Consider the following 40730-nt stretch of genomic DNA (forward strand, 5'->3'; position numbering starts at 1 on the left):
CACGCTTCGCCGCGTTGTCCTCAAACGCCGGACGGGCTGGAAAACCAGCCCGTCCGGCGTTTGAGGACGCGCCCGGAGGGCGCTGGGGTTCCGGGGTCTCCCCGGTTTCGGGAAGGGGCGGGGCTGGGGAACAAAGCCGCGCCGCAGGCGCAACGCATGCGCACCCCGGAGGGCTGAGGCACCCACCCCAAGAGCCCTACGCGTCAGCCACCGTCTCCACCGTCACATCCGCCCGCGCCGCCCCCGCCGCGTCCGCCGCCGTGGACCGCCGCAAGGCCTCGTGCAGGCGGGCCGGGGTCAGGACGCCCACGAAGCGGTCCGCCTGCTCACCGTCGAGGACGGCGATCCAGCCCGCGTCGTGCTGGAGCATCGTGCTGAACGCCTGCTTGAGCGACGCCCCCACCGGCAGCCACGCGTCCATGCGCCGGGAGTGGCCGCGGACCTTGCCGCCGTCGGCCGCGCCGGACAGCGCCTCCGCCGAGACCCAGCCGTGCAGCCCGTCCGCGTGGTCCAGGACCACCGCCCAGCGCGCCCCCTCGGCCGCCAGCCGGGCCGCGGCCTCGCGCACCGGGTCGTCGAGGTGGACGACCGGCGGCTGTTCGAGGTCGCCGGACTCGATGGGGGTGACGGACAGCCGCTTCAGGCCCCGGTCGGCGCCGACGAAGTCGGCCACGTACGGCGTGGCGGGCGCGCCGAGCACGGCCGCCGGCGGGTCGAACTGTTCGATGCGCCCGTTGCCGTAGACCGCGATGCGGTCGCCGAGCCGGACGGCCTCTTCTATGTCGTGGGTGACGAAGAGGACCGTCTTGCGCACCTGCGACTGGAGCCGCAGGAACTCGCTCTGCAGGTGCTCGCGGACCACCGGGTCGACCGCGCCGAACGGCTCGTCCATCAGCAGCACGGGCGGGTCGGCGGCCAGCGCGCGGGCCACACCGACACGCTGGCGCTGCCCGCCGGAGAGCTGCTCGGGGTAGCGGTCGCCGTAGACGGACGGGTCGAGCCCGACGAGGTCGAGCAGCTCGGCGGCGCGGGCGCGGGCCTTCTTGCGCTGCCAGCCGAGCAGGTGCGGGACCGTCGCGGTGTTGTCGAGCACGGTCTTGTGCGGGAAGAGGCCGACCTGCTGGATGACGTAGCCGATCCGGCGGCGCAGTTCGACGGGGTCGACGGTCGCGATGTCCTCCCCGTCGAGGAGGATCCGGCCGCCGGTCGGCTCGATCAGCCGGTTGACCATCTTCATGGTGGTGGTCTTGCCGCAGCCGGACGGTCCGACGAGCGTGACCAGCTCGCCCTCCGCCACCTCGAAGGACAGGTCGTCCACGGCGGTGGTGCCATCGGCGTAGCGCTTGGTGACATGCTCGAAGCGGATCATGGTTCCCCATTCTGGCCGTACTCGCTCCCGGCATTGTTGCCGTTGTGTGGCGCCGGACTCGAATGTCAGTGCCCGGGGTTAGGGTCGCCAGTAACCGACGGTCAATGCCCAGGGGGAGGTGGGAGCGTATGGCGGGGCAGAACTGCCTGGTCTCCAACGAGTGGCTCTGTGGCGAATATCTGCGGACGCGCGGCCACGAGCTGACGGACGCCACGCTCCAGCACATCGGGATCACACTGGCTTCGGTCGCCATCGGCGTGCTCGTCGCCTTCCCGCTGGCGCTGCTGGCCCGCAGATGGCGGGCCGCGGCGGGCCCGGTCCTCGGCCTGACCACCGTGCTCTACACCGTGCCCTCGCTGGCCATGTTCTCGCTGCTGGTGCCCGTCTTCGGGCTGTCGGCGTCGGTCGTGGTCACCGGGTTGGTGCTCTATTCGCTGACGGTGCTCGTGCGGAACATCCTGGCCGGGCTGGCCTCGGTGCCCGAGGAGGCCCGCGAGGCGGCGCGCGGCATGGGCTACGGCCCGCTGCGCCTGCTCTTCGCGGTGGAGCTCCCGCTGGCGCTGCCCGCCCTGATGGCGGGCCTGCGGATCGCCACGGTCTCCACCGTCTCGCTCACCACGGTGGGCGCCATCATCGGTTACGGCGGCCTCGGCAATCTCATCTACGAGGGCATGCACAGCTATTTCAAGGCGCAGGTGCTCACCGCCTCGGTGCTGTGCGTGGCGCTCGCGATCGTGGCGGATCTCCTGTTGCTGCTCGTGCAGCGGCTGCTGACGCCGTGGACGCGGGCGGGCGGGAAGGCGAAGCGCCGTGGCAGGGGCGCGCGTAGGCGGCTGAGCGCCGAGGGGGCTGTGTGATGGGCGTCATCGACCGCACCTGGACGTGGCTGACCACCGGCTCGCACTGGTCGGGCACCGACGGCGTATGGCACCGGCTGGGCGAGCACCTGTTCCTGACGTTCGTCTGCCTGGCGATCTCGTGCGCCATCGCCCTGCCCGTCGCCGTGCTGCTGGGCCACGTGGGCCGCGGCGGCGCCCTCGCGGTGAACATCTCCAACGCGGGGCGCGCCGTGCCGACGTTCGCGGTGCTGGTGCTGTTGCTGCTCAGCCCGCTGGGTACGCATGGCTCATGGCCGACCGTCATCGCGCTGGTGCTGTTCGCGATCCCGCCACTGCTCACCAACGCGTACGTCGGCATGCGCGAGGTCGACCGGGACGTGGTCGAGGCCGCGCGGGGCATGGGCATGACCGGCCGTCAGCTGATCGGCCGGGTGGAGCTGCCGCTCGCGTTCCCGCTGATGGCGACCGGGGTGCGGACCGCCGCGGTGCAGGTGGTGGCCACGACCACGCTCGCCGCGCTGCCCGGCGGCGGTGGCCTCGGCCGGATCATCACGGCGGGCTTCCGGCTCACCGACACCGCGCAAGTGGTGTCCGGGGCGCTGCTGGTGGCCGGGCTCGCGCTGCTGGTCGAAGGGGTGCTGGTGGTCCTGGAGCGGCTGCTGGACCCGGTGCGCCGGCGCGCGAAGCGCACGGCGGGCCGGGCGTCGGGCGGCGACGGCCCGGCGGCGCCCGCCGACGCCGTCCCGGTGGGCGGCGCCGTGTGACACCCGGGCTCCGTCCGTCCAGGCGCGGCCGCGGAGATGACGACTGATCACGGGGCGTCCGGCACACCCGGACGCCCGACCGAACGGATGGAGTTCCCCATGAGCAGGACCCCGCGTCGAGCGCGGACCACGCGCGCGCTGCTGGCGGTGGCGGGCGTCGCCACCCTGACGGCGGGTCTCGCCGCGTGCGGTGGCGACAGCCTGGAGAAGTCCGGTGGCGGTGACGCCTCCGGGCGGCCCGGCGAGGGTTCGCTGGTCATCGGATCGGCCTCCTTCACCGAGTCCAAGGTGCTCGCCGAGATATATGCGGGCCTGCTGAAGGACGCCGGCTATTCGACGTCGATCAAGACCGTCGACGCCCGCGAGCTCTATGAACCGGAGCTGGAGAACGGCAAGATCGACATCGTCCCGGAGTATGCCGCGACGCTCGCCGAATTCCTCAACAAGAAGCAGAACGGCAAGGACGCTCCGACGGTCGCCTCGGCCGATGCCGGCGCCACGGTGAAGGCGCTCCGTAAACTCGCCGAGCCGCGCGGCCTCAAGGTGCTGGACGCCGGCCGGGCCGTCGACCAGAACGCCTTCGCGGTGACCAAGGAGTTCGCGGCGAAACACCAGCTCAAGACGCTTTCCGAGCTGGGCGCGGCAAAGGAGAAGGTCAAGCTCGCGGCGGGCGACGAATGCCCCCAGCGGCCCTTCTGCCAGCCCGGTCTGGAGAAGACGTACGGCATCGACGTCACCGGCATCGACCCGCTGGAGGTCGGCAGTACGCAGGCCAAACAGGCCGTCAAGTCCGGCAAGGACCAGATGGTGCTGACCACCACCACGGACGCCACGCTCGAACAGTTCGGACTCGTTCTGCTGGAGGACGACAAGAAGCTCCAGAACTCCGACAACGTGTTGCCCGTCGTGAATGCGAAGAAGGCCGGCACACAGAAGATCGCCGATGCCCTCGGCAAGCTCAACAGCGTGCTGACCACGGCCGATCTCACCGAACTCAACAAGAAGGTCGACGCGCAGCGGCTCAAGCCCGCGGATGTGGCCGCGCAGTACCTCAAGGACAAGGGGTTGCTGACGAAGGAGAAGAAGTAGGCGAGAAGTAAGATCAAGGGAAGAGTTTGGTGGTGGAGTCACACTCCTGAGGCGACGCACGGTAAGTTTCAGGCCATGCCACGAGGACGCCATCGCCATTCACCGCCCCTGCACAGGCTTCTTCCCCCGTCGACGGTCGTCGCGACATCGGTCGCCGCTGCCGCCGGTGCTTGGGTGGTAGGTGAAACGGTCGTCATCCGGGGTCTGGCCGCCGCCGCTGCCGCCGCCGCGGTGGTCGGTGCCGTGCTGATGCGCCGTTGGGACCGCGCCGCCGGGAAGCGGGTCGCCCAGCTCAACGCCGCCCGGGTGCGCGATGAGTGGAAGACCGACGAACGCGTCGCCGAGCTGGAGACCGAGCTGGAGGAAGCCCGCACCGGCCGCGCCAAGGCGGAGACCAAGCTGCGCGGCAAGCGCGCCGAGCTCGCCCGCCTCCGTACCGAACACGCCGACCTGCTGCGCCGCTACGCCGCTGCCGAGACCGGCCGCGCCAGCGCGCTGGAGGGCCGCCGTCAGGCCCGGGGCACCGCGCCCCGCGGGGCGAAGGCGCTGGAGTCCGCCGCGGCTTCGGCCGGCACGGCGGGGTCCGCCGTCGCTGCCTCCGCGTACCGCAGGGCCGCCGAGGCACTGCGCGACCTGGAGCGGAACGCGGCGATCCAGCGGGACGCGGAAGCCACGGCTACGGACTCCGGCCAGGACGCGCCTCCGGCGCTGACGGCCGTCGTGCCCCCGAGCGGGCTGCCTGCCACCGGCGAGACCCTGAGCGCCGCGGACGCGGCGAGGGCCGCCAAACGGCGTACGGGCGGCGCGAAGGCCGTCGAGGAGACCGAGACCGCCGCTCCCCAGGCCGAGGGCACCCAGGACCTTCAGGCCACGAAGGCTCTGAAGGCCGTGGAGGCTTCGAGGGCCGCGGAGGCCACGGAGGCCGCGGAGGAAGCCGGGGAAGCCGGGGAAGCCGGGGAAGCCGAGGACCGCGCCGCCGACGAGGCCGAAGAGGCCCCGGAGGCCCCCGCCGCGAAGAGCACGCCTCCCGCGGCCCGGCCCGCCTCCGCGGTCGTGCCGCAGCAGCACCCCGCCCGGCGTCCCGCTTCGCGCACGCAGGGCGGCTTCGACTTCTTCGGCACCCAGCGGACGCCGTCCGCCACGCGGCCCGTCGAGGAGACGGACCTCGCGGACGTCGTCGGCGAGGAGGCGCTCGCCGAGGCCGAGGCGGCGGAGCGGGACGACGACTCCAAAGGGGACGTCATCGACCTGACCGCGCACGACGAGACCGAGCAGATAGACGTCGTGGAGCTGCGCAGCGCCATATCGTGACGGTGCCGCGAAAAGCGTGACCCCCGGTGGACCTGTCCACCGGGGGTCACGCTTTTCGCGCTCCTACTTGCTGATCACTTGTCGATCACTTGTCGATGTCGCCGACGACGAAGAACAGCGAGCCCAGGATCGCCACCATGTCGGCCACCAGCGTGCCCGGCAGCAGCTCGGTCAGCGCCTGGATGTTGTTGAACGACGCCGACCGCAACTTGAGCCGGTACGGCGTCTTCTCGCCCTTGGACACCAGGTAGTAGCCGTTGAGGCCGAGCGGGTTCTCCGTCCAGGCGTACGTCGCGCCCTCCGGTGCCTTGAGGACCTTGGGCAGCCGCTGGTTGATCGGACCGGGCGCCAGCTGCGCGATCCGGTCCAGGCACGCCTCCGCCAGCTCCAGCGAGTTGTGCGTCTGCTCCAGCAGGCACTCGAAGCGGGCCAGGCAGTCGCCGTCCTCGCGCGTGACCACCTTCAGGGTGTCCCGCAGCTCGCCGTACGCGAGGTACGGCTCGTCGCGGCGCAGGTCGAAGTCCACACCGGAGGCGCGGGCGATCGGCCCGCTGACGCCGTACGCGTGCACCGCCTCGCGGGAGAGCACGCCGACGCCGCGCGTGCGCCCGCGGAAGATCTCGTTGCCGAGCACGAGCCGGTCGTAGACGTCCATCCGCGAGCGGACGTCGGCCACCGCGTGCCGGGCGCGGGCGAGCCAGCCCGCGGGCAGGTCCTCCTTGAGGCCGCCGACGCGGTTGAACATGTAGTGCATCCGGCCGCCGGAGACCTCCTCCATCACCGTCTGGAGCTGCTCGCGCTCGTGGAAGGCGTGGAAGACGGGCGTGATCCCGCCCAGTTCGAGGGGGTACGAGCCGAGGAACATCAGGTGGTTGAGCACCCGGTTCAGCTCGGCGAGCAGCGTGCGCGTCCACACGGCGCGCTCGGGGACCTCCATGCCCAGCATCCGCTCCACCGCGAGCACGACCCCGAGCTCGTTGGAGAAGGCCGACAGCCAGTCGTGGCGGTTGGCGAGCATGATGATCTGCCGGTAGTCGCGCGCCTCGAACAGCTTCTCCGCGCCCCGGTGCATATAGCCGATGACCGGCTCGGCGTGCTGGATCCGCTCCCCGTCCAGGACGAGCCGCAGCCGCAGCACACCGTGGGTGGACGGGTGCTGCGGCCCGATGTTGAGCACCATGTCGGTGCTCTCCGCCGCGCCGCCGATGCCGACAGTCGTCTCAGTGGTAGGGGCCATGGGAGTAGTTTGTCAGCCTTCCCCGTCCGGGTGGCCTCCGGCGGCTTCCAGCAGTCCCGCGCAGGCGCCGCCGACCGGCTGCACCAGCCAGCCGAAGCCGCCCAGCCCCGCCGGTGCCAGCAGCTCGGCCGCCTCGCCGGCCGCGCCCAGCGCCCGTACGTAACCGGCCGGGTCGGACGACGCGAGCGACAGCGGGGGCCGGCCGCCGTCGACGCCGAGGGCGCGCAGGGCCTCGCGCTGGGTCAGCAGCGAACTGCCCGGACCCGCGCACGCGTCCAAGGCGACGTGTGCGGTGATGTCGCACGAACCGTCCGGCACCGGCCGCACCTCGCGGCCCTCCCGGAAGCCCGCCAGGGTCCCGAACGGCGGCCGGGCGGCGCGCTGGTGCGCGTAGTCCACGGCGACCGCCAGCCCGGAGCGCAGACTGCCCACCGCCCGCGCCCAGGCGGCGTCGCGCGGCAGGCCGATCTCCGCGCGGCTGCCGGGCGGCGCGCCGTCGAGCGGCCACCAGTGGGCGAGCCACTCGGCGTCGGCGCCGGTCACCGGCTCGCCGAGGAGCTCCTCGCCGTCCTCCTGGACGAGCACCTGGCGCGCGACGCCCTCCGCGTCCGTCTCGGCGACGTCGGTCGGCACGTTGTCCAGCCATTCGTTGGCGAAAAGCAGCCCGTCCACGCCCTGGGGGAGCTCACTCAGCCAGGTGACGCGCTCGTCGACCCCCGGGGGCCGCCCGGCGCGCTCCACGGCGTACGGGCGCAGCCGCGCGCCCAGCTCGGGCGCGGTGCGCGCGAGCACCGCGGTGAGCAGCTCACCCCGGCCCGCGCCGACATCCGTGAACGCCAGCTCCGCCGGGTGCCCCAGCGACGCGTCGACGCGCCGCAGCAATTCCGCAACCGCACCCGCGAAGAGCGGCGAGGCGTGCACCGAGGTACGGAAGTGCCCGGCGGGGCCCTCAGGACGCAGGTAGAAGCCGCTCGGGCCGTAGAGGGCGGCCTCGGTGGCGGCCCGCCACGTTGTTGTTCCGCTTGCCATACGCACACGCTATGCGCCCTTGGGCGGCACACCGCCTCCACCTTGGGGAGTAGGCGGGGCGTCGTCGGATCGATCGTCCGGTTGACCCCGGCACGTACGCGACATGCCTACGCTGGGTGACGTGCAGCGCCTCTACGACTTTCTCCGCAGGCACCCGACGGGTGTGGACAGCTTCTGGGCCGTCCTGCTGCTCGGCCTCAGCTTGATCACCATCGCCGAGGGGTCGACCGGGGCCGGGCACGCGTCGGGCCTCGTCAAGGCGGTCGTCGCGGTCGCGCTGTGCGCGGTGATCGCGCTGCGCAGGCGCTGGCCGGAGAAGATGCTGCTGCTGGCGACGGCGGTCGGGCTGGCCCAGCTCGTCTTCGACACCGGGCAGAACCTCGCCGACTTCGCGCTGCTCGTGATCATCTACACGGTGGCGTCCGGCAACACCCGCTGGGCGTCCCGCTACGCGCTGATCGGCGGCCTGATCGCGCCGACGCTCGCCAATCTGCGCTGGTCCGACCCCGACCAGACGATGACCACCAGCGTCGTCGGGACGGTCTTCATCACCGTTCCGTTCGTCCTGGCCTGGGTGCTCGGCGACTCGATGCGCACCCGCCGGGCGTACTGGGCGCAGCTGGAGGAGCGGGCCACGCGGCTGGAGAAGGAGCGCGAGCAGCAGTCGCGGATGGCGGTGGTCGCGGAGCGGGCGCGGATCGCGCGGGAGCTGCACGACGTCGTCGCGCACAACGTCTCGGTGATGGTGGTTCAGGCCGACGGCGCCGCGTACGTCCTGGACGCCTCGCCCGATCAGGCCAAGCAGGCCCTGGAGACCATTTCCGGCACCGGGCGCCAGGCGCTCGCCGAGATGCGCAGGCTGCTGGGCGTATTGCGCACGGAGGAGGGCGGCGAGGGCGGTGAGTACGTACCGCAGCCCGACGTGGAGCAGATCGGCGACCTCGTGGAGCAGGTGCGCGGCGCGGGGCTGCCGGTGGACTTCCAGGTCGAGGGCGCGCCACGGCCGCTGCCGAGCGGTGTGGAGCTGACCGCGTACCGCATCGTGCAGGAAGCGCTCACCAACACCCGCAAGCACGGCGGTCCGGGCGCGGGCGCGAGCGTGCGCCTGACCTTCTTCGACGACGGGCTCGGCCTGCTGGTCGAGGACGACGGCCGGGGCGCGCAGCAGGAGCTGTACGAGGCGGGGGGCGCCGACGGCATGGGGCACGGGCTGATCGGCATGCGCGAGCGGGTCGGGATGGTCGGCGGCACCCTGGACGCCGGGCCGCGGCCGGGCGGTGGCTTCCGGATCAGCGTGCTGCTGCCGATCAAGCCCGGTGGCCGCTGACCCGCCGGGTGCCGTTCGCGGGACGCCCCGCGATCACATACTGATCAAGACTGATCGAAAACAGTCAGCGCTGGCAGACTTGATGAACACCGAGGAAAGGGACCACGCATGTCGATCCGCGTGATGCTCGTCGACGACCAGGTGCTCCTGCGCACCGGCTTCCGCATGGTGCTGGCGGCCCAGCCCGACATGGACGTCGTCGCCGAGGCCGGGGACGGTGCGGAGGCCCTGGAGGTGCTGGCCGGGACCGAGGTGGACGTCGTCCTGATGGACGTGCGCATGCCGCGCCTGGACGGCGTGGAGGCGACCCGCCGGATCTGCGCGCAGGACGACCCGCCGAAGGTGCTCATCCTGACCACCTTCGACCTGGACGAATACGCCTTCTCCGCGCTGAAGGTCGGCGCGAGCGGCTTCATGCTGAAGGACGTGCCCCCGGCCGAACTGCTGGGCGCGATCCGGGCCGTGCACAGCGGTGACGCGGTGGTCGCGCCCAGCACGACCCGCCGGCTGCTGGACCGTTTCACCCCCATGCTGCCCAGCACGGGCAACGAGCCCACGAGCGCCGAGCTGAGCAGGCTCACCGAGCGGGAGCGCGAGGTGATGCTGCTGGTGGCGCAGGGGCTGTCCAACGGCGAGATCGCGGGACGGCTGGTGCTCTCCGAGGCCACCGTGAAGACCCACGTGGGACGGATCCTCACCAAGCTGGGACTGCGCGACCGGGTCCAGGTCGTGGTGCTCGCGTACGAGAGCGGGCTCGTTCGGGCGGGCGGGGGAGCGGCGCAGTAGGCCCCTGGGCCCGCTCGGACAGGTAGGCCCCTTGGGCCCGCTCAGGCACAGACGACGGCCCGCACCGCCTGGCGGAAGTCGTCCGTGCCCGGATGCGTCGGCTGGGCGGGCCGGGCGAGGTAGACCGTGGCCGCCGGGGCGTCGGTGACGGGGACATAGCGCACGCCGGGGTGCGCGTGGCTCTCCCGCGTGCCCGCCGCCGCGAGGCCGACCGCCTGCCCCGCGGCGACGGCGGTCAGCCACTCGTCGACGTTGCGCACCTCCGTCGTACGGCGCGGGCGCAGCGCGGCAGGCCAGAGCTCGGCGCCCGCGGTGCCGGTCTCCGGGCAGACCACGAGCGTCTCGACGCGGAGCTCGGCCAGGGTGACGGCGGCCTCGCCCGCGAGCGGGTGGTCGTCGGGCAGCGCGGCGACGCGCTCCTCCAGGAAGAGCGCCTCGGCGTGGATGCGGGGGTCCGTGGGCAGGACCCGCAGGATCGCCACGTCGACCTCGCGGGTGGCGAGCCCGGCGGTGCGGTTGTCCATCCGGCGCAGCTCCAGCGGGACGTGCGGATGGTCCCGGCGCCAGGAACGCAGCAGCGGCACGGTGAGCTCACCGAGGACGGCGCAGTTGTACCCCAGCCGCAGGGGGCGGGAGACGGCCGCGGCGTCGGCGAGCGCGGCGTCCATGTGGGCGAGGATCGCCCGGCCGTGCTCCAGCAGGGTCCGGCCGGGCGGCGTGAGGGCCAGGTGGCGGGACGAGCGGTCGACGAGCCGGACCCCCACCCGCTGTTCGAGCTGGGCGAGGGTGCGGGACAGGGCGGGCTGGGTCAGGTGCAGACGCGCCGCGGCTGCGGTGACGGTGCCCTCGTCGGCGATGGCCACCAGGGCCCTGAGGTGACGCAGTTCCACATCCATGCGTGCGGAGCATAGTCGCTGTGCAGAAGGCATTTCCGGGTGGGCGGAGGGCTGATTAGCGTCGGAGCCGTTCCTGTTGTTCCTCGCGATTCCCTGGACGGTCAGCATGAAGATTCTCCTCGTCGGAGCCTCCGGCACCCTGGGCGGCGCGGTGGGCACGGCACTGGCCGGGCGCGGCCATGACGTGATCACCGTCGGCCGTACGGGCGGCGACGTGGTCTGCGACATCACCGACCCCGCGGCCGTGGGCCGGCTCTACGAGCGGGTGGCGGGCGGGAGCGGGCTGGACGCGGTGGTGTGCGCGGCGGGCGACGCCGTCTTCAAGCCGCTGGGCGAGCTGACCGCCGACGATGTCGCCGCCTCCTTCCGGGGCAAGGCGCTCAGCCAGATCGAGCTCGTCCGGCAGGGCTCCCGTCACCTGTCCCCGACCGGGTCCTTCACCCTGATCAGCGGTGTGCTGACGCACGAGCCGATCTTCGCGGGGGCGGCCGCCTCCGCGGCGAACGGCGCGGTGGAGGCGTTCGTCCGCGCGGCCGCGATCGAGCTCCCGCCGCAGCGGATCAACGCCGTCAGCCCGACCGTGGTCACCGAGTCCCTCGACGCGTACGGAGCGTTCTTCCCCGGCATGGAGTCCGTACCGCTCAGCCGCGTCGCGAACGCGTACATCCGCTCGGTCGAGGGCCGCCAGACGGGGCGGGTCTACGAGGTGGTCTGAGCGGACTCGGCGAAGTCCTGCGCGGTTCGGCCGCGCCCGAAGGGCGCGGGACCGTGCCGCCGTGCGGCTCCGCCGCGCGGGCGCGACCAGCCACGACGTGCCCGCGAACGACGGACTCGACTTCCAGCGGAGCGCCCAGGTCTTCGGCGGGGCGCGGGCGAACCCTCCGGGGGCCGCCCCGCCGTCACCGGAGCACCGTCTCCAGGAAGTCGCTCCCCAAGCGCGCCACCGTCGTCAGATCCAGCTGGTGCAGGACGTACCTGCCGCGCCGCCGCGTGCTCAGCAGACCCGCCTTCTTCATCACGGCTATGTGCCGCGACACCTCGGGCGGCGTCAGGTTGTACGCGGCGGACAGCTCACCCGTGGTGTGGGGGCCGCGCGAGAGGGTGCGGCACAGCCGCATCCGGACCGGGTGGGCGAGCGCCTCCAGCCGCTGCTGCACCAGGTGCGGGGCCGTGGGCTGGGGAAGCTCGGTGGCGGTCACCGGGTACTGGATGACCGGCTGCCAGCCGACCCGGTGGACGGCGAAGAGGTGCGGCCAGCCGAAGGCCGTCGGCAGGAACGTCACCCCCTGCCCGTACGCGGCGGTCGTCCGCCCGTTCGCCAGCTTGTCGACGACGATGCGCGACCGGTCCTCGCTGAGCGAGACGGCGGGGGAGACCGCGCTGAGAGCCTCCCCGAGGCCCTTGCGCTGGAGGAGGTCGGCCTTGTGCCGGGCGTCGGCGGCCAGCTGCACCCGGACCCGCTGCCAGTTGTCACCGAAGAACGCCTGCTCGCAGTCCTCGAAGAGACGCCGTAGCCAGGCGCGCAGCACATCGGGGGCCTCCAGCATCCGCTCCGCGAAGGCCGCCTGCCGCGGCCCGCGGGCGGCCGAGAGCTCAAGGACCCGTGCCCGCTGCCCGGGGTCCACCAGCGGCGAGGGCCAGCCCTTCTCGTAGCCGGAGATGCAGGTGATCTCGAAGGCCGCGGACGTGAACGTCTCGTCGTCCATCCGGTCGAGGTCGTCGAGCTCCTCGGCGAGCGTGGCCCGGGGGACGGCGGGGAGCAGGATGTCCGAGCGCGTGGAGCGCCACAGGAAGTCCGCCTCGGTCAGCCGGTCGGCGAGATCCGCCTTGAGCGAGGAAGCGGTGGTGGTGGCCCAGGCGTGCAGCCCCGGGTGGTGACCGGGCTCGGCCAGCGCGTGCAGCATCGCGCCCAGCTCGGCCAGGGGCGACGGGCAGAACTGGATGCGCTCGAGCGGCAGTCCGGTGATGTCGATGTCCACGCTCATGTGCTTATCGTGCCTCTCTTTTCGCAGGTCGGGCCGTCGATTGACAGTCCTCGTCAATCGGCGCGCCAGTCGCTCCGCAATCGGCGCAGGGTGGGGTCATGAACGCCACTCAGCAGCACATGCTCGACCTCTACCGCACTGCTCAGCATCAGGAGCCCGCCCCGCCCACCCCGGGCGACGGCCAGCTCCAGGCCCTCCGTGAATTCCGCACCTGGAGGGACTTCCGGGCCGTCGTCGACGAGCGCGTCGCGGCCCGCCGCGCCCGCTGGAATTCGCTGCTCTCCTTCCTGCGAGTCTCCTCCCTCCGCTCCTCCCTCAGCCCGGGATCGCGCACCCAGGCGCAGCCGGTCGCCCGCGTCACCGCCGGCCCCGCGCCGGAGGTCCACCCCGCTCCGGAGGTCCGTACCGCCGAGCCCGCCTCACCCTGCGCCTCCGGTGCCTGCCGGAACCCGGGCCAGGAGGGCGCCGACCGCCTCGACGACCGCCTCGGGCGTCCAGCTCAGTGCTGACGAGGCGACGGTGACCTCGGTGAACGACAGACCGGGCACGTCGGAGGGCGACCAGCCGCCGAACACGCTCGTGCGCGTCTCCTCCGCCAGCGACACCCCGGCCTCGTCCAGCACTCCGGCCGGATACGGCAGCCACACCCGGAACTGGTGGGTGTGCGGCACCCGCGGACCGACCCGGAACCACGGCACCCCGGCCGCCCGGAACCCCTCCTCCAGCGCCGCCGCCACGACCGCGGCGTGTGCCACGTACGACGGGAGCCGGGGCAGCTCACGCTCCAGCCCGGTCAGCGCCGCGAGCGCGGCGGGCCACTGCTGGAAGACCTCGCCGCCGTACCGGTGCCGCCACGCCCTCGCCTCCTCCACCAGCGTGGCCGGCCCCGCCAGCGCGGCCCCCGATATGCCGCCGAGCGACTTGTAGAAGGACATGTAGACGGAGTCCGCCAGGGCCGCCACCTCGGCCAGACCCACCCCGAAGTGGCTCGCGCACTCCCACAGCCGCGCGCCGTCGAAGTGGACCACCGCCTCCCGCTCGCGGGCCGCCTCCACCACGGCCGTGAGCTCCTCCCACGTGGGCAGGAGGAAGCCCGCCTCCCGCAGCGGCAGTTCGAGCACCAGCGTCCCGAAGGGTTCGTCGAGATCACGGACGTCCGCGGCCGACGGCGGCCGGGGACCGCCCCCGAGGCGCACCCCGCGCAGGCCGCTGACCTGTGCGTACGCCCCGCGCTCCGACGTCTCCACGTGGGACATCGGGTGCAGCGCCACGACCGGGCTGCCGGTGCGCCCGGCCCAGCAGCGCAGGGCCACCTGCTGCGCCATCGTGCCCGTCGGGAAGAACGCCGCCGCTTCCGTGCCCAGCAGCTCCGCGACCCTGCGCTCCAGCTCGCCGACGATCCCGTCGCCGTACACATCCACCGGCCCGTCCAGGCCGCACCCCGCCGGGGCCTCCGCGGCCAGCGCCGCCAGCCGCTCCACGACCGTCAGCACCGGTAGGCCCGACGACAGGACCCGCTCGGATCCCCGCACGGCGGCGACCCTGCGCGCCCGGTCCACACCCTCCCCATCGGCCGGTCTCCCCGCCGGCCCCGCCATGGGCTCCCGCACCGTCGTCATCCCGGCCCCTCCTCGGTCCCGTCGTCGGTCACGCCCCGGACCGTGCCCGGGCCATGACCCGATGATGACCCACTTCCGGAGCACCGCCCGAGTTATCCACAGGCCGGTTGTCCACAGGGCTGGGGACACCCGGAAGGGGCCGCCCACACTCGCGTAGCATGACGAAGGAATCGTCCGGTACCCGCCCCTGGCCTGCGGCATGGGGGACCCCAGGACTGGAACGGAAGGCCATCGCCGCGTGAACGCACAATCCATCCCGCAGCACCCGAGCCCACAGGACCGGCCCGCCCGGCTCACCGTCGGGGTCGTCGGCGCGGGCCGTGTCGGCCCCTCGCTGGCCGCCGCGCTGCGGCTCGCCGGGCACCGCCCGGTCGCCGCCTCCGGAGTCTCGGACGCCTCCGTGCGCCGAGCCGCCGAGCTGCTCCCCGGGGTGCCCCTCGTCCCGCCCACCGAAGTGCTCGCACGGGCGGAGCTGGTGCTGCTCACCGTGCCCGACGACGCCCTCCCCGGGCTCGTCGCCGGGCTCGCCGAGACCGGCGCCGTCCGCCCCGGCCAGCTCATCGTGCACACCTCGGGCCGCCACGGCACGGCCGTCCTCGACCCGGCGCGCCGGGCCGGAGCCCTGCCCCTGGCCCTGCACCCCGCCATGACCTTCACCGGCACCCAGGTGGACGTGGAGCGCCTCGCGGGCTGCTCCTTCGGCGTGACCGCGCCCGACGAGCTGCGGCTCGCCGCGGAGGCCCTGGTCATCGAGATGGGCGGCGAGCCCGAGTGGATAGCGGAGAGCGCCCGCCCCCTCTACCACGCGGCCCTCGCCATGGGCTCGAACCACCTGGTCACCCTGGTCGCCCAGGCCATGGACCTGCTGCGCACCGCGGGCGTCGCCGCCCCCGACCGCATGCTCGGCCCCCTGCTCGGCGCCGCGCTCGACAACGTCCTGCGCAGCGGCGACGCCGCCCTCACCGGCCCGGTGGCCCGCGGTGACGCGGGCACCGTCGCCGCCCACATCGCGGAGCTGCGCACCCACGCGCCCCAGGCCGTCGCCGGATACCTGGCCATGGCCCGCACGACCGCGGACCGCGCCCTCGCGCACGGCCTGCTCAAGCCGGAACTGGCGGAGGACCTGCTCGGCGTCCTCGCGGACGGAGGCAACGAATGACCACCCGGCTCACCCGCACGGCGAAGGAGCTGCACGGCCTGCCCCACGAGGGCCGGCGAGCCGTCGTGATGACGATGGGCGCCCTCCACGAGGGCCACGCCACCCTGGTCCGCACCGCCCGCGAGCTCGTGGGGCCCGGCGGCCAGGTCGTCGTCACCGTCTTCGTCAACCCCCTCCAGTTCGGCGCGGGTGAAGATCTCGACCGATATCCGCGCACCCTCGACGCCGACCTCGCCATCGCCGAGGAGGCCGGCGCCGACGCCGTCTTCGCCCCGGCCGTCGACGAGGTCTACCCCGGCGGCGAGCCCCAGGTGCGGATCACCGCGGGGCCCATGGGCGAGCGCCTCGAAGGCGCCTCCCGCCCCGGCCACTTCGACGGCATGCTCACCGTCGTCGCCAAGCTCCTCCACCTCACCCGGCCCGACGTCGCGCTCTACGGGCAGAAGGACGCCCAGCAGCTCGCGCTCATCCGCCGCATGGTCCGCGACCTCAACTTCCCCGTGGAGATCGTCGGCGTCCCCACCGTCCGCGAGGACGACAACCTCGCCCTCTCCAGCCGCAACCGCTACCTCTCCGCCGCCGACCGCGCCTCCGCCCTGGAGATATCCCGCGCCCTGCTCACCGCCGGAGCCGCCGCGGGCCAGGGACCCGACGCCGTCCGCGGCGCCGCCCGCGCCGTCCTCGACGACGCGGCCCGCAGGGAGCCGCCGGTCGTCCTCGACTATCTGGCACTCGTCGACCCGGCGGACTTCACCGAGGTCACCGGCGGCCACAGCGGCGAAGCCGTCCTGGCCGTCGCCGCCAAGGTGGGCACCACCCGCCTCATCGACAACATCACCCTGACCTTCACGGGAACCGGAGCACAGCGATGACCGGCATACGGCTGCACGCGCCCCGTCCCGGCTGGTCCGTCGACGCCGATGTGGTCGTCGTCGGATCCGGCGTCGCGGGGCTCACCGTCGCGCTGCGCTGCGCCGCCGCCGGTGCCGACGTCACCGTCGTCACCAAGGCGCGCCTCGACGACGGCTCCACGCGCTGGGCGCAGGGCGGCATCGCCGCCGCGCTCGGTGACGGCGACACCCCCGAGCAGCACCTCGACGACACCCTCGTCGCCGGCGCCGGACTGTGCTCCGAGGAGGCCGTCCGCACGCTGGTCACCGAGGGCCCCGACGCGGTGCGCCGTCTCATCGACACCGGCGCCCTCTTCGACACCGACGGCACCACCGGCGAGATCCTGCTGACCCGCGAGGGCGGCCACCACCGCCGCCGCATCGCGCACGCCGGCGGCGACGCCACCGGCGCCGAGATCTCCCGCGCCCTGGTCGAGGCCGTCCGCGCCGCCGGCATCAAGACCGTGGAGAACGCCCTCGTCCTCGACCTCCTCAAGGACGCCGAAGGCCGCGCCGCCGGGGTCACCCTGCACGTCATGGGCGAGGGCTGCCACGACGGCGTCGGCGCCGTGCGCGCCAAGGCGGTCGTGCTGGCCACCGGCGGCATGGGCCAGGTCTTCTCCGCGACCACCAACCCCGCCGTCTCCACCGGTGACGGCGTCGCGCTCGCCCTGCGCGCCGGGGCGGAGGTCTCCGACCTGGAGTTCGTCCAGTTCCACCCGACCGTCCTGTGGCTCGGCCCCGACGCGGAAGGGCAGCAGCCCCTGGTGTCCGAGGCGGTCCGCGGCGAGGGCGCGCACCTCGTCGACGCCGACGGCCACCGCTTCATGGTCGGCGCCCACGAGCTGGCCGAGCTGGCCCCGCGCGACATCGTCGCCAAGGGCATCACGCGCCGCATGCAGGAGCTCGGCGCCGAGCACATGTACCTCGACGCCCGGCACTTCGGCGCCGAGATGTGGGCCCACCGCTTCCCCACCATCCTCGCCGCCTGCCGCGCCCACGGCATCGACCCGGTGACCGAGCCGATCCCGGTCGCACCCGCCGCGCACTACGCCTCCGGCGGCGTCCGCACCGACCTGCGCGGCCGTACGACGGTGCCGGGGCTCTACGCCTGCGGCGAGGTCGCCTGCACCGGCGTCCACGGCGCCAACCGCCTCGCGTCCAACTCCCTCCTGGAGGGCCTGGTCTTCGCCGAGCGCATCGCCGCCGACATCACCTCGGCCGCCACCGCCGCCCCGGGCGAGCCCACCGCCGCCGGCCGGCCGGTCACGCCCCTCCTCGCCCCCGAAGCCCGCTTCGCGATCCAGCGCATCATGACCGCGGGCGCCGGAGTGCTGCGTTCCGCCGAGAGCCTGGAGCGGGCCGCGGCCGGCCTGGACCGGCTGCTCGCCGAGGCCGTCACCGCGCTGGAGACGGACGGGAAGACCGCCGAGCCGGGCACCGAGAGCTGGGAGGCCACCAACCTCCTGCTCGTCGCCCGCGTCCTGGTCGCCGCGGCCCTGCGCCGCGAGGAGACCCGCGGCTGCCACTGGCGCGAGGACTTCCCCGACCGCGTCGACGCCGCCTGGCGCCGTCACCTCCTGGTCACCATGCGCCCCGACCGTACGCTTGCGGTCTCCCGCACGGACTCCGCGGCCTTCCCCGCGGTGTCCGCCGCAGCAGTCACGCCCGTCACTCCCGCCGTCCCCAAGGAGACACCGTGAGCACCACCGACGACCTTCCCCTGCACCAGATCGGTCTGTCCGAGGAGGTAGCCGTGGCCGGAGACTGTGGCGACGGCTGTGGCTGCGGCGAGACGTTCGAGGCGGACGCCATGGAGTGCGGGCTCGACCCCGCGCTCGCCGAGCTGCTCGCCGACGCCGGCCTCGACCCGCTCCAGGTCGAGGACATCGCCCACCTCGCCATCGAGGAGGACCTCGACGGCGGCGAGGACATCACGACCGTCGCGACCATCCCCGAGGACGCCGTCGCCTCCGGTGACTTCACCGCCCGCGAGGACGGCACCGTCGCCGGTCTGCGCATCGCCGAGGCCATCCTCTCGGTCGTCTGCACCGACGAGTTCGAGGTCGAGCGGCACGTCGAGGACGGCGACCGGGTGTCGGCCGGCCAGAAGCTGCTGACCGTGCGCACCCGCACCCGCGACCTGCTCACCGCCGAGCGCAGCGCGCTCAACCTCCTGTGCCGCCTGTCCGGCATCGCCACCGTCACCCGCGAGTGGGCCGACATCCTCAAGGGCACCAAGGCCGCCGTCCGTGACACCCGCAAGACCACGGTCGGCCTGCGCGCCCTGGAGAAGTACGCGGTCCGCTGCGGCGACGGCGTCAACCACCGCATGTCGCTGTCCGACGCGGCGCTCATCAAGGACAACCACGTGGTCGCCGCCGGTGGCGTCGCCGCCGCCTTCCGGTCCGTCCGCGAGCGCTTCCCCGAGGTGCCGATCGAGGTCGAGGTCGACCGGCTCGACCAGATCCCGCCGGTCCTCGCCGAGGGCGCCGACCTGATCCTGCTCGACAACTTCACCGTCGAGCAGACCCGCGAGGCGGTCGAACTCGTGGCGGGCCGCGCCATGCTGGAGTCCTCCGGCCGCCTCACGCTCGTCAACGCCCGCGCCTACGCCGAGACCGGCGTGGACTATCTCGCGGTCGGCGCGCTCACCCACTCCTCCCCGATCCTCGACATCGGCCTGGACCTCCAGGAGGAGACCGCCTGATGCTGCTCACCATCGATGTCGGCAACACCCACACCGTCCTCGGCCTGTTCGACGGCGAGGACATCGTCGAGCACTGGCGGGTCTCGACCGACGCCCGCCGCACCGCCGACGAACTGGCCGTCCTGCTCCAGGGCCTGATGGGCATGCACCCGCTGCTGGGCGAGGAGCTGGGTGACGGCATCGACGGCATCGCGATCTGTTCCACGGTCCCCGCCGTCCTGCACGAGCTCCGCGAGGTCACCCGCCGCTATTACGGCGACGTGCCCGCGGTCCTGGTCGAGCCGGGCGTCAAGACCGGCGTGCCGATCCTGATGGACAACCCCAAGGAGGTCGGCGCCGACCGCATCGTCAACGCCGTGGCGGCCGTCGAGCTGTACGGCGGCCCGTGCGTCGTCGTCGACTTCGGCACCGCCACCACCTTCGACGCGGTCAGCGCCCGCGGGGAGTACGCGGGCGGGGTGATCGCCCCCGGGATCGAGATCTCCGTGGAGGCGCTGGGCGTCAAGGGCGCCCAGCTCCGCAAGATCGAGCTGGCCCGCCCGCGCAGCGTCATCGGCAAGAACACGGTCGAGGCCATGCAGTCCGGCATCCTCTACGGCTTCGCGGGCCAGGTCGACGGCGTCGTCGCCCGGATGGCCCGGGAGCTGGCCGACGATCCGGAGGACGTCACCGTCATCGCCACCGGCGGCCTCTCGCCGCTGGTGCTCGGTGAGGCGACGGTCATCGACGAGCACGAGCCCTGGCTCACGCTCATCGGCCTGCGCCTGGTCTACGAACGCAATGTCGCCCGCACATAGGGCCCGGCCCGGTACGGTCGGGGCCGCGGCGCGCCCGTAGGAATGCTCGCGCGGGCGCAACCGGGGGACCGCTCCAACTGTCCTGTCAGCTGCGGGACATCATCGTGCACAAGATGGGCGTGGAGCGTATGCGCAGGAAGCGGACAATGCGACGGCTCGCGGCCGCCGCCGCGGTGGCGGCGGCCGGACTGGGCCCGGCCGTCGCTCCGGCGTGCGCCGAGGAGCGGCCGAGCGCCGACTACCAAGCCGTCGCCCACCCCGTCGTGGGCCGCGTCGGCCAGACCGTCGAGGTCGAACTGGGCGTCAGGAACGGCGGCCCCGCCCCCGCTCCGGCCCAGGCCGGCCACGGCGCCGGTACGTACGAGGTGATCCCGCCCGCCGGGACCACCATCACCGCGGCACGCCCGCCGCGGGGCGGCAGCCGGCAGCCGTGCGTGGCGAAGGCGGCGCCCGCGGGCCCGGCCGCGTACGTCTGCGCGATCGGCGAGGACTTCCTCGCAGGGGACCTGAGGACGCTGAGCTTCCAGGTGCGCATCGACAGGAAGGTCGCGGGCGCGGAGGGCCGGGTGCAGGTCCTCGACCACGACGGAGGGGCCGTGCCCGACCCGGACCCGGCCAACGACTCGGCCCCGGTCCGCGTCGAGATCCTCGACCGGGACCCCGCCCCGGCCAGCACGGAGGACCCGGGCACCGACGGCACCCTCCTCATCGCCACCACGTCGGGCACGGCCCTGTCGGCCGGAGCGATAGCGGTGGGCGTCTCCCGCCGGCGTCAGCGCTGAAACACCCTCTGGGCTGAAACACCCTCAAGAACGTTGCGGGCCCGGCCCGTCGGGCGCCTGAGGTCCCGCGCTAGGTAGTGCATAACGGCGCAAACCCCCTCATGCCACGCCCAAAACGCACAGATCATACAATTTTGTCCGCTTAGCACTTAAAGTCAGCCCATGCCCACGCCCTATGGAACACGCGGCGGCATGGCGTTCAGCGCGGACGAACTGCGCGTGCTGCGCCGAGCCCTCGCCATCGCCCTCGACCCCCAGTCCGTGCACAGGTGCCCCGGCCCCGAGCGCGACGACGAGGTACGGGAGTGCCTCCGGCTCGCGGAGTCCGTGGACGAGGCGGCCCACGAGGGCGGCCGGATGCGCGCCTTCCTCCTCGCCGACCTCATCCGTTACCGCGCCGCACTGCCCGGGACCGCCGCCGGATACACCGAACGGCTCCAGAACGCCCTCTCGGCGGGCTACCAGCCCGACGCCGAGGACCTCTCGGCTCTGCGCAAGCTCTGCGCGGGGCCGTCCGGAGGCGCCGAGGCCGACCGCCGCCGCGCGCTGCTGCACCGCTGCGAGCACCTCGCCGAGCTCGGTGTGCGGGCGAGGCTGGCCGGCCGCACGGTCACCGGCGCGGTGCCCATGTCGCGGCCGGAGCCGCACCGTGCGCGCCTGCTCGCTCTCGCGGGCGGCCGGGCGGCGGGCGCGACGGCGATCGCGGCGGCCCCCGCCGCGCCGGAGGCCCGGCCCGACCCGAAGCCCGCGCCGAAACCGGAGCAGAAGCCCGTCCCGGCGGCGCCCTCGCCGAAGGCCCCGCGGCCCGACCGCCCCATTCCCACCCCCGGCGAGGTCTTTCCGCCACGCCGCAAGCCCGCCCCGCCGCCGGGGGCGGAGGTTTCCGACCCCCGGGTCCGGCCCGCCTGATACGCGCGTAATCTGGTCGGGTCGTTCAGCCAATCGCAGAATCCAGAACCAGAAGGAGCCGACGGCCATGGACTATGTCGCCGCGCTGGTCCCGCCCGTGGTGATGGCGGTCGCATTCATCGCGCTGATCGTGACGATCGTCAAGAGTCAGGGTGGCGAGAACAAGGCGAAGGAAGACGCCATCGTCGACGCCGCCATGGCCCGCACCGGGAGTGCCGAGCAGGCCTCCTAGAGCGGCACCCCGACGGCGTCCCCGACTTCCCGCCGGGGAAGCCGGTCTGCCGTTTGGGCGCACCGCGCCCACGAGGGCGTACGGTCCGAGACTGCATTTCTCGGTCGTACGCCCTTTTTCCTGCCCTGATAAACCGGCATTCTAGACATCTCCCACTATTGTTCGCGTGTGGTTCGACGCCTGGGTGATCTGGAAGACGCCGTGATGACGCGCGTGTGGGACTGGAACCGACCGGTCACTGTTCGAGAAGTGCTGGAAGACCTTCAGCGGGAACGGTCGATCGCCTACACAACGGTCATGACCGTAATGGACAACCTGTATCAGAAGGGCTGGGTCCGACGGGAAGCGGAAGGCCGCGCCTATCGATATGAGGCGGTCTCCAACCGGGCCGCCTACTCGGCCGCACTGATGAACGAAGCGTGGTCCGTCAGTGACAACCCGGCGGCCGCACTCGTCGCCTTCTTCGGGATGATGTCGGCCGAACAACGCGAAGCCCTGCGCGACGCCATCCGCGTCGTCCAACTCGACGGGCCCGCCGACGGCGCGGGGGCCTCCGAGCGATAGCGTCCGGTCATGCCCGCACAATCAAAAGTCGTCACCGTCCGCCGCGCCCGGACCAGCGATGTTCCGGCGGTGCGCCGCCTCATCAACACGTACGTTCGTGAGCGGATCCTGCTCGACAAAGCCACGGTCACGCTTTACGAGGACATCCAGGAGTTCTGGGTGGCGGAGCGCGACGAGGACGGCGAGGTCGTCGGCTGCGGCGCGCTCCACGTGATGTGGGAAGACCTCGCGGAGGTGCGCACTCTCGCCGTGGACCCGGCCGTCAAGGGCGGTGGAGTGGGCCACGCGGTACTGGGCAAGCTCCTCCAGACGGCCCGCTGGCTCGGCGTCCGGCGCATTTTCTGTCTCACCTTCGAAGTGGACTTCTTCGCGAAGCACGGCTTCGTGGAGATCGGTGAGACACCGGTCGACGGGGATGTCTACAGCGAGCTGCTGCGGTCCTATGACGAGGGCGTTGCCGAGTTCCTGGGTCTCGAACGGGTGAAGCCGAACACCCTTGGCAACAGCCGGATGCTTCTGCATCTGTGATCGCGGTCCCTATGTCCGGATCGCGCCCCTATCCCAGACCTCCGGAAGGCATCGTTCCCACGCGGAAGGCGGGCTGAACCTTCCCGGGGGGTTTGTGTTTTTCAGAGAAAGGCGGTTTGCTATTCCTCCGTAATCCCATTTTCCACTGAAAGGATTCCCCGTGGCACAGAAGGTTCAGGTCCTTCTTGTTGATGACCTCGACGGTGGCGAGGCGGACGAGACCGTGACGTTCGCGCTCGATGGCAAGTCCTACGAGATCGACCTCACCGCTGCCAACGCGGACAAGCTGCGCGGGGCGCTCGCGGACTACGTGAAGTCCGCCCGTCGCACCGGCGGCCGCGCCGTGGGTGCCCGTGGCAAGGCGCGCGCCGCCGTCACCGGTGGTGGCAGCCCCGACACCGCGAAGATCCGCGCCTGGGCCAAGAAGAACGGCTACAGCGTCAACGACCGCGGCCGTGTCCCCGCCGACATCCGTGAGGCGTACGAGAAGGCCAACGGCTGATCTCCCTTCGGCCGGCGCGTGCGCGCGTCCCCGGCGCGCAGCAACCGGGCCCGGTGGCACTCCGTAGCCGCCGCGCTCACGAGCCGCACGAGATCGGGGGCGCCCTCATCGCCCCCGAGGCCGGTCACCGGCAGCGTCGGCTCCACCTCGCTCCCCGGCTCGGGAGGCCGTACCCATACGGCCTTCCCCGTGCCGAGCGCCCCGATGTGCCCGCGGCCCTCGCCGGCGGGCACGGGCGCGACCATCCGGCCGCCCGACCCCAGCGCGGTCAGGTCCAGGGCCACCCCGCCCCACTCCAGCCAGTCGAGCAGCCCCGGCAGCTCTTCCGCGCTGCCGGCGGCGATCAGGAACCGCAGCCTCCGCGCTCGTTCGTCGAGCGCGACGGGCCCGGTCCGGCCCACCCGGGCGAGCACAGCGCGGCCGGCGTCCTGCGGCAGGTCGAGGACGTCGAAGCGCACCCCGGTCAGCAGCTCCAAGGGCTCCGCACCGGTGGTGGGCCAGCCCAGCTCATGCTCGTACCAGTGGCGTGCCTGGCACCATGGAGATGCGGGGCCGCAGGGGCGGGGGAGGGCGACGCTCATACGCGGTGCAACTGAGGAGCGCCCAAGAGGTTACGCAGGGTTGGTAGTTGGGCACGCTCCGTATAAGGGGCAAGGGGCGCACGGAGGCTCCGGAAGGCGCGAGGTTGTTCGCCCGTAGCTGAGGGGTGAGGGCCGCGCCGCATGGACCCGCGGTGCGTACGGGTAAGACATTCCCAGTGGGAAAGAGGCGGTACAGCAGCGGTCGGGGCCCGTCACCGGGGCGGTGAGGTGGTGCCGAGCGGGCGTGTCGGGCCAGGGGTGCGTTCGCCATGGGCGTAGTGGTGGTGAGCGTATATGCCTGGCCTGCGGGAACATCGTCTCCCACCATCGGGTTGGAGGAGTTGTCGGCTGTTCGGCAGCAGGTTTCCCCGCCGACGCGGGGGTGATCCGGACGGATGTCGGCAGTTGGAATGAGCTGTCCCGTCCCGCGGGACTAGCATGCGGAAGGACAGGGAGGGGACCGACCCCTAACTGCCTGACCGCTCTGAGGAGCGATTAACGATGTTCGAGAGGTTCACCGACCGCGCGCGGCGGGTTGTCGTCCTGGCTCAGGAAGAAGCCCGGATGCTCAACCACAACTACATCGGCACCGAGCACATCCTCCTGGGCCTGATCCACGAGGGTGAGGGTGTCGCCGCTAAGGCCCTGGAGAGCCTCGGGATTTCGCTCGAGGCGGTCCGCCAGCAGGTGGAGGAGATCATCGGGCAGGGGCAGCAGGCCCCGTCCGGGCACATCCCCTTCACTCCCCGTGCCAAGAAGGTCCTGGAGCTGTCGCTCCGCGAGGCCCTCCAGCTCGGCCACAACTACATCGGTACGGAGCACATCCTGCTCGGCCTGATCCGGGAGGGCGAGGGAGTCGCCGCCCAGGTCCTGGTCAAGCTGGGCGCCGATCTGAACCGGGTCCGGCAGCAGGTCATCCAGCTGCTCTCCGGCTACCAGGGCAAGGAGGCCGCCACCGCCGGCGGCCCGGCCGAGGGCACCCCCTCGACCTCGCTCGTCCTGGACCAGTTCGGCCGCAACCTGACGCAGGCAGCGCGCGAATCCAAGCTCGACCCGGTCATCGGGCGCGAGAAGGAGATCGAGCGGGTCATGCAGGTGCTCTCCCGCCGTACGAAGAACAACCCGGTCCTCATCGGCGAGCCCGGCGTCGGCAAGACGGCGGTCGTCGAGGGCCTGGCCCAGGCCATCGTCAAGGGCGAGGTGCCCGAGACCCTCAAGGACAAGCACCTCTACACCCTCGACCTCGGCGCCCTGGTCGCCGGCTCCCGCTACCGCGGTGACTTCGAGGAGCGCCTGAAGAAGGTCCTCAAGGAGATCCGCACCCGCGGCGACATCATCCTGTTCATCGACGAGCTCCACACCCTCGTGGGTGCGGGCGCCGCCGAGGGCGCGATCGACGCCGCCAGCATCCTCAAGCCGATGCTGGCCCGCGGTGAGCTCCAGACCATCGGTGCCACCACGCTCGACGAGTACCGCAAGCACCTGGAGAAGGACGCGGCCCTCGAGCGCCGCTTCCAGCCCATCCAGGTCGCGGAGCCGTCGCTGCCGCACACCATCGAGATCCTCAAGGGCCTGCGCGACCGCTACGAGGCCCACCACCGGGTCTCCATCACGGACGAGGCGCTGGTCCAGGCCGCCACCCTGGCCGACCGCTATATCTCCGACCGCTTCCTGCCGGACAAGGCGATCGACCTGATCGACGAGGCCGGATCCCGGATGCGCATCCGCCGGATGACCGCGCCGCCGGACCTCCGCGAGTTCGACGAGAAGATCGCCGACGTGCGCCGGGACAAGGAGTCCGCGATCGACTCGCAGGACTTCGAGAAGGCCGCCTCCCTGCGCGACAAGGAGAAGCAGCTCCTCGCCGCGAAGACCAAGCGGGAGAAGGAGTGGAAGGCCGGCGACATGGACGTCGTCGCCGAGGTCGACGGCGACCTGATCGCCGAGGTCCTGGCCACGGCCACCGGCATCCCGGTCTTCAAGCTGACCGAGGAGGAGTCCTCCCGCCTGCTGCGCATGGAGGACGAGCTGCACAAGCGCGTCATCGGCCAGAAGGACGCCATCAAGGCGCTCTCCCAGGCCATCCGGCGCACGCGTGCGGGCCTCAAGGACCCGAAGCGCCCCGGCGGCTCGTTCATCTTCGCGGGCCCGTCCGGTGTCGGTAAGACGGAGCTGTCCAAGACGCTCGCCGAATTCCTCTTCGGCGACGAGGACGCGCTGATCTCCCTCGACATGTCGGAGTTCAGCGAGAAGCACACCGTTTCCCGGCTCTTCGGCTCCCCGCCCGGATACGTGGGCTACGAAGAGGGCGGCCAGCTCACCGAGAAGGTGCGCCGCAAGCCGTTCTCCGTGGTCCTCTTCGACGAGGTCGAGAAGGCCCACCCGGATATCTTCAACTCGCTGCTCCAGATCCTGGAGGACGGTCGCCTGACCGACTCCCAGGGCCGCGTGGTCGATTTCAAGAACACCGTCATCATCATGACGACCAACCTTGGTACCCGGGACATCTCCAAGGGCTTCAACCTGGGCTTCGCCGCCCAGGGTGACGTCAAGACCGGGTACGAGCGGATGAAGGCGAAGGTCAACGAAGAGCTCAAGCAGCACTTCCGGCCCGAGTTCCTCAACCGCGTCGACGACACGGTCGTCTTCCACCAGCTCACCGAGGAAGACATCATCCAGATCGTCGACCTCATGATCGCCAAGGTGGACGAGCGGCTCAAGGACCGCGACATGGGCATCGAGCTCAGCTCGGAGGCCAAGTCGCTGCTGGCGAAGAAGGGCTACGACCCGATCCTGGGCGCCCGCCCGCTGCGCCGCACGATCCAGCGCGAGATCGAGGACATCCTCTCGGAGAAGATCCTCTTCGGTGAGCTCCGCTCCGGCCACATCGTGGTCGTCGGCATCGAGGGCGAGGGTGAGGAGAAGAAGTTCACCTTCCGCGGCGAGGAGAAGTCGGCTCTGCCCGACACCCCGCCGATCGAGTCCGCCGCCGGTGGCGCGGGCCCGAATCTCTCCAAGGACGCATAAGGCGCCCCGGTAACAGCCTGAAAAGGCCGGCCCCGGAACCGTACGGTTCCGGGGCCGGCCTTTTCCGTTTCCTCCGGTGGAATTCGCGCCCGGAATTGACGATCACGGCTCCGTGGGGCCGAATCGGGACACGCCTCCGGGGCGCTCGTTGCCCACCCGCAGGTTCCCGCCCGTACGGGCGTCCTTCGGCGTGAGGGTGAACGAGACCCGGTGCGTGCGCGTCGAGCCGCGGGATGCCTCCGCGTCCGCGCTGACGACCCAGGCCTTCACACCGCCCGAGCCCTTGAGGTCCCTGCGGATCTCCACGCTGAACTCCATGGCGATCGGGCCGACGTCGAAGACGACGTCCTGGCCCGTGCCGCGCGCCGCGGCCACCGTGAGGCCGTCACGGACGGCCTGGACGGCGTCCGCCAGCTCGATGTCGTCGATCTCGGAGTGGTGCGAATCGCTGCGCATGGCGGCGCCCCCCGGCGTGTGCGGGCCGTTGTCTGCTGGCTACGGGAGCGTACCGCCGGGGCACGGGCCTTGGTCCCGGAACGGCGGAGGCCGTACGTCCCGGTGCGGTGACAAGCCGCACAGGGCGAATTCCGACTACTACCCGCATTAGCGGGCGGGCAGGCGCCACAAAAGCGTGATTTTCCCCGGCGGGGCCCGGGGGTAGGGACCAAATGCCTTCGGCCCGGATACGAAATCCGCTAGTAGAAGGCGCCCTTGGCCGCCCGGCAATTGCGGGTTACCAAGGTATGGCGATCCCGGTCCGCAGCCGGGACTCATTCATGCCTGGAGGTATTTCTTCATGTCGAAGCGCACCGCTTTCCGTAACGCGAGCACGTCCGCCCTGCGCTCCCGCGCCGCCGTGGTGACGGCCGGGCTCGGCGCCTCGCTCGCCCTCGGAACCGGTGTGGCGCTCGCGGCGGACACCTCCACCACCCAGGAGCAGGTCCCGGCGTTCGCGTCCGTGGTGGCGCTGGGCGGCGCCCTGCACACCCAGGCCGAGACCCAGCTGAAGGCCGCCGCCAAGGAGCAGGCCGCCCAGGCCAAGGCCAAGCAGGACGCAGAGAAGCGCGCCGAGGACGCCCGCAAGGCCGCCGAGGCATCGCGCAAGCGCGCCGACGCCTGGGTCGCGCCCGTGGACGGCTACCAGATCGGCCAGCCCTTCGGGATCTCCGGCAACATGTGGGCCAGCAAGCACAGCGGCCAGGACCTCGTCGTGAACAGCGGCACGTCCGTGAAGGCCGTGCACGGCGGCACGGTCGTGAAGGCCGGCCCGAACGGCGGCGGCGACGGCCCGGCGTACGGCAACGCCATCGTGATCAAGCACGACGACAACACGTACTCGCAGTACGCCCACCTGTCGCAGGTCGACGTGCACGTCGGGCAGGCCGTCACGACCGGCCAGGAGATCGGCCTCTCCGGCTCCACCGGTAACTCCTCCGGCCCCCACCTGCACTTCGAGATCCGCACGACCCCGAACTACGGCACCGCCGTCGAGCCCCGCGCCTTCCTGAGCGCCCACGGCGAGAACCTCTGACGAAACCGCAGGTCAGAGGGTATGCGGGGGTCGTTGTCAGACCCCCGTGCCAGCATCGTCGTATGCAGCCGACGCAACTGAACGCGGCTCCTGACCAGGCGCGCCGCGCCGGATGCGCGGCCCGCCCCTCAGTCCGGGACCTGGATGATCGGGAAGCTGCCCGTGTTCGTCGGAGCGGACTCGGGCAGCCAGAGCACGGCGATCGCCCCGTGGCCCTCTCCCGACTCGGGGTCCGCGTTGCGGAAGGTGAGCCGCGCCCCGAGCACCCGCGCCTGGCCCGCCGCGATGGTCAGGCCGAGACCGTGGCCCTTGCCCGCCCGGTCCGAGCTGCCCGTGCGGAAGCGGCTCGGGCCCTCCTTCAGCAGCTCCTCCGGGAAGCCCGGCCCGTGGTCGCGCACGCGCAGCACGCGCCCCTCCACGGTCACCTCGAACGGCCCCTTGCCGTGCTTGGCGGCGTTGGCGAGCAGGTTGCCGAGGATGCGCTCCAGGCGGCGCGGGTCGGTGGAGACGTAGGCGTCGCGCACGACCTTGACCTGAGCCTGCGGTTCCGCGATCCGGACCCTGCGCAGGACGAACTCGCCGAGCCGGATGTCCTGCATCTCGGCCCGCTCCGCGAAGCCGTCCAGCCGGGCGACCTCGAGGACGTCCTCGACCAGGGTGCGCATGGCCTGGGCCCGGTCGCGGACGAGCTCGGTGGGGCGGCCGGGCGGCAGCAGCTCGGCGGCGGTGAGCAGGCCGGTGACGGGGGTGCGCAGCTCGTGGGCGATGTCGGCGGTGACCCGGCGCTCGGCCTCCAGCCGGTGCTGGAGCGCCTCGGCCATGCCGTCGACAGCCCTGGCCAGGTCGTCGGTCTCGTCCCGCACCCGTCCCCCGATGGCGTCGCGTACGCGCACCTCGGCGTCCCCGTCGGCAAGCTTGCGGGCGGCGGTGGCGGCCTTGCGCAGCCGCCGGGAGAGCTGGCCCCCGATGAGGATGCCGAGGGCACAGCCACCGAGCACCACCGCGACCGAGCCGATGATCAGTGCCCGGTCGAGGGCGTCGAGGATGGCGAAGCGGTCCTGGAAGCGGGTGTGGATCGAGAGGATCTTGCCGTTCCGCAGCGGGGTCGAGGCCCAGACCTCGGGGGTGCCCTTGCCGTCGGAGTCCTGGAGATAGGTGGCGCGCAGGCCCACGGCCGCGGCGTCCTTGAGCTGCTTGGGCAGCGCCGGGTCGTCCAGCTTCGCGTGGAGCATCAGCCGGTGGGTGCTCTCGTAGTAGCCCTGGGCGATCTGCACCCGCGAGTCCATCACGTCACGGGCGTTGTCGAGCATGGACAGCCGCGCGGCGTTGTGCACGACCAGGCTCAGCGCGACGGCCACCAGCGCGCTGACGCCGGCGATCGCGAGGCTGACCTTCCAGCGCAGGCCGGAGCGGAGGTTGAGCTTCACCACGGGAGGCCCCGGTGGTTCACCATCGGGTGGTCAGCCTCTGAGCTTGTAGCCGAAGCCACGGACCGTCTCGATGCGGTCCTGGCCGATCTTGCCCCGGAGCCGCTGCACATGGACGTCGACGACGCGGGTGTCGCCGCCCCAGCCGTAGTCCCAGACCCGCTCAAGCAGCCGGTCGCGGGAGAGCACCGTGCCCGGCGCCGCGGAGAATTCCAGCAGCAGCCGCATCTCCGTCGGGGTCAGGGCAACCGGCTCGCCGGCCTTGTGCACCTCCATGCCCTCCGTGTCGACCTCCAGGTCACCGAAGCGCAGCACACCGCCCTCGAGCGGCTCGGGCTCGTCGGCGGCGGAGCCCGCCCCGCCGGCGTGCCCGAAGCGCCGCAGCACGGCCCGTATCCGGGCGACGAGCACGGCACCGTCGAAGGGCTTGGTCACATAGTCGTCGGCCCCGGCCTCCAGGCCGAGCACGACGTCGATGGAGTCCGCGCGCGCCGACAGCATGATCACGGGGACGGTCGACTCGTCACGGATCCGGCGGCACAGGCTCACCCCGTCCAGCCCCGGCACCATGACGTCGAGCAGGGCGATGTCGGGCCTGCGGGCGCGGAAGCGCTCCAGCCCCAGCAGCCCGTCGGGCACCGCCGTCACCTCGAAGCCGTCGCGCTCCAGCGCCAGCTGGGTCGCCTCGCGGATGACGTCGTCGTCCTCGACGAAGAGCACATGCGTATCGGCCACGCTGCTCTCAGCCCTCCGTTCCCACGCTCGGGAGTTCACCCTTGTCGTTGTTGCCGACCTTGCTGAAGTCGGTGTGCGTGCGACTGGCCTCGCGGAACTCGTTCCCCGACCAGTGGTACGTCATGACGTCCTCGCCCGACGCACAGCACGCCGCGTCACCGGGACCGTAGACCTGCTTGGTGACCCGCAGGTCGCGGCGGTCTATCTCGGCGTAGACGGGCGGCTGCTCGGCCGCGAACACATTCTCGTACGAGTCGCCCTTGGCACGGTACACATACGAGGCGACCCCGAGGGAATCCCCGCAGGTCAGGATGTTGACGACCACGTCGTTGCGGGAGCCCTCGGTCACCTGCCCGTAGATCACGTCGACGGGGTACTGGTTCTTCTCGCACGGCTTGAGGTTCTTCTTGACCTGATCACTGACCTTGGGGTCGGACCTGATCAGCTTGACGGCGTCGATCTTCCCCTGGGTGGGGGCCGCCGAAGCCGCGGGCACACGGGTGGGCTTCGCCGCGGACTGGGTCTGCGCGGTGCCCTCCTTCCGCACGCCCTCACTGCCCGCCTCGCATCCGGCAAGCAGAAGACCGGCGGCTGCGGCCAATGCTGCGACCGTGCCGCCGGTGATCAGTGCCGGCTTGGTGGGAGCCGCCTTTTTCAGGCTGCGCACCGTTCCTGCCCCCGCTCGTTGCGCTCAAGGGCGTGGAAGTCCAGGTCGCGGCTCTCCAGTTCCTGACGCAGCCGGGCCAGCGCCCGGTGCAGCGTGCTCTTGACCGTGCCGGTCGACATGCCGAGCGCCTCCGCGGTCTCCTCGGTGCTCATCTGCTCCCAGTGTCGCAACACGACCACGCTGCGCTGCTTGGGTGCCAGGACTCCGAGGATGTCCATCAGCAGAGCCCGGTCGGCGTGCTGCTCCGTGCCGTCCTCGACGCAGGCGTCGGGGAGCTGCTCGGTGGGCACCTCGTCGAGCTTGCGGGCGCGCCACCACTCCGTACGAGTGTTGATCATGACACGGCGGAGGTAGGCGTCGGCAAGCGACTTGTCCGCTATGCCTTCCCAGCGGCCGTACGTACGCACCAGGGCGGTCTGGAGGAGGTCCTGCGCGTCGATGGGGTCCGGAACGAGGCGGCGGGCGCTGCGCAGGAGGGCGTCCTGACGGTTGCGCACGTACTCTTCGAAGTCCAGAACCTTGCCGCTGCTGGCCATCTTGCAGCCTCCATTCCGCTTGCATTCCCCGCGTCACGCTGGCGGTCCCCCAGCACGAGTAGGACGCTACGGAGGAGCTGTTGCGGCGCGATGCGCAGCAGCACTGCGGCTGGTGCACAGCTGTCCATAGGTTGTGTAACAGCGCCGAGGGAAAGCCGAAGAAATGGGGCGCAAAGGGGGCCGTCGGCCTTTGCTTTGTTGCCGTGACGTGGTCCTGGACACCAACGTCCGCCGGATCGGTCGCCGCCGCGAGCGCGGGGGAGCCGCGCCCGGCACGGCTACGTGAGCGGCAGCCGGTAGCGGCCCTCGGGCAGGGGTTCGACCAGGCCGTCCGCGACCAGCCCGTCGAGGGCGCGCGCCCGCTGCACCGGCTCGTCCCAGACCGCGTCCAGGGCCCGCTGCGGCACGGGCTCCAGGGCCTCGCGGAGCACGGCCAGGAGCTTGCCCCGGACCTGGCGGTCCGTGCCGGCGTAGGTCTGGCCGCGGCGCGGCGGGCCGTCGTGCGCCGGGGAACCGGCCGCCCGCCAGGCACACCGCGCGGCGATCGGGCAACGGGCGCAGCCGGGGGTGCGCGCCGTGCAGACGAGCGCCCCCAGCTCCATCGTCGCCGCCGCCCAGCGGGCGGCCACCGGCTCGTCGGCGGGCAGCAGCTCGCGCGCCAGCTTCCGCTCGGCGGCGGTGGTCGCGTTCGGCGGGTACTGCGCACCGCTCACGGCGCGCGCGAAGACCCGGCGGACGTTGGTGTCCAGGACCGCGTGCCGCTGCCCGTACGCGAACGAGGCGACCGCCGCCGCGGTGTACTCGCCGACACCCGGCAGCGCCAGCAGCTCGGCGTGGTCGTTCGGCACCTCGCCGCCGTGCAGCTCCGTGATCGCCGTCGCCGCCGCGTGCAGCCGCAGCGCGCGCCGCGGGTAGCCGAGCCGGCCCCAGGCCCGTACGGCCTCGCCGGGCGGCTCCGCCGCGAGGGCCGCGGGGCGCGGCCAGCGGGCGAGCCACTGCTCGTACACCGGCAGCACCCGGGCGACCGGCGTCTGCTGGAGCATGAACTCGCTGACCATCACCCCCCACGGCCCCGCTTCGGGGCGCCGCCAGGGCAGGTCACGGGCGTGCGTGTCGAACCAGGCGAGCACGGGGCCGTGCAGAGCGGCGTCCGTCCCGGGCACGTCTGCGGAGGGTGGCGAGATAGTCATCACCACGATCCTGACACGTTCCGGGAGGGCTCCGGCGCCGGGCGGAGCCGCATATGTGACTTTCGGCAGGGGCGCACGACCCGGTCGCCCGGTACGTTCGAACGGTGAGCCGCAGACCCGCCCTGACCACGGTGCTTCCGGACACCCTGCTCTGGGTGGCGCTGGCCGCGCCCGCCTTCGCCGCCACCGGTCTGGGGCTGAACACACCGCGGCCCTGGTGGCAGTCGGCGTGCGCCGTCGTCCTCCTCGCCGTCGCCGTCGTGGCCTCCCGTACGCGGCCGGTGCTCGGGCTGCTGCTCGTCGCGGGCATGGGCCTGGCCACCTCGCCGTCGCTCTTCACGCTCTCGTACGGGCCCGCGCTCGCCGTCCTCGCCTATCTGCTCGGCCGCCGCTCGGCCCGGGCCCGGCCCGCGCCGTACGCCTTCGCGGCGATCGCCGCGGCGGGCACGCTGCTCGTCGTGGGGCGGGGCTTCGACCCTGTCGTCGAATGGCTGGTTCTGATCGGCACGCTGCTCTTCGGGGCGGTCTTCCCGTGGCTGGTCGGCCGCTACCGCCGCCAGGACCGCGAGCTGGTGGCCGCCGGGTGGAGCCGTGCCGCGCAGCTGGAGCGCGAGCAGGTGATCGTCGCCGACCGCGCCCGGCTGCGCGAGCGCGCCCGCATCGCCCAGGACATGCACGACTCCCTGGGCCACGAACTGAGCCTGATCGCGCTGCGGGCGGGTGCCCTCCAGGTGGCACCCGGGCTCGACGCGGAACAGCGCGCGGCCGCCGCGGACCTGCGCGGGGCGGCGGCGGACGCCACCGACCGCCTCCGCGACATCATCGGCATCCTCCGCGACCCCACGACGCCCCAGGCGGCACCGGTGCCCCCGCTGGCCCCGGCGGACGAAACCATTCCGGCCCTCGTGCAGCGGGCGGCCGCCTCCGGCATGACCGTGAGCCTGCGCTGCGACGGGCCCGCCGCGGTGCCGCCCATGGTCGAGCGCGCCGCCCACCGCGTCGTCCAGGAAGCCCTGACGAACGCGGCCAAGCACGCGCCCGGCGCCGAGGTCACCGTGACCGTCGAGCACGCCGCGGTCGCCACCGCCGTGACCGTCGCCAACGGACCCGCACCCGCCGCGCACACCCCGCCCCGCACCGTCCCCGGCGGCGGCACCGGGCTGCTCGGCCTGCGCGAGCGCGCCGCCCTGGCCGACGGGAACCTCTCCGCCGGGCCGTGCGACGGCGGCTTCCGCGTCCGCGCCCACCTGCCCCACACGCCTCCCGCGCCCGCCGGGGAACAGGAACCGCCGCACACCGGTGGGGCCGAGGCGCTCACCGTCGCCTCGGAGGCCGGGGACCTCGACGCGTTCGCCCGCGCCCGGCGCGTGTCCCGGCGGCGCGTCGTCGTGCCGTTCGCCGTCGTCGGCGGGTGCGCCGCCGTCTTCGTCGCGGCCGCCTTCGGGTGGTATGCCTACATCAAGGCGCACTCCGTGCTGACGCCCGCCGACTACGCGGAACTGCGCGTCGGCGCGCCGTACGCCGCGGTCGAGCCGCTGCTGCCGGACCGCCGCGTGGCCGAACCGCCGGTCCGGCGGACCCTCGCGGCACCGCCCGCCGGGGCGCAGTGCCGCTACTACCGGGCCAGCGGCGAGCTCTTCGTCAGCGTCGACCACTTCCGGCTCTGCTTCCGCGACGGGCTGCTGGTCGCGAAGAGCCGCATTCCCCGCATCGGCACGACCGAAGTCGTCGAACAGGAGGAGAAGGAGTGGGTGCGGTGACAGGAGAGGCCATCAGGGTCCTGCTCGCGGACGACGAGGCGATGATCCGCGCGGGCGTCCGGGCCATCCTCGGCGCCGACCCCGGCATCGAGGTGGTCGCCGAGGCCGCGGACGGCCGGGAGGCCGTGGAGGCGGCACAGGCGCACCGTCCGGACGTCGCGCTGCTGGACATCCGGATGCCCCGGCTCGACGGCCTCGCCGCGTGCGAGGAGATCCGCCGCACCACACCCGGCACGGCCGTCGCCATCCTCACCACCTTCTCCGAGGACGCCTACATCTCCCGCGCCCTCGGCGGCGGCGCCACCGGCTTCCTCCTCAAGTCCGGCGACCCGTACGAGCTGATGGCCGGCGTGCGGGCGGTGGCCGACGGCGGCGCCTACCTCTCGCCCAAGGTCGCCCGGCACGTCATCGCCGAGCTGGGCGGCGAGCGGCTGACGCGCGGCGCCGCCGCCCGCGCCCGCACCGCCGGGCTGACGGCGCGCGAGCGCGAGGTGCTGGCGCTGCTGGGGGAGGGGCTCTCCAACGCTGGCATCGCCCGGCGCCTGCACCTCGTGGAGGGCACGGTCAAGGGCTACGTGAGCGCGGTCCTGGACCGGCTGGAGGTCGGCAACCGGGTGCAGGCCGCGATCATCGCGTATGAGGCCGGACTGGTCACCGGCGACTGACCGGGGTGGAATGGGGATCATGAGCGAGACCGGGCAGCGGCCCCCGAACGAGATCAGGGCGGCCCTCGACGCCCACACGACCATGACCCTCGCCTACGCCGACGAGGACGGCCCCCAGGCGTGCGCCGTCCTCTACGCGAGGGCGGAGACCGCCGACGGCGGCCCCGCCCTTCTCTTCGTCACCTCGGTCACCACCCGCCACGGCCGTGCCCTCCTCGACGGGGGGCCGGTCGCCTTCACCGCGCAGCGCGACGGCCAGGTGTGGACCGCCCTGACGGGCATTCAAGGACGCGGCGCCTGCCGCCGCCTGGAGGGCGCGGACCGCGAGGCGGGGTGGCGTACGTACGGCACGCGCTATCCGTACGTGGACCGGAACGAGAAGCTCCGACAGGCGATGGAACGCACCGATCTGTGGGAGCTGCGCCCCGACTGGCTGCGGCTTGTCGACAACGGCCAGGGCTTCGGACACAAGACGGAGTGGACTCACCACCCCAACGTGTGAACTCCCGTCATGCCTTGACGAGTGCGCTCCACCGGCCGTCGCTCCACCGCTCCACCAGCCTGGTGGCGGAGCGTACGAACAGCCGGGCGGCCAGCAGCGCGACGACGGTGCCGAGCACCAGGCCCGCGGCCACGTCGTGGGGGTAGTGCACGCCCAGGAAGACCCGGGAGAAGGCCACCAGCAGCGCCATGGGCACCACCAGCCACGCCGCCACGGGGCGCGCCAGGACGATGCCGGTCGCCATGACGGCGGCCAGCGTCGCGTGGTTGCTGGGGAAGGAGTAGTCGTTCGCCGCCGGGCAGGGGGCGATCGAGGTGACCGCGTGCGCCACCGCCCGGCACGGCCGCGCCTCGTCGACCAGGCTCTTTACGACCTCGCTGATCCCGTACGCCACGGCCGTGCCGACCGGCACCAGGAGCGCGAGGGCCACCTCGCGCGCGCCGCGCCGCCGGGCCAGCCACCAGACCACGACGGCCGTCGCCGCCAGCAGCAACAGTCCGGCCTGGGTGCCGACTTCCGCGAGGCTGTGCACCCAGCCCGGTGTGGAGTGCGCGTAGTCGGTGATGTCGCGGTAGAGATCGTCGTCCATGATTCATGGAGAGTACGGAATGTCACCCCCGCACCACATCGGGCGATCGGCATGCGGCGAGCCTGACTTTCGTCAGGTATCGACAACGGAATGCCGTCGTCCTGCGGGCTGATGATGCGAAAAGTAGGCACCCGCCCGGCGGGTATGGGCTGGTGCCCCGCCCGATCTCTCGTAGAGTCTTCGCGTGGGATCTCTGCGCAATCCGATCGGGCCGCTTCCCTCCTCCATCTATTGGCGGCGGAGGGCAGTTGCGCTTGGCCTGCTCGGCCTTCTCGTACTGCTGGGACTGTGGATCGTCAGCTTCGGGGGTGACGGTGGCGGCTCCGGCAAGGACCAGGGCAAGGGCTCTTCGGACGGAAAGGGCCCGGCACAGACGACCATCACGCCCGGCCCCGTTCCCTCGGGCACCTTCAACAGCCAACGGCCGGGCGGCCGTGGCGACTCGGGCACGAGCGGCAGCGGCGGGGTCGCGAACGACCACGGTGACACCGGGGGCTCAGGGGGCTCAGGCGGTGGCACGGGCGGTTCCGGGTCCGGGGGCTCCGGCGGTGGCAGCGGAGTGCTGGGCACCGGCGACGGCAAGGTCGTGCCGGCCGGCGCCTCGCTGCCCGACTGCACGTCAGGATCCGTGCGCCTGACGGTGCGCAGCGTCAAGGACTCCTACGGCCCGGACGAGAAGCCGAAGTTCGAGATCGTCGTGAAGAACTCCGGCGGCTCGGCCTGCAAGGTCGACTTCGGGTCCACGGCGGCCGTCCTGAAGATCACCGACGCCGGTGGCGACGACCACGTCTGGTCCTCCGACGACTGCCCCCGGGGCAAGGGCGCCGTCCTGATCGAGCTGCCCGGCTCGGGTGAGACGAAGCGGACGCTGGAGTGGGACCGCAAGAAGAGCGCCCCGCAGTGCGCGACGCCGTCCGGCGCCTCGTCGGCGGACGCGGGCACCTACCGGGTGGAGGTCAAGGTGGCCGGGGTCACCGAGAAGTTCGAATTCACCCTCGACAAGAGCTGACGCCGAAGAAGCGCTGTGCGGGCCGGAACCTCCGGCCCGCACAGCGCTTCCTCACACACAGCGGCAGCGCCGCGTCAGACGTAACGCTCCAGGATCGACGACTCCGCGAGCCGCGAGAGGCCCTCGCGGACCGAGCGCGCGCGGGCCTCGCCGACGCCGTCGACGGTCTGGAGATCGTCGACACTGGCGGCGAGCAGCTTCTGGAGGCCGCCGAAGTGGTCGACCAGCCGCTCGATGATCGCCCCCGGCAGCCGCGGCACCTTCGCCAGCAGGCGGTAGCCGCGCGGGGAGACCGCGGAGTCCAGCGTCTCGGGCGATCCGCTGTAACCCAGCGCGCGGGCGACGATGGGCAGTTCGAGCAGCTCGGCGTGGGTCAGGGAGTCCAGCTCGGAGAGCGCCTCGGGCACCGTACGCGTGCGCTTGGCGGTCGGCTCGGGGACGTAGTCCCGCACGACCAGGTCGCGCTCCGGCTCGACGCCGGCGATCAACTCGTCCAGCTGGAGTGAGAGAAGACGGCCGTCGGTGCCCAGCTCGACCACGTACTCCGCGATCTCCGTGGCGATCCGGCGGACCATCTCCAGCCGCTGGGACACCGCCGTGACGTCCCGGACGGTCACCAGGTCCTCGATCTCCAGGGCGGAGAGCGTGCCCGCGACCTCGTCCAGCCGGAGCTTGTAGCGCTCCAGGGTGGCGAGCGCCTGGTTGGCGCGGGAGAGGATCGCGCCGGACTCCTCCAGCACGCGCCGCTCACCGCCCACGTACAGCGCGATCAGCCGCATCGACTGGCTGACCGAGACCACGGGGAATCCGCACTGGATGGAGACGCGCTGCGCGGTGCGGTGCCGGGTGCCGGTCTCCTCGGTGGGGATGGAGGCGTCCGGCAGGAGCTGGACGCCCGCCCGCACGATCTTGGTGATGTCCTTGTCGAGGATCAGCGCGCCGTCCAGCTTGCACAGCTCACGCAGCCGGGTGGCCGTGAACTCCACGTCGAGGACGAAACCGCCCGTGCACATCGACTCGACGGTCTTGTCCATGCCCAGGACGATCAGACCGCCGGTGTTGCCGCGAAGAATGCGCTCGAGTCCGTCGCGCAAGGCCGTGCCGGGCGCGACGGCGCTCAGCGAGGCGCGCATCAGACCGTCGGCACCGGAGGAACCCCCGGCCTTGCCGGGGCCCGATGCCCGGTCGTTGGCTGCCACTGCACTCCTCCGGTCGCAAGGTCAACGGTGCCGCAGGCCGCCCTGCCGTCCGTACGTACGGGCGAGACCAGGGCAAAGTCTACTGGCGTATTCCGGCGCCCAGCCTATTAAAGGGGCCTCTCCTCAGGTTCGGACAGGGCTCTGTTCCGACGGGGCGTCCGCCCCGGCTTTGCGCCGGTTCTCCCGGGGTACCCGCTTGGGCAGCACTCGAAGCGCCTCGCCTATGTCCGCGACCTCCAGGACCCGCATCCCGCTGGGGATCTTCCCGGGGTCGCCCGGCACCAGCGCGTGCGTGAACCCCAGCCGGGCCGCCTCCGCCAGCCGCCGCTGCACACCCGTGACCCGGCGGACCTCGCCCGCCAGCCCCACCTCGCCGATGGCCACCAGGTTCTTCGGCAGCGGGGTGTCGCTCGCGGCGCTCGCGAGCGCGAGCGCGACGGCGAGGTCGGCGGCCGGCTCGGAGAGCTTCACCCCGCCCACCGTGGCGCTGTAGATGTCCCGCTTGCCGAGCGCGCTGATGCGCCCGCGCTGCTCCAGCACGGCCAGCATCATCGACACCCGCGACGTCTCCAGGCCGGACGTGGTGCGGCGCGGCGACGGGATCTGGGACTCGACCGTCAGCGCCTGGACCTCGGCGACCAGCGGACGGCGGCCCTCCAGCGTCACCGTCAGACAGGTGCCCGGCACGGGCTCGTCGCGCCGGGTCAGGAACAGCCCACTGGGGTCGGCGAGCCCCGTGATGCCCTCGTCGTGCAGCTCGAAACAGCCGACCTCGTCCGTCGCGCCGTAGCGGTTCTTCACACCGCGCACCAGGCGCAGGCGGGCGTGCCGGTCACCCTCGAAGCTCAGCACCACGTCCACCAGGTGCTCCAGCAGCCGGGGACCCGCGATCGCGCCGTCCTTGGTGACATGGCCGACCAGCAGCGTCGACATCCCGCGCCCCTTCGACGCCCGGATCAGCGCGCCCGCCACCTCGCGCACCTGCGCCATGCCGCCCGGTGCCCCGTCGATCTCCGGCGAGGCCACGGTCTGGACGGAGTCCATGATCAGGAGGGACGGCTTGACGGTGTCGAGGTGCCCGAGGACGGCGGACAGATCCGTCTCGGCGGCCAGATAGAGGTGGTCCGAGAGGGCGCCGATCCGGTCGGCGCGCAGCCGGACCTGGCTCGCGGACTCCTCACCGGTGACGTAGAGGGTGCGGTGCTCCTCGGAGGCGGCCTTGGCCGCCACGTCCAGCAGGAGAGTCGACTTGCCGACACCGGGCTCGCCCGCGAGCAGCACGACGGCGCCGGGCACGAGCCCGCCGCCGAGGACCCGGTCCAGCTCGTCGACCCCCGTGCTCCGGGCCGTGGCCTGCCGGCCGTCCACCTGCGCGATCGGCACCGCGGCAGAAGTCACCCGCCCCGGCGCGGTCGTCCGCACGGCGGGCGCGCCGAACTCCTCCACGGTCCCCCAGGCCTGGCACTCGGGGCAGCGACCGAGCCACTTCGCGGTGGTCCAGCCGCATTCTGTGCAGCGGTAGGAGGGGCGGTCCTTGGCGGATCGTGCGGTGCGGGCAGCCATGTTGGTCACCGTATCTGGGGGGACTGACAGTTGGGGTGCGGGCTGTTTGTGCCGGGGGTGGGGTGGCCTCGGTCGTGGGCCGGGCCGGGCTGGGTGTGTGGGGTTCGCCCTTCGGGCGTGGCCTCAAGCGCCGGCCGGGCTGGGTTTGTGGCTGGGCCGGGGGTGTGGCCTCCGGGCTGAGGACCTGGAACGCGGTGCGTGGCGCCGCCTTACGTATTGAGTGCCGTGACAACGCACCGCGTTCCAGAACCCCACCCTCCGGCCCCACCCCCTCCGCCGGTGGGTACGTTCAAGGCCGGTGGATGCGCCTTTCTTTCCCGCCGGGTGCGCGAAATCCAGCCCGTTGGGGGCACCTCCCAGCGGTAGCTGGGGGAGTTTGAGGACGCGCCCGCTGGGGGCACCTCCCAGCGGTAGCTGGGGGAGCC

At 72.4% G+C, this 40730-nt stretch carries 41 protein-coding genes; 25 read left to right on the top strand and 16 right to left on the bottom strand.

Annotated elements, in window-relative coordinates; translation table 11 throughout:
* Positions 1–196: 196 nt before the first annotated feature.
* Positions 197–1369 carry a betaine/proline/choline family ABC transporter ATP-binding protein gene (locus AB0435_RS26285; protein ID WP_366428100.1) on the bottom strand — a complete coding sequence of 391 codons (1173 nt, stop codon included), beginning with the start codon at positions 1367–1369 and terminating at the stop codon, positions 197–199.
* A gap of 128 nt (positions 1370–1497) precedes the next feature.
* On the opposite strand from AB0435_RS26285, the gene AB0435_RS26290 reads away from it, so the two are divergent.
* The 4 genes from AB0435_RS26290 (at position 1498) to AB0435_RS26305 (ending at position 5372) form a co-directional block, all read left to right on the top strand.
* Complete coding sequence (locus AB0435_RS26290) at positions 1498–2226, top strand: ABC transporter permease (RefSeq protein ID WP_366006372.1); 729 nt, start codon at positions 1498–1500, stop codon at positions 2224–2226.
* Positions 2226–2972, top strand: coding sequence for an ABC transporter permease (locus tag AB0435_RS26295; RefSeq protein ID WP_366006373.1), 747 nt, complete (start codon positions 2226–2228; stop codon positions 2970–2972). The genes AB0435_RS26290 and AB0435_RS26295 overlap by 1 nt, the downstream gene beginning before the upstream one ends.
* Positions 2973–3071: 99 nt before the next feature.
* Complete coding sequence (locus AB0435_RS26300) at positions 3072–4061, top strand: ABC transporter substrate-binding protein (RefSeq protein ID WP_366006374.1); 990 nt, start codon at positions 3072–3074, stop codon at positions 4059–4061.
* A 174-nt stretch (positions 4062–4235) separates the two neighbouring features.
* Positions 4236–5372, top strand: coding sequence for a hypothetical protein (locus AB0435_RS26305; protein WP_366428101.1), 1137 nt, complete (start codon positions 4236–4238; stop codon positions 5370–5372).
* An 85-nt stretch (positions 5373–5457) separates the two neighbouring features.
* On the opposite strand, the gene AB0435_RS26310 is transcribed toward AB0435_RS26305, so the two are convergent.
* Both AB0435_RS26310 and AB0435_RS26315 read right to left on the bottom strand, forming a co-directional pair.
* Positions 5458–6609, bottom strand: a complete 1152-nt coding sequence (locus tag AB0435_RS26310) for an NADH-quinone oxidoreductase subunit D (protein WP_366006376.1) — start codon at positions 6607–6609, stop codon at positions 5458–5460.
* 12 nt (positions 6610–6621) lie between these two features.
* Complete coding sequence (locus tag AB0435_RS26315; protein WP_366428102.1) at positions 6622–7638, bottom strand: SAM-dependent methyltransferase; 1017 nt, start codon at positions 7636–7638, stop codon at positions 6622–6624.
* A 121-nt stretch (positions 7639–7759) separates the two neighbouring features.
* On the opposite strand from AB0435_RS26315, the gene AB0435_RS26320 reads away from it, so the two are divergent.
* A complete protein-coding gene (locus AB0435_RS26320; RefSeq protein WP_366428109.1) occupies positions 7760–8965 on the top strand; it encodes a sensor histidine kinase in 1206 nt (401 codons plus the stop codon).
* 108 nt (positions 8966–9073) lie between these two features.
* Entirely contained in the window at positions 9074–9751 is a 678-nt protein-coding gene (locus AB0435_RS26325) for a response regulator transcription factor (RefSeq protein ID WP_366006378.1), read from the top strand.
* A 41-nt stretch (positions 9752–9792) separates the two neighbouring features.
* Here the strand turns inward: AB0435_RS26325 and AB0435_RS26330 are convergent, their stop codons facing one another.
* Positions 9793–10647 carry a LysR family transcriptional regulator gene (locus AB0435_RS26330; RefSeq protein ID WP_366006379.1) on the bottom strand — a complete coding sequence of 285 codons (855 nt, stop codon included), beginning with the start codon at positions 10645–10647 and terminating at the stop codon, positions 9793–9795.
* 106 nt (positions 10648–10753) lie between these two features.
* Here AB0435_RS26330 and AB0435_RS26335 point away from each other — a divergent pair, with 106 nt between their 5' ends.
* Entirely contained in the window at positions 10754–11362 is a 609-nt protein-coding gene (locus tag AB0435_RS26335) for a short chain dehydrogenase (protein WP_366428103.1), read from the top strand.
* Between the two features lie 184 nt (positions 11363–11546).
* Here the strand turns inward: AB0435_RS26335 and AB0435_RS26340 are convergent, their stop codons facing one another.
* Positions 11547–12632: a DUF5937 family protein gene (locus tag AB0435_RS26340; RefSeq protein WP_366006381.1), complete on the bottom strand. Its 1086-nt coding sequence runs from the start codon at positions 12630–12632 to the stop codon at positions 11547–11549.
* Positions 12633–12730: 98 nt separating this feature from the next.
* Between AB0435_RS26340 and AB0435_RS26345 the strand changes: the two genes are divergently transcribed.
* A complete protein-coding gene (locus AB0435_RS26345; RefSeq protein WP_366006382.1) occupies positions 12731–13141 on the top strand; it encodes a hypothetical protein in 411 nt (136 codons plus the stop codon).
* On the opposite strand, the gene AB0435_RS26350 is transcribed toward AB0435_RS26345, so the two are convergent.
* On the bottom strand, positions 13052–14230 hold the full coding sequence (locus AB0435_RS26350) for a beta-eliminating lyase-related protein (RefSeq protein ID WP_366428110.1): 1179 nt from the start codon (positions 14228–14230) through the stop codon (positions 13052–13054). The genes AB0435_RS26345 and AB0435_RS26350 overlap by 90 nt on opposite strands.
* Positions 14231–14489: 259 nt before the next feature.
* Between AB0435_RS26350 and AB0435_RS26355 the strand changes: the two genes are divergently transcribed.
* The 11 genes from AB0435_RS26355 to AB0435_RS26405 all read left to right on the top strand — a co-directional run bounded on the left by AB0435_RS26355 (position 14490) and on the right by AB0435_RS26405 (position 23324).
* Complete coding sequence (locus AB0435_RS26355; protein ID WP_366006383.1) at positions 14490–15410, top strand: DUF2520 domain-containing protein; 921 nt, start codon at positions 14490–14492, stop codon at positions 15408–15410.
* A complete protein-coding gene (gene panC / locus AB0435_RS26360; protein WP_366006384.1) occupies positions 15407–16282 on the top strand; it encodes a pantoate--beta-alanine ligase in 876 nt (291 codons plus the stop codon). Before AB0435_RS26355 ends, panC begins: the two co-directional genes overlap by 4 nt.
* Positions 16279–18003 carry an L-aspartate oxidase gene (locus AB0435_RS26365; protein ID WP_366006385.1) on the top strand — a complete coding sequence of 575 codons (1725 nt, stop codon included), beginning with the start codon at positions 16279–16281 and terminating at the stop codon, positions 18001–18003. The genes panC and AB0435_RS26365 overlap by 4 nt, the downstream gene beginning before the upstream one ends.
* A 35-nt stretch (positions 18004–18038) precedes the next feature.
* Positions 18039–19010, top strand: a complete 972-nt coding sequence (gene nadC, locus AB0435_RS26370) for a carboxylating nicotinate-nucleotide diphosphorylase (RefSeq protein ID WP_366428111.1) — start codon at positions 18039–18041, stop codon at positions 19008–19010.
* Positions 19010–19807, top strand: a complete 798-nt coding sequence (locus AB0435_RS26375; protein ID WP_366006386.1) for a type III pantothenate kinase — start codon at positions 19010–19012, stop codon at positions 19805–19807. The genes nadC and AB0435_RS26375 overlap by 1 nt, the downstream gene beginning before the upstream one ends.
* A 146-nt stretch (positions 19808–19953) precedes the next feature.
* Entirely contained in the window at positions 19954–20589 is a 636-nt protein-coding gene (locus AB0435_RS26380; RefSeq protein ID WP_366428104.1) for a hypothetical protein, read from the top strand.
* A gap of 162 nt (positions 20590–20751) precedes the next feature.
* Positions 20752–21498: a hypothetical protein gene (locus AB0435_RS26385; protein ID WP_366006388.1), complete on the top strand. Its 747-nt coding sequence runs from the start codon at positions 20752–20754 to the stop codon at positions 21496–21498.
* A 67-nt stretch (positions 21499–21565) separates the two neighbouring features.
* A complete protein-coding gene (locus AB0435_RS26390) occupies positions 21566–21730 on the top strand; it encodes a hypothetical protein (RefSeq protein ID WP_366006389.1) in 165 nt (54 codons plus the stop codon).
* 168 nt (positions 21731–21898) lie between these two features.
* Positions 21899–22294: a BlaI/MecI/CopY family transcriptional regulator gene (locus AB0435_RS26395; RefSeq protein WP_366006390.1), complete on the top strand. Its 396-nt coding sequence runs from the start codon at positions 21899–21901 to the stop codon at positions 22292–22294.
* Positions 22295–22303: 9 nt separating this feature from the next.
* Positions 22304–22822, top strand: coding sequence for an amino-acid N-acetyltransferase (locus tag AB0435_RS26400; protein WP_361528670.1), 519 nt, complete (start codon positions 22304–22306; stop codon positions 22820–22822).
* A gap of 160 nt (positions 22823–22982) precedes the next feature.
* Positions 22983–23324: an Lsr2 family protein gene (locus tag AB0435_RS26405; protein ID WP_366428105.1), complete on the top strand. Its 342-nt coding sequence runs from the start codon at positions 22983–22985 to the stop codon at positions 23322–23324.
* Here AB0435_RS26405 and AB0435_RS26410 read toward each other — a convergent pair.
* Positions 23255–23905 carry an SCO3374 family protein gene (locus AB0435_RS26410; RefSeq protein WP_366428106.1) on the bottom strand — a complete coding sequence of 217 codons (651 nt, stop codon included), beginning with the start codon at positions 23903–23905 and terminating at the stop codon, positions 23255–23257. The genes AB0435_RS26405 and AB0435_RS26410 overlap by 70 nt on opposite strands.
* Before the next feature lie 501 nt (positions 23906–24406).
* On the opposite strand from AB0435_RS26410, the gene AB0435_RS26415 reads away from it, so the two are divergent.
* Positions 24407–26932: an ATP-dependent Clp protease ATP-binding subunit gene (locus AB0435_RS26415; protein ID WP_366006393.1), complete on the top strand. Its 2526-nt coding sequence runs from the start codon at positions 24407–24409 to the stop codon at positions 26930–26932.
* 102 nt (positions 26933–27034) lie between these two features.
* Here the strand turns inward: AB0435_RS26415 and AB0435_RS26420 are convergent, their stop codons facing one another.
* Complete coding sequence (locus AB0435_RS26420) at positions 27035–27388, bottom strand: trypco2 family protein (protein WP_366006394.1); 354 nt, start codon at positions 27386–27388, stop codon at positions 27035–27037.
* Positions 27389–27728: 340 nt separating this feature from the next.
* Between AB0435_RS26420 and AB0435_RS26425 the strand changes: the two genes are divergently transcribed.
* Positions 27729–28463 carry a M23 family metallopeptidase gene (locus tag AB0435_RS26425; RefSeq protein ID WP_366006395.1) on the top strand — a complete coding sequence of 245 codons (735 nt, stop codon included), beginning with the start codon at positions 27729–27731 and terminating at the stop codon, positions 28461–28463.
* A gap of 128 nt (positions 28464–28591) precedes the next feature.
* On the opposite strand, the gene cseC is transcribed toward AB0435_RS26425, so the two are convergent.
* From cseC to AB0435_RS26450, 5 genes are all read right to left on the bottom strand, one after another.
* Positions 28592–29893, bottom strand: coding sequence for a two-component system sensor histidine kinase CseC (cseC, locus tag AB0435_RS26430; protein ID WP_366006396.1), 1302 nt, complete (start codon positions 29891–29893; stop codon positions 28592–28594).
* 30 nt (positions 29894–29923) lie between these two features.
* Complete coding sequence (cseB, locus tag AB0435_RS26435) at positions 29924–30625, bottom strand: two-component system response regulator CseB (RefSeq protein WP_366006397.1); 702 nt, start codon at positions 30623–30625, stop codon at positions 29924–29926.
* 7 nt (positions 30626–30632) lie between these two features.
* Entirely contained in the window at positions 30633–31292 is a 660-nt protein-coding gene (locus tag AB0435_RS26440) for a hypothetical protein (protein WP_366006398.1), read from the bottom strand.
* Positions 31280–31828 carry a SigE family RNA polymerase sigma factor gene (locus tag AB0435_RS26445; RefSeq protein WP_121801639.1) on the bottom strand — a complete coding sequence of 183 codons (549 nt, stop codon included), beginning with the start codon at positions 31826–31828 and terminating at the stop codon, positions 31280–31282. The genes AB0435_RS26440 and AB0435_RS26445 overlap by 13 nt, the downstream gene beginning before the upstream one ends.
* Before the next feature lie 278 nt (positions 31829–32106).
* A complete protein-coding gene (locus AB0435_RS26450; protein WP_366428107.1) occupies positions 32107–33018 on the bottom strand; it encodes an A/G-specific adenine glycosylase in 912 nt (303 codons plus the stop codon).
* A 104-nt stretch (positions 33019–33122) separates the two neighbouring features.
* Between AB0435_RS26450 and AB0435_RS26455 the strand changes: the two genes are divergently transcribed.
* Genes AB0435_RS26455 through AB0435_RS26465 form a run of 3 tightly spaced genes read left to right on the top strand, consistent with a single transcriptional unit; the run spans position 33123 to position 35945 of the window.
* Positions 33123–34778, top strand: coding sequence for a histidine kinase (locus AB0435_RS26455; protein WP_366428108.1), 1656 nt, complete (start codon positions 33123–33125; stop codon positions 34776–34778).
* Positions 34779–34819: 41 nt separating this feature from the next.
* Positions 34820–35443 (top strand): response regulator transcription factor, encoded by a 624-nt coding sequence (locus AB0435_RS26460; RefSeq protein ID WP_366006408.1) that lies wholly within the window; start codon positions 34820–34822, stop codon positions 35441–35443.
* Positions 35444–35462: 19 nt separating this feature from the next.
* Positions 35463–35945 carry a pyridoxamine 5'-phosphate oxidase family protein gene (locus tag AB0435_RS26465; protein ID WP_366006401.1) on the top strand — a complete coding sequence of 161 codons (483 nt, stop codon included), beginning with the start codon at positions 35463–35465 and terminating at the stop codon, positions 35943–35945.
* A 7-nt stretch (positions 35946–35952) separates the two neighbouring features.
* Here the strand turns inward: AB0435_RS26465 and AB0435_RS26470 are convergent, their stop codons facing one another.
* A complete protein-coding gene (locus tag AB0435_RS26470) occupies positions 35953–36534 on the bottom strand; it encodes a phosphatase PAP2 family protein (RefSeq protein ID WP_366006402.1) in 582 nt (193 codons plus the stop codon).
* 184 nt (positions 36535–36718) lie between these two features.
* On the opposite strand from AB0435_RS26470, the gene AB0435_RS26475 reads away from it, so the two are divergent.
* Positions 36719–37543, top strand: a complete 825-nt coding sequence (locus AB0435_RS26475; RefSeq protein ID WP_366006403.1) for a hypothetical protein — start codon at positions 36719–36721, stop codon at positions 37541–37543.
* A 74-nt stretch (positions 37544–37617) separates the two neighbouring features.
* Here the strand turns inward: AB0435_RS26475 and disA are convergent, their stop codons facing one another.
* Entirely contained in the window at positions 37618–38742 is a 1125-nt protein-coding gene (disA, locus tag AB0435_RS26480; protein WP_116213224.1) for a DNA integrity scanning diadenylate cyclase DisA, read from the bottom strand.
* Between the two features lie 123 nt (positions 38743–38865).
* A complete protein-coding gene (radA, locus tag AB0435_RS26485; RefSeq protein WP_366006404.1) occupies positions 38866–40305 on the bottom strand; it encodes a DNA repair protein RadA in 1440 nt (479 codons plus the stop codon).
* Positions 40306–40730 lie beyond the last annotated feature (425 nt).

The sequence above is a fragment of the Streptomyces sp. NPDC051173 genome, from assembly GCF_040689515.1.
Taxonomy (GTDB): Bacteria; Actinomycetota; Actinomycetes; order Streptomycetales; family Streptomycetaceae; genus Streptomyces.

What these genes read in the sequence shown, in the direction of transcription:
- AB0435_RS26340 (WP_366006381.1), bottom strand. Translation starts at nt 12,632, where the DNA reads ATGAGCGTGGACATCGACATCACCGGACTGCCGCTCGAGCGCATCCAG.
- AB0435_RS26315 (WP_366428102.1), bottom strand. Translation starts at nt 7,638, where the DNA reads ATGGCAAGCGGAACAACAACGTGGCGGGCCGCCACCGAGGCCGCCCTC.
- AB0435_RS26295 (WP_366006373.1), top strand. Translation starts at nt 2,226, where the DNA reads ATGGGCGTCATCGACCGCACCTGGACGTGGCTGACCACCGGCTCGCAC.
- AB0435_RS26450 (WP_366428107.1), bottom strand. Translation starts at nt 33,018, where the DNA reads ATGACTATCTCGCCACCCTCCGCAGACGTGCCCGGGACGGACGCCGCT.
- AB0435_RS26335 (WP_366428103.1), top strand. Translation starts at nt 10,754, where the DNA reads ATGAAGATTCTCCTCGTCGGAGCCTCCGGCACCCTGGGCGGCGCGGTG.
- AB0435_RS26425 (WP_366006395.1), top strand. Translation starts at nt 27,729, where the DNA reads ATGTCGAAGCGCACCGCTTTCCGTAACGCGAGCACGTCCGCCCTGCGC.
- AB0435_RS26400 (WP_361528670.1), top strand. Translation starts at nt 22,304, where the DNA reads ATGCCCGCACAATCAAAAGTCGTCACCGTCCGCCGCGCCCGGACCAGC.
- AB0435_RS26385 (WP_366006388.1), top strand. Translation starts at nt 20,752, where the DNA reads ATGCCCACGCCCTATGGAACACGCGGCGGCATGGCGTTCAGCGCGGAC.
- AB0435_RS26415 (WP_366006393.1), top strand. Translation starts at nt 24,407, where the DNA reads ATGTTCGAGAGGTTCACCGACCGCGCGCGGCGGGTTGTCGTCCTGGCT.
- AB0435_RS26350 (WP_366428110.1), bottom strand. Translation starts at nt 14,230, where the DNA reads ATGGCGGGGCCGGCGGGGAGACCGGCCGATGGGGAGGGTGTGGACCGG.
- AB0435_RS26460 (WP_366006408.1), top strand. Translation starts at nt 34,820, where the DNA reads ATGATCCGCGCGGGCGTCCGGGCCATCCTCGGCGCCGACCCCGGCATC.
- AB0435_RS26330 (WP_366006379.1), bottom strand. Translation starts at nt 10,647, where the DNA reads ATGGATGTGGAACTGCGTCACCTCAGGGCCCTGGTGGCCATCGCCGAC.
- AB0435_RS26375 (WP_366006386.1), top strand. Translation starts at nt 19,010, where the DNA reads ATGCTGCTCACCATCGATGTCGGCAACACCCACACCGTCCTCGGCCTG.
- AB0435_RS26410 (WP_366428106.1), bottom strand. Translation starts at nt 23,905, where the DNA reads ATGAGCGTCGCCCTCCCCCGCCCCTGCGGCCCCGCATCTCCATGGTGC.
- AB0435_RS26345 (WP_366006382.1), top strand. Translation starts at nt 12,731, where the DNA reads ATGAACGCCACTCAGCAGCACATGCTCGACCTCTACCGCACTGCTCAG.
- AB0435_RS26390 (WP_366006389.1), top strand. Translation starts at nt 21,566, where the DNA reads ATGGACTATGTCGCCGCGCTGGTCCCGCCCGTGGTGATGGCGGTCGCA.
- AB0435_RS26290 (WP_366006372.1), top strand. Translation starts at nt 1,498, where the DNA reads ATGGCGGGGCAGAACTGCCTGGTCTCCAACGAGTGGCTCTGTGGCGAA.
- AB0435_RS26445 (WP_121801639.1), bottom strand. Translation starts at nt 31,828, where the DNA reads ATGGCCAGCAGCGGCAAGGTTCTGGACTTCGAAGAGTACGTGCGCAAC.
- AB0435_RS26365 (WP_366006385.1), top strand. Translation starts at nt 16,279, where the DNA reads ATGACCGGCATACGGCTGCACGCGCCCCGTCCCGGCTGGTCCGTCGAC.
- AB0435_RS26470 (WP_366006402.1), bottom strand. Translation starts at nt 36,534, where the DNA reads ATGGACGACGATCTCTACCGCGACATCACCGACTACGCGCACTCCACA.
- AB0435_RS26465 (WP_366006401.1), top strand. Translation starts at nt 35,463, where the DNA reads ATGAGCGAGACCGGGCAGCGGCCCCCGAACGAGATCAGGGCGGCCCTC.
- AB0435_RS26310 (WP_366006376.1), bottom strand. Translation starts at nt 6,609, where the DNA reads ATGGCCCCTACCACTGAGACGACTGTCGGCATCGGCGGCGCGGCGGAG.
- radA (WP_366006404.1), bottom strand. Translation starts at nt 40,305, where the DNA reads ATGGCTGCCCGCACCGCACGATCCGCCAAGGACCGCCCCTCCTACCGC.
- AB0435_RS26285 (WP_366428100.1), bottom strand. Translation starts at nt 1,369, where the DNA reads ATGATCCGCTTCGAGCATGTCACCAAGCGCTACGCCGATGGCACCACC.
- AB0435_RS26325 (WP_366006378.1), top strand. Translation starts at nt 9,074, where the DNA reads ATGTCGATCCGCGTGATGCTCGTCGACGACCAGGTGCTCCTGCGCACC.
- panC (WP_366006384.1), top strand. Translation starts at nt 15,407, where the DNA reads ATGACCACCCGGCTCACCCGCACGGCGAAGGAGCTGCACGGCCTGCCC.
- AB0435_RS26380 (WP_366428104.1), top strand. Translation starts at nt 19,954, where the DNA reads ATGCGACGGCTCGCGGCCGCCGCCGCGGTGGCGGCGGCCGGACTGGGC.
- AB0435_RS26300 (WP_366006374.1), top strand. Translation starts at nt 3,072, where the DNA reads ATGAGCAGGACCCCGCGTCGAGCGCGGACCACGCGCGCGCTGCTGGCG.
- AB0435_RS26420 (WP_366006394.1), bottom strand. Translation starts at nt 27,388, where the DNA reads ATGCGCAGCGATTCGCACCACTCCGAGATCGACGACATCGAGCTGGCG.